This is a genomic window from Methanosarcina sp. DH2 (assembly GCF_020804225.1).
Lineage (GTDB): Archaea > Halobacteriota > Methanosarcinia > Methanosarcinales > Methanosarcinaceae > Methanosarcina.
Window position 1 is genome coordinate 1 of sequence record NZ_WJBI01000017.1, and the last position, 57,671, is coordinate 57,671.

Genomic DNA, 57,671 nt, shown 5'->3' on the forward strand with positions numbered 1-57,671 from the left:
CGCTCCCTGGCTGTGAACCCGCCTATAATCCTGGCAGATGAGCCAACAGGAAACCTGGACACCAAGACCGGAGATTATATTCTGGAATTTCTGGATGGACTGCATGAAAAGGAAGGAAAGACGATTATCATCGTAACTCATGACCTGGAGCTGGTAAAATATGCAACAAGAGTTGTGTACATAAGAGACGGTGAGATCGAAAAAATCGAGGAGCACAAGAAAAACGAAAAGGTGGAATAAAAATGAAGAAATTCTCTTTACTAACATTAATACTGCTGGTTTCAGCATTCATATGCCTAGGGGCTGGAACAGCCCTTGGCGCATCAAACGGAAACATAAATTCCGCATCCGTGCAGGTAAACCTGACCAACCAGAACCCTGATGCTGCCCGGCCCGGAGAAGCCGTAGAGCTTACATTCAGCGTGCAGAATGTAGGAAAAAATGACCTGAAAGATATCACTGTTTCAGTTGAACCTGAGTACCCTTTCTCAAAGCTTTCAGGGGAATCCCTTGAAAAATCGATGTCTTACCTGAATGCACGGCAGGAAGATGATGATGCAGGCGTCCTGAAGTTCAAGCTGCTGACCGATTCCAATGCTTCCGAAGGCACGTATAAAATGAAAGTCACAACCACTTCAAAAAGCGGATCAGGTTCCTCTTCAAGCACGATGACCACTACAAACACCATATATCTCGATGTAAGAGGCAAAGAATACGCCCAGATTGTGACCATAGATAAAGCAAACATTGACCTTGCAAAAGAAGAGCCTCTTAAATTTATAATCACAAACACCGGAAACTCCCCTCTGAAAAACATGGTCATCTCCTGGGAAGACCCCGAAGGCGTAATTTTACCTGTTTATTCGGACAATACAAAGTATATCAAATACCTGTCAGCCGGAGACTCTATAGACATTATTTACTCGGTAATGGCGGATGTGAATGCTGATCCGGGACTCTATACTCTGAATTTAACCCTCAGTTATGAAGACTTTGAGTCCAATGAAAAAATAATCAAAACCACAGCAGGGCTTTTCGTAGGTGGAGAAACAGATTTTGATGTATCTTTCTCGGAAAGTGATGCAGGAGAGATCTCTCTCTCAGTTGCAAATGTCGGCAACAACATTGCATATTCCGTGAAAGTATCGGTTCCGAAACAGGATAATTTCAAGGTAACAGGAAGCTCTTCAAGTATCGTTGGAAACCTTGAGAAAGGAGACTACACAATCGCTTCCTTTAATGTCGCAAGTACACAGGCTGCTGGCGAGAGTGGAAAATCAGGATCCGGTACAGCAAAAACCAGTTCAGGAGACAATGTGCCCCCCGCATCTGGAGCCACCTCTCCATTGAAAGTTCAGATTGAATATACGGATGCGAAAGGAGAAAGAATCACGGTTGATAGAGATGTCGAAATCGAGATGACTTCAGCCGCAATGGCCACTGGAGGCAGGCCCGGAGCAGATAGCAACAACCAGGGTTCCTACCTGCCCTACCTCGTAGTAATAATAGTCGCAGGAGCAGGTGTTTTCATGTACCGCAGGAAAAAACAGTCCGGAAACGGAAAACAGTCCGGAGACAAAAAGCCTGAAGAACAGAAATACAGCCTTAAGACGCCCAGAGACTGAAAAATCAACATCCTTAGGGAACGGAAGGATGCAAAATGAGAAATTCAACCTACCTGAAAATGGGCCTGAACATGCTTGTACACAGCAAGCTCCGGAGCTGGCTGACCATTATCGGGATAGTTATAGGAGTCGGATCTGTAATTGGCATTGTCTCTTTAGGGGATGCCATGCAGGCAGACATACAGAGCAGGCTTGCGGAGATGGACCTTACAAAAATAACCATATCTCCAGGATATACTAAAGCATCATCCAGCATGCGTGGTCCTTCCTGGATGGCAGGGGATGTATCGACAGACTCCGAATTGACAGATGATGATATTGATGCCCTTAAGGGTCTGGACGGTATACAATACATAACCGGTCAGATTTCCGGTAGTGAAGAGGCAAAATATGCAGGAGAAACCGCAACCCTCTCAATTACGGGTGTGGATCCCCAGGTCTGGAAATATACGACGACACTTAAGACGCAATCCGGGAGATTGCTTGAACCAGCTGATAAGTATGTCGCAGTCATAGGAAGCGACATTGCCAGTGGAATTTATGACCGGAATATAGGAATTAACCAGGTAATAACAATCAACGGTAAAGCAGTCAGAGTTGTTGGAATTTTGGAAGAAAAAGGGGCAGGGGATGACTCAAAAATCTACATGCCAATAGATGGGGCAGTAGAACTTATTGATGACGCAGAAAAAGATGTTTATGATAGCATCACTGTGAAAGCCAGGAGTGAGGATCTTGTGAACGGACTTATGGAAGATATCGAGGACAAGCTCATGGTTTCAAGACACATTATCCGGGAGGATGACAGGGACTTTTCCGTGACAGCTTCAAAATCCATGGCAGAATCAGTTACCGAAATGACAAGTTCGATGACCCTCTTCCTTGGAGCTATCGCAGCCGTCTCCCTGCTGGTAGGGTCCGTGGGTATTGCTAACACTATGTTTACCTCTGTCCTTGAAAAAACAAAGGAAATAGGGACTATGAAAGCCATTGGCGCTAAAAACAGGGATATCCTCATGATTTTCCTTTTTAACTCCGCAATGGTAGGCCTTGTTGGCGGTGTTCTTGGAGTTATTCTGGGATGGATTGTTTCAGCTGGTCTCCAATCTATGATGGGAAGTGATATGACTTCAGGAGGCGTAAGCCCTTACCTGATGATTGAAGGGCTTGCCCTGGCAATTCTGATAGGTGTGATTTCGGGAATGGTACCTGCGTACAGGGCCTCGAAGTTAAAGCCAGTAGATGCATTAAGATATGAATGAATTAGGAAGGAATCACCCTTCCTTAGTTTCCTGCTTAAGCGGAAAAGGGAAAGTAGGGAAAAGCGAGTCTGATTTATTTGGCCGTTTTTTTAAAAAGAACAGGAGTCTACGCGGATGTAAAACCCTTAATTTATACAATTTTTCTCCCGAACATCACTGCAAACTGATAGTACTTATATATACAGCTGACATCACGAAAACCTGTTTCTTTAAGCCAGTCCAGCTGTTGATCTAATTTTGAATCCTTATCAAGCTTGGTTCTTTCATAACCAGCCAGTATTTCTTCTTCAGGCAAGCCGCTGCCTTCGACATACAGTCTCCAGGTTGTTTTATTTAAATTTTCTATGAAAGGAGTTTCTCCATGTACCTGATCGGCGTTAATAAAAATTCCGTTCTCTTTAAGTATGGAGTAACTTTTTTTGTAGAGATCTCTTTTGTCTTCATCCTCCAGGTGATGGATAGATAGGGCTGAGATTACCATATCATATTTTTCCACGAAATCATATTTTGAATAGTCTGCTGCAATGTACTTTACATTTGAGTTATTTTTGAATCTGTCTTTTGCCATATCCAGCATCTTTTCCGAGATGTCAATAAGCGTGAATGATGCCTCTGGATATCTTTTCATCATAAACGACGATAATAGTCCTGTTCCGGCACCTATGTCCAGTATATCTGGATTTTCCTTATTTACTGATGCCACGGATACAGTTGTTCCATAAAAATCATTGAAACAGGGTATGAATTTCTTCCTCTGTTCATCATACTTTTTTGAGATAGCATCAAACTTTCTTTGAATTTCACTCATGTTTTCCTCCAGGTCTTTGCACCAGGGAAGGGCGCTTCCTTTCCTTCTTACTGCATATGCGTTTGTTCTGCAATATAATTAATTCATTTTGGCCTGTTACCGTATCTAATATTCGTTTTTAATCTCTCTAAACCAGTTTAGGTGGATTTCTACAAAGCTCAATAAATAATTTATTTATATTTTGCGGCACTGTTAGAGTCATGTATAATGAAGATAAAGCAGCAGCCAGCGATGATAAGAGCCGTGAATTTGGCGTATTGGGGGATGTCCTGAGAGAACTACAAAGGGAAGAAATGGAACATACCGAGACTTGCCAGGTAGAAATTTCAGAGACCAGCATAACAAAAGAAATGCTTGAGTTAATAACAGAAATCAACACAACGTTAAAAGAGATCGCGGAAACTCAGAAGAAGATACTGGAAGAGGTTCAAAAGAACAAGACCGAATAAACCTTCTATTCACACCTTTTTTTCAATTATGGTTTATGTATAGTCGTGCTGGTGACCGCTTTAGTGTTTAATCGTATACTCTATCGCACATTGATTATCACTACCAAAGCTGATTGACCCATCATTTTTACTCTTCAATTCTAGTTTAAAATTTTTGGGAGTGGGGAATCTGAAAGAGGTTTATATCCAACTTAGAAAGATCCGTACATACGACTGTTCTCCACAACCCATTTAATATAATACTAAAGTTGTATTTATACTTCACTTCTGAAAATGAAAAAAGAATTACCTTTCATTATGTCGATTGATTCTATCAATCCTGGCTCCTAAAGGACAGAAAAGATCATAAAAGGTCGGGATTATGCAGGGCGAAAGAAATGATTTGCTTTACATGATAACCGTTTTTTGCTCATGTTCTCCTCCTGAGTTTCACCCAATGTATTATTCTTTCAATTTCATCGGTTCTCCGCAGCAGTCCATATCACCAGCACAGCCCATAGAGCAGCGTTCATCCCCACACTCATTTGTTACTTTAAGTTCGAGCCCGCATCTCTCACAGACAAGAATTTGACCCTGCTTCAAGTTGGTGCAATTCATTACATATCCTCCTCGATATTACTTGACAGGAAAAATATGTAATTTAGGTTAAAATTGCTTTTGAAACAATAGTTCTGAATATTAGTCTACGAACCTGTATTGGTTTGCGAAAGAAGAAACTCGAATCTTTCAGTTACTGTCTTCAAAGTTTTTTCTTGCAGCACAGCTTTCAAGTGACGCATGGGCGACGGCTTTTGCAACCGCAGGCACTACATGCTTATCGAGGGGGTCCGGGATGATATGGTCTTCGGAAAGCTCGCCTGCGGTCACAACATTTGCAAGCGCACAGGCTGCTGCCATCTCCATCTCTGGTGTTATCTTTCTTGCACAGGTGCCAAGAGCCCCTTTGAAGACACCAGGGAAACTCAGGCAATTGTTGAGTTGGTTTGGAAAGTCTGACCTGCCAGTAGCAACAATTCTCGCACCCGCTCTCTTTGCAGCTTCAGGCATGATTTCAGGGACAGGGTTTGCCATTGCCATTACAACTGCGTCTTTTGCCATCGAGAGGACCATATCCTCGGTTACGATTCCTCCTACTGAGACTCCTATAAAGAGGTCAGCTCCGGGTAAGGCTTCTTTGAGGCCGCCTTTTAACTTCTTAGGGTTCGTAAGCCTGGCAATTTCCTCTTTTACTGGATTCATGCCACTTTCCCGTCCTTCATATACAATCCCCTGGCTGTCGCAGGTAAGGATTTTTGCAGGGTTTGCTCCTGCCCGGATCAGAAACCTTATAATTGCAACTCCTGCAGCCCCAAGCCCTGAGATGACTATTTTTAGCTCTCTCAGTTCTTTTTTTACGATTTTAAGGGCATTCAGGAGCCCTGCAAATACTACAATGGCCGTCCCGTGCTGGTCGTCATGGATAACAGGAAGGTCAAGCTCTTCCCGCAGCCTCGCCTCGATTTCAAAACAGCGGGGTGCACTGATATCTTCAAGGTTGATGCCTCCGAAAACCGGAGCCAGGTTTTTTACTGCTTTTATAATCTCTTCAGTGTCCTGTGTGTCCAGGCAGATAGGAAAAGCGTCTATGCCGGCAAATTCTTTGAAGATAATCGCCTTTCCTTCCATAACCGGCAGAGCCGCATAAGGTCCTATGTTCCCAAGCCCGAGTACAGCTGAGCCGTCAGTTACGACAGCAACTGTATTTTTCTTAAGGGTGTAAAGGTAAACAAGGTTAGGGTTTTCACTAATTCTCCGGCACGGTTCGGCAACTCCGGGTGTATAGGCAACGCTGAGGTCGTGGATTGTACGGAGGCGAACCTTGCTTGCAACCTCAAGTACACCCCCAAGCCTCCTGTGCATTGCAAGCGACTCCTGATACAGTGAATCGTGCGTGCCATCATCTTTTTCGGTACCCTTTTCAAAGGCCTTTTGGGAATCTGCCTTAAAGTCCGAATCCGCCTCAAAGCCTTTATCAATATTTTCTTTCAGATCTCTTTCCGAGCCTGAAACCGAACGAATGTCTTTTATTCCGAAAACCCCCTTTGACAAGGCAAATCCTGTGTCCGAAGAGAGAAATCTCCGGAAAAGATGCCTGTAAGAGATATAACGTTATACAGTGATTTATAACGTTATACAATGATTTATAACGTTATACAGTGATTTATAATGCTACATAGTGATTTGCAGAAATAATAGATAAACCCGATGGGGTAAAATGAACCCGGACTAAAGAATGCGGGTTCGGGTTGCAATTAAGAAATATCAAAATTAAGAGGGAATTTTACTTCCACGTTTTCTCAATTTGCATGCCTGTTTTCCAGAAAGAAATATACCACTTAAAGAGAATTACCCTGTATGCAGATTAAAGGAATTGCCCGCGATACTCTTGATTTTATTCTTGAAGCTAGCAGGTCAATGGCTCCGGAAGAGTTTGCCGGGCTTTTGCAGGAGAAGGATGGCATAATCACTGAGGTGCTTATTCTTCCAGGCACCGAATCAAGTGATTCAAGCGCGGTTCTCAGGCTTTACATGATGCCGAATGTAAAAGCTGCAGGTTCGGTCCACAGTCACCCCGGACCCAATCGTAGTCCTTCAGAAGCCGACTTACACCTTTTTTCGAAAACCGGAAACTGCCATATCATAGTTGGCCGTCCCTACAACAGGCAGAGCTGGACCTGCTATGACAGGGGAGGGAATATTAGAGAGCTTCCTGTCCTTGACATAGAATTCGAAGAAGACGAGGAAATTTAATAAAACAAAAAACGATGTGACTGTTTCTCCCTGCAGCATAAAGTTCTGTTCCAGGCATCCAGCGAATGTTCAGGCAACGTCCAGGCTAATATCTCAATCTCGTTCTCTTTAGTAACCTTAAAATCTCGTTCTCTTTAGTAACCTTAAAATCTCGTTCTCTTTAGTAACCTTAACTGTTTTTTTCATTATTATGCCTTAAAAAGTGGCATTTTTCTTCGGACCTGCCTGCTGCCTGCCTTATCCCCTACCAAAAACATTTTATTTACAGATACACATTATTTATGGGATACACCCTGAACTTCATTTAAAATGAAGCAGCTTTAACTTCAAGGTTGTATCCGGGAAACATATCTGGGACTCAAGAACCAGATAGCCTTCACGTATCTGGAGGTAGTAATCCTAATGCCTACATGCCAAGACTGCAGATTTTATACGGCTATTGATGAGCTAAAAGGCGAATGTTTCAGCCTCGGATTTGAAGTACGCGGGAAAACCGATTCCAAGAAGTGCCCGGAGCGGGCTTTCAGGCCAAATAAAGGTCCCAAATCGAAAAACGCCGGAGCGGCAAGGTATTAAAAATGAACCGCGGATTGGGGACGAAAAAAGCTCTATTAAACGAGGTTGAAGTGTAAAAATACATTGATCAAGCCTCCAGCTGGACAAAAAACCGGAAAGCGCAAAAAATCTGTTTCTGCTTGCCGGAATCAAACGGATTTCAGGTTAAGTCCTATTCAACATTTTCTTTTTATATCTCCTTTTTTACCTTTACGTTTCTCTCTATACCGATATCTGTTATTATCCCTTTATCTTGAAGCCTTCAGTTTTCAGCCGTTTTGTTCTTTCTTATCTGTTCTGTTTTGTTCTTTCTCATCTGTTCTGTTTTGTTCTTTCTCATCTAACCATGTACTTTCGCCATCTCTTTTATCCCAATTTATAGGAATTGCGAATGCAAAGGTGCTCCCCTCACCGGGACTGCTTCTGAACCAGATATATCCTCCATGAAGATTAACAATCTGCTTAACCAGTGAAAGTCCAAGCCCCGTTCCCTGGGACGTTTTTGAGGAAAATGGATCAACCTGGCTGAACGGCTTGAAGAGTTTGTGCTGGTCCTCAGCTTTTATCCCGATTCCATTGTCCTTAACCGTTATTTCTACCAGGTCTCCTTTCTTTCTTGCTTCTATCTTTACAGGGCTATTTTCCTGGGAGAATTTTATAGCGTTATCCATAAGATTGTACATTACCTGAACAAACCTGGCTTCGTCTGCAAGGATGCTGGTAAGATTGCTATCTACATAGATTTCAATTTTGATGTTTTTCCGGTCTGCAATTGGAGATAGAAGATTCTTTATCATGTTTAGCTTATTAACAAGTTCAAACTCTTTATATTCAAGCTCCAGTTTTCCGGCCTCTACTTTAGAAAGATCCAGAATGTCATTAATCAGATTAAGAAGATGCTTTCCACTCCTTGAAATATTGCCGGTATACTTTAGCTGTTTTTCATTCAACTCCCCAAAGGCTTGTTCATGCAAAAGATCTGAGAATCCTATTATTGAGTTAAGTGGAGTTCTCAGCTCATGACTCATATTTGCAAGGAACTCGCTCTTGGTACGGTTCGCAATTTCTGCAATTTGTTTTTCCTGAAGAAGTTTCTCTATTGCTTTCTTTCCTGTAATATCCGTGCAGGTTTCCAGAACGCCTATGATCCTGCCATTATCATCAGTTACCGGGATTGCCTGGACAAACCAGGAGTTGCCATCCTCTGAAGTAAATTCCCCTGACTTTTGATTTCCTTTCAGAAAGATCTCTTCAAGCTTCAGGTTTTCAACCAGGGGGCTGCTTATGTCCGAAATATCTTTAAGGCGTATTCCCATTGCTTTTTCAAGGTCCATATGCATATATTCAAGAGCAGCTTTGTTTGCCCAGGTAATTTTAAGCTGAGGATTTACGAAAATAACCAGTTCGTTTAAAGAATCAAGAAGGACTTTCTTTTCCCTCTCCTGGGCCTTTAACTCCTGTTCTGCCAGCTCGATTTCATTCAGCATCCCGTTTATTTCCTTTGAGAGACGATAGAGTTCATCGTCATCTTTTAAAGTCAATCTTTTAGAAAGATCTTTTTCCGATCTGATTCTTGTAACGAAATTATCAATCTCACCAAGTCTCGAAACGAAGAGACTGTCAAGTAAAACTTTAACTCCAACCCCTGTCACAAGCCCGGTTAGCACAAGGAAAAAATACATATAATTCAGAGCTTTTTCGCCGTTCAAATACAGATCTCTGGGGAAATCGGCTCTCATAATAATTGCAGGCTGGCCTGACACGTCCATTAACTCAAAATAACCTGTTATCTTCTCTTCACTGAAGGGTTCGACAAGAGCCCTATCCGGAGACCCGGAAAAATTTTGAAATTTTGCTTGAAAATCGGAAGGAATATCTTCATCAATCCTGTACATAGAAATTGAAGAACGGGTAGTTTCTCTGAATTTTTCCAGAAGAGCACTGTCTAAATACCTCCCGAAAATTAAAGTTCCTTTCACAGGCCCTTCATATTTTGTCGTAAGGATCGGATGGCAGGAGATAAACATAGGGTTTTCATCAAGCAAAACATAGCCGCTTATAACATTATCTTCTGACTTTATGGAAAGAACCCCGCTTTCTATCATTTCAATAAGCTCTTCAGGGACCGGTTTTTCCTCACCTGTGTTAATGTCTACCGATTTTGTATAGACAAGCGAGCCTGTATCATCCACAAAAAGCATAACATTTACTTTGAGTCCGGCAAGAGTCTGGTTCTGAAGGTTTACGTTTATATATGAGCTCATCCCAAAACAAGGTTTACTCTAAAATCAATAAGAATCTCAGAACTGTTTTCCGTGATCAAAAACACGATTGATTATTCAAAATTCGCAGTTTAGAGGAGTAGTTCTGAGTTTTGGGATCGGCTCTATCCCTGATTCCTGTCCTCGATAAAACGGTAAGTATCGTCCCAGCATGCCCAGTCCTGGACCATATTATCAAGATAACTCTGTTCGGTCGAAACTACATTCTGTACTTTTTTTACATTCTTCAATGTATCAGCCTGTTCGAGCTCCAAAAAGTTTGAAAGCTGCATATTATAGGTAAATGTAAAAGTAGCAGTCAGAACGACAAAAATTAGAATTGTTATTATAAAAACTTTTTTACTAATATCTATTCCGAACACCCCACAGGCTATGAAGAAAATAGATAATCGAAAGCTAAAAAGCAATTATTATAACATTAAAAAGGAAAGATAAGTATATAAGACTGAGTCGACATTGGAAATAAATTTGTAGTAAAGTAACACTTGTTCTTCTGATCTCACCCTTCAATTATATCTAAAAAATTAATATGAACTTAAATAGTAATTAATAAAAATATAATTATATTGCATGCAAAATTGACACATCTTTTTCATAATAAGGCTTGGGTCCCTGATTTTATATTTATTCAGGGCCCTGGATGTTAAAAGCAGTTCTAAGTATATCCCTGTCCATACCTGTGAGATGGTAATTCTCAGTATCTAATTCACCGAAGTGGCTAATTGATCACTGATCGGCAGTTATTTATTGGGCTCCAGATGTAACCTCAAGGACTTCCTGAGCGATCTGGATTAGCCTGAACCAGGTGTTCAGGGCAGAGCGCAGGGAAACAACATCTTCAGCTTCAACCATGAGTACAAGGCAGTCTGCACCTTCAAGAGACAGTCCTATCCTTGACCTTTCAGAGAAGTTGTCATTAAGTTCTGGAAGGACAGCCTGATAGATCTTTTCGGCAGTTTCGATTTCAAATGTAAACTCTGCGGAAAGTTTCAAAGAATTCCTCCTGAGAAGGATCTTACCTTAAAAGTTTTAAACTGACTAGTTTTAAACTGACTAGTTTTAAACTGACTAGTTTTAAACTGACTCCAGATCATGATTTTAATTTAAAATATCTGTTCTGAAAACTTAACTTTAGGATCCAGTCCTGATAAATTGATTTTAAGATTTACTCTGAAAATAGCCTGATACTCCTGAATAACCTGAAATTCTAAAAATCTGAAATTTCAGAATCTTCTGAAAAATGGGTTATTTGGTCAGTACTTTTTAAAACCTTTGACGGTAAGCTTAAAAAGAGACTTCCCGCTGCCCATGAAATCAATCTCTTTTTCTTCTGCCACCATCAATGTGGAACGGGGAGGAAGCTGATCAACCTTATCACTTTCTACCCTGTTAAAATGGAAAAAAGACTCAAGTGCGTCCGCAATCTCTCCCTGGCCTGCAAGCACCGGTTCAACATCTGGAAACCAGTAAGAATTGATTTCCTCAGAATACCAGTCCGAAAACCTGAGGGAAAAAAGAAGCTTCCCCGCATCGTCATAAAAGCTGAGTTCCCCAGGGTTTCCGTGGTACTCTCCTGCTACTATGAGAGGCCCGCCCTCTGCAAACTCCAGAAGTTCCTGCATGCCCATCTTGCCGCGGGAAATGCTCCTGCCGGCAATAAAGCGTGAAAGAAGCTTGCAAAGCGTCCGGGTCTTTGCAGAAGGTTTGCGAGAAGAAGTAACTAACATACTTCTTACTCGGCCTTGATGCGTTTGATGGTTGTAGGACGCTCTTTTACCAGGATCCGGTGTCCGCAATACGGGCACCTTATGCCTGTGTACTCGTAGTCAATTTCCACTTTCTGTTTACATCGAGTGCACTTGTAACCCATACAACCTCACATTCCTGAAAATTGTTAATTTACTTTGCCTCAGCAATGTTCTTCATGGTGCGCAGCAGGGTCTGACCAACGCTTGTGTAGGGGATATAGGTCCCACCAGCGAAGGTGTGTCCGCACTTGCTGCATTTCCAGATCCCGGTCCCGAGCCTTCCTACTGTCGGGCGGGCACATTTGGTGCATACATGCGGAGCTCGCATGCGTTCTTCCAGGTCTGCGACAAGCTTTCTGTCTTTTCTCCCGTACCTGGGACCAAACCTGCCTGCAGATCTGGAAATTCTTCCTTTCTTAGTGAATTTTTTTGCCATCGTTAAAACTCCTTAAATGTAAATGTTAAGCCAGAAGTGATAGAGCCCCGCCCTGAACCAATCTATGAGCTGGTTGGACCTGAGACCCGGGTTCTTCTACCATCTTAAGACGTGCACTTAGACCGTAATACTGGCATTTAATATTTATATTTAATTAATCCTGCCTGATTTATTCGCTTTTTGCAAGCCCTTCAAGGTAGAGCTCGCGAATTTCGGTTGCCTTTTCAATTGCCAGGTCTATTGCCTCGAATAGCTCTGCCTCGGTAAGCGGGGCAGGACCCATCTTCTGCATGCCTGCAACAGACCCGTCCGAACTGGAAACGATGGTCAGTTTTGTTTCGCAAACTGCCTCCTCGTCAAGGGAGGGATCAACCATCAGTTTTGAGCCTATCTTGGCTAGGGTTATGCCGACAGGCATCTCTTTCATTGCAAGGGGCACATTCTCGCCCAGTCCCTGCTGTTCGTTCGGGACAACTGTGGTCATGAGGGCTGCGATCGCAGCAAGACAGGATGCATCAATGATATTTCCGTCATCGTTCAGGATATGGATATCTATAAAGACAATCCATACTGATTCTCCAACCGTTATGCAAAGCTTCTTTATATCAATTGCGCCTGATTCTCGGATCCCTCTGTCAACAACCCTTGCCATTTCGATTGCTTCTTCTCTTGGAGGCCCGGGCTCAAATTCTGGAGAAGCTATAGGGTTAAGTTCAAGGTTGGTGATAATCACGCCTTCATCCTGGGAGTCTGGAAATGGAGTTCCGGTCTGGAGCTTCACACCTACAAGAACCTGAGTGTTCCCAAGGGTGACTTTTGCAGAACCTTCAGCTTTGGAAATCACGTTTGTTTCGAGCTTGAGATCCCTGAACTCTTTAAATCCGCGCCCATCCTGGCGCTTTTCTTTGACCATCAGGCTGTAAATATAGTCCTTCTTAAGTGTAGCTATGATTTCACTCATCTTTTTCACCTCTGGTTCCGGCTTCAGAGGGGTCTTTTACTACCTTCCAGGGACCTTCGGACTTTTCTTCTTCAGGCTCTTCTGCCTCCGCCTCTTCAGTGGAAACTTCTGTAGTTTCAGCCTCGGATTCGGCCTCTCTTTCAGGCTCAATAGCTTCTTCTGAGGCAGTGGTTTCCTCAACTTCGGCTTCTTCCTCAACTTCGACTTCTTCCTCAACTTCGGCTTCTTCCTCAGAAGAGGTCTCTTCTTCGGAAGGTTCCTCAGTTTCAGATCCAAGTTCTATTTCTTCTTCGGCTTCTCTGGAAGCAGTTTCTTTCTCGAGCCTGGCTTCAATTTCTTCGAACTCTTTTAGTTCGGGAGTACCTTCAAAAGAGGCTTCAAACTCGGCTTCCTCTTCAAGAGCTTCCTCTTCAAATTCCTCTTCTTCGAGTTCTTCTCCTAAATCTTCCTCTAAATCTTCCTCTAAATCTTCTTCGGATTCAGCCTCAAATTCAGCCTCTTCTTCAAGAGCTTCCTCTTCAAATTCCTCTTCTTCTGCTTCGAATTCTTCCTCGGTTTCGAACTCTTCTTCAATATCTTCCTCGAGCTCAATATCTTCCTCGAGCTCTTCTTCGAAGTCAGGTACTACTTCACTGGAAAGGATATCCGCTTCAGATGGTTCTTCCGAGATCTCTGCTCCTAATTCTTCAGCTTCCTCAAAAGCCTCTTCAACTACTACTTCCGGAGCAAGTTCGGAGGCAGGTACGGCCTCTTCTTTTCCGCCTTCCTTTTCAGCTCCTGTGGCTACTTCCGGGATCTCATCAACAGGTGTCTCAAACTTCTTTCTAAGAACTGCCTGCTGGATTTCAAGGATTTCCTTGCAGCCTTTCTTTACCAGTTCCATACCTTTCTTAATCTCTTCTGGAGTAAGGTGCCCGTCCATCTGGACAAGAGTAATTTCCCCGTCCTGGGTCATTGCTACAGGGAAGTCAGCTTCTCCGTAGTTGTCCTCTTCCTTGTTGAGGTCAAGTACAATCTGTCCGTCAACTTTTCCGAAAGCACAGGAGGTGATGAGCCCTTTCATAGGAATGCCGGCGTCTGCAAGAGCTATGCTCGAGGCATTAATTGCTGCTGTCCTTGTCCCTGCATCGGCCTGAAGCACTTCTACAAAGATATCAATTGCTGTCTTCGGAAACATCTCGGCCATAATTACAGGTTCGAAAGCTTCCCTGGAAACCTTTGAGATTTCGATGCTCCGCCTGCTGGGTCCCGGACGGGCACGGTCTTCCACGGAGAATGATGCCATATTATATCTGTAACGGATAACTGCCGAGTCTGCGCGCTGGCTGCGGCGAGGATGAGCTTCCCTGGGGCCGAAAACGCCTACAAGGATCTTATTCCTGCCCCATTCAAGATAACATGAACCGTCGGCTCGCGAAAGTACGCCGATCTCAATTTTCATGGGCCTTATCTCATCCGCACGCCTCCCATCAAGGCGCAGCCCATCGTCAGCGATTAATTTTTCAGGTTTATCACTCATACTTTAATCTCCAAACAACTCCTAAACCAAAATATTCTAGAGAAGCTTACCTAAAATCCTCTTGACTTTATCCGGAATTCAATTCTTCGGGTCCAGCAGTACATCGATCTTTCTGTATATATCTTCGGAATGATCTTCCTTTGATGTGCTCGCACCTTTCTTCTCATTTCTAAAAAATTTAACGGGCTTGGACTCTTTCTCTTTCATCCGTTCATTTTTCAAAAAATTGTAGATCCGGTCTGTCAATCCGGAACGCTGGGCTTCGACTTCGATTTTCCGGAGAGCCTTGCTCAAAAGCTCTATATCCTCGTCCTTTCCATCAATCCATATTCTGCCGTTCTGGCCTACGAATATGCTGCAGTTTGTCTCTTTCTTCAGCATGGAAATCATGGAACCGCCGTGTCCTATTACACGGGGGACTTTTACAGGCTCAACTTCAACAATCTGGCCTGTTTTGAGTTTATGAAGGCTCGGGTCCCTCAGGGCAAGCTCGATTTTCATGGAGCTGTCTACATCTCTTACCCTGAGAATTGCAGAGTCACCTACGTTCAGGATTTCAGGCATTTCCCGGGATTCGACTCTTCTAGGATACTCGGATACATGGAGCAGACCATCATAAGGACCTGCAATATCCAGTATCCAGTTGGATGGAGTAACCACAATAACGATCCCTATCACCACATCATTCACCGAGGGGATATACGCTCCCGCAAGTGGGATCACTCCAACTTTATCCTCTTTGAGGTTTTCAATACCACAAAGCGAAGAATAGATCTTATCGTTCTTGATATACGTCCCGTATCCGGCTTTTTTCATGCTCTCGGATAACAGGTCACCAGGGATCACTATTTTTTTATCCATCCAACATCCTCTTATAAAAGTTTAGTTTGAGCCTCTCCCTTCGTTAGATGATTTATAAGAGCGTAAAAATCAGTCTGGACTCCCGCAGGAATCCTCACTACTGCAACCCAGGAGCCGTCACGCTGCCATTCTTCCTTTGTAATGCTTCCGGCTCTGGAAATATCTCCGTATGCTTTGGGGGCATATTCGGGAGGGATTTTTACAGCAATACTAATTTCTTCAAAGCGTATCGGGATAAGCGGGCGAATGGCTTTCATCGTAATGGTTACCAGCTGATCTACGCTTTTTAAAGGGTCTATATGCACCTTTGCCTCTTCCATCGCTCTTTCTATCCTTGCGGGAGGATGGGGTGCTCTAGTCTGAGGGTTTATAGCATTTCTGGAAATGGTATAGATAACCTTTTTCTTTTTCTCTTCAAGCATTCGTTTTCTCTGATCAGCGGTGAGTTGAAGCTCTCCGCTCTTCAGGATCACGGCAGCAATTTCAAAGGGGTCGGTTGTCTCAAAAGAGTTGATTATATCGGACTCTGCTGCCCGATCCCCTTTGTTTGCATCTTCGAAGATAGTTTCAACTGCCAGAATGTCTTCGAGGTTTACTTCCTCTCCTCGCTTGTAGGCCAGAGCCCCTTCGGGCTCGACCAGGACTTCGAAATGTTTGCTGCCTCTTTTAAGCCGGGCAGTCACTGCCTCGTCCAGGGACACCATTTTCGAATACCTTCTCTAAAATGTAAGTTTGAGAATCTGAAATTCTCTGCTTACTCATTCTTTAAATATTTATAGGTTTTATTCTTTGTTTTCAGTTCCCTTGTGTTTCTCAAGGATCTGCTGAACGTAGTTCCCAACTTCTTCAGGTTCCAGTTTTCTGAATTTCTTGTCCAGAAGGGATACAACACCTACTTCAAGGGTTCCGGCATCGAATTTGCCTTCAGCTGCTTTATAAAGTGCATCCATCCCGAGGAGGATAGCAGCTTCAATATTCATATCTTCCCTGTAGTCTGCCTCAAAAACCTCAACAACTGCATTTCTGCCTGCACCTATGGCTGTTGCCTTATACTCAAGAAGAGCGCCGCTTGGGTCGGTCTCAAAGAGCCTTGGCTTTTTGTCGTCCACGCCGGCAATCAGGAGTGCAGTTCCGTACGGGCGAACTCCACCGTACTGAGTGTAGGTCTGCTTGTGGTCACAGATTTTCTTGGAGATTACCTCCACACCTATGAGTTCGTCATAAGAAACCCTGTTTACCTGGGCTTCTACACGGGCCCTGTCAACAAGGGCGCGGGCGTCTGCCACAAGCCCTGAGGTTGCGGCTCCTATGTGGTCATCAATCTGGAATATTTTTTCGATTGATTCGGCTTCCACAAGTCTGCTCGTTATTCGCTTGTCGACCAGCAGCACTACCCCATCGGCTGCCTTGATTCCTACGGCTGTTGTTCCCCTTTTGACCGCTTCGCGGGCATACTCTACCTGGAAAAGTCTTCCGTCAGGGCTGAAAACCGTAATTGCCCTGTCATAACCCATCTGTGGTGCCATCTGCATATTCCGTATCTCCTTGCCTTTATTTATGTTCCATATGTTTTAATTTTCCCGGCCAGAAACCGGTCATTTTTTCCCTAAGGATTTCAAATCCGCAGAATCGTCTGCTAAACCACCGCATGCCCAAAAAAGGCTTTGGTCAGTAAGAGCTATAAACCTGTGCGGATATCCCGAAAATTCAGGAGCTTAAAGTCCCAGACCCAGTGTTCAGGTAAGGAAACCGACTTTTGATTCCCTATAAGGTATTTCTTCCTTATTAGAGTTTTTAGCCTTTTACGCGGGACTTTCAATCCTGAACCGATTTTTTCGGACGAAACCAGCGGAAAATACCCGGTTACCGGGAGTTTAAAGGCACTTTTACCCTGTACAGTACATTCTTCAGGCGCAACCCGAATTCACGCACTTCAATTAATTTTTTAACAGGGTTTGAAGGTCCATTCCAATGTTAACTATGTCCGTTAATAAAGTGTATTTACTCAGTTATAATGCTTATGAGAGCCCGGGCTTTCCGGCGTTTAAAGCCAGATCTGAAACCTGCAGGGAAGAATTTATTTTCCTGCATGCTCCACACCCGGAACTCAGGGATACCCCCGATTCAGACCCTTTACCACTCATACGTAAATTGCCAGGAGTCCCGGCAAAGCTGCTCTCTTGTCGATCAGTTCTGCCAGTCAGTATTATACTTTGTTACACTAATACTCATTCAGTATAGTATATATTAGACAGCTTATTCGACAATTGCTGCATCTTTCAACCCTTAGGAATTCGAGCCTGAAACTTTTACTTAAGCATTCGCTTCTTGTGCAAGCACTCGCTTAATAATGGCTGATTGTACCTGCAGATTTCTGTAACTGCTAGGCAGATATCCGGGTTTTACTTCATATAAATAAGACCGGATATAAACGAGACTACATATAAACCCTATGAGCCGGTGTATGTCTGTTGTATGTATAAAGGATACAGGATACCTGTGCTAAAGAACAGGGTATCTGTGCTCCAGGGTACTGTGTTTAAATTTGCAGGATGCCTGTTTTGCCTGCTTACTTGCCAGGGAGACTTTCTCAACTTTTAAGGCGGATAACGCACATCCGCTTCCGGATAAACGCTCCGATTAAGTTTTCCCGCATATACCAGAGAGTCAGCATCAAATAAACCAGCATGGTGGTTTGCGGTAATAGCCGGGATTCTGAAAACCCTAGGCTCACCCCTGATTTTTCCGTACCGCAGATAAGCTTTCCAGAATTTTTACTTTAGCTATTCTTTAGCTATTTACAAGTCTCATTCCAGTTTTTAGGAACTTAACTCAAGATTTAACTCCAGCTTTCACCCTGTAGAAACTTTTCCGTAGCTCGTTTAACAGTGCCTGAAGATCCCAGCACATGAATAGTCGCTCTTTTTCCGTTGATCCGGGTCACAGTGGCCAGTGATGCTCTTGTTTCTTTAACCTTCGTATGAGAGCACTGGATAATTCCTTTTCCGTTTTCAAATCCCAGAACTTTAATATCACAGTCGCTGGTCGTAACATCTCCGAGCAGTGAGGAAGCAGATGAAATGACTTCTTTAACAATGTCACTTCTGCTCACAGGCTCTTCTGAGATCAGCTCAAAAGCGAGATAGCGCTTTTTAGCGCGGAGTGAAGGTAGCAGGCGTTTCAAAAGAGGTCCTCTCCCTCAAGCACTTCGATACCTTCCCTTATATATCCCGGACCAAGGCGATTCTTCTGGAGAATTCTTTCAGGAACAGTGCTTATTGCATTAAGAGCCTCATCTTCTTCAAGCCCGCAAACCTCAGCAAGGGCAATAGTTTCCATGGGGGATCGCAGGTCAAAACAGGACACGGCATCACTGCAAAGTACAAGGGAAACCTCGTATTTTCTCGCAAGCTCAAGGTTTGCTTTGAGGTCGGACAGCAGGCGAATGCGCCTGAAACCCCGGAAATGAAGAAGAGGTCTCAGGGTAATACCTATTGCAACTCCGTTTTCTGCAGCTGCTTTTGCCAGAACCTGGTTTAGCCCGCTGCTCCTGTCAAAAGCCGGGTGGTTCAGGATGTCTACCCTGGGATTTTCGAGCGCAGCTCTGTTGACTGCTTCAGACCCTCCGTGTACAATCAGGACATCCATTGAGTTCCTGAATTTGCCTATCAAGCTGTTCAGTTTTGAGGGGTTTTCCTCCACAAGCTCAATCCCCTGAAAGACCTCAAAACCCTCTATTGAAGGCAGTACTGGCTTTTTATCAGGGAGTTTATCGGAATGGTTAGCAAGGGCAATCCCGCTGTATCCAAGATGCCGGGCAAAGGAGGCAAGTTCCGGAGCAGTATTATCTCCATCCGGAGCTGCATGAACGCAAAAATCATAAAATTTAGGTTTACCCAAATAACTCCTCCACTATGGCTCCGGCTTTTTCCCTGTTCTTCGGATAGGTCTCGATCTTGACCTTTGCAATAATAGCGTCAGAAGAGTTAGTCAGTTTTACCTGCTGCAGGTATGCAGCCTGTTTGTCGAAGCGGAGGTGAAAAACCGTATCATCGTCCAGCCTCTCAGGCATTTCTTTCCTGAGCATACCCATATCTTCTTCCGAAAAGTTTTCCCGGACAAAACGGGCAAATTTCAGGCATTCTGCCTTCTTTTTAAGCTGCACGCTAAGGATAGTAATTGGATTTCCATGGTGCCCTTCGGCCTGAAGCTCTTCTATAAGCTTACTCCCTTCCTTTACGCCGGCACCGGATAAAAAAAAGTCCAGAGCCTCTCGGACTCTGGATACGTCTTCGGTTGCGTGGGCGATCACACGCATTGTTATGTGATGAATCACTTGCCTCGACTCTGATGCGCACGGATGCTCGGCCTGGTCTTTTCAGTTCCCTTGCCGCGTGTGGTCATGCCTCTGCCCTTCCTGCCAGCGCTGGTTTTGCCTCTGGTAGCTCTACCCCTGATGGACGCGTCGCAGACCCAGTTCAGGTTCTTGTCGCTCTTTATTACAGGGTGGTGAGGGTCTACAAGGATGACTTCAAACCACTTGTGCTTTCCATCTTCTCCTACCCAGTAGGAGTTCAGGACTTCAAGATTCGGGTATTTGCGATCTGCACGGGCTTCGGCGATCCTCTGGATGCTCATTCCGCCTGAGATCTTATTCGTCCCCATTTTCTGGGTTCTTCTTCCACGTTTGGGCCTTATTTTACCAAGCCCACCGCGGCGCACGTTTACTCTGACAACTATAATGCCCTGCTTGGCTTTGTATCCAAGGGAGCGTGCCCTATCGATTCTTGTGGGCCTTTCAATTCTGGTCACAGAGCCCTGCTTTCTCCAGACCTGCATGCGCTCCCAGCGGAGCTCGTTCACGTAAGTCTCATCAGGGTTTTTCCATGCATCACGTATATATCCGTAAAAAGATTTTGACAATTTAAACACCAAGTTTCACTTATGTTTCATGGTTCAGCCCTGCCTGCAGGACCACATTCCAACGGGATCTAATCCCGAAAATGAAACATGCGATACAACTGAATCATTTGATTTAAAGCTTTGCCCTTAAGAAAGCTTTTTAGAAACAAAGAATTAGAGAACAAGAATTAGATAACAAGAAAAAGAAAAGAATTAGAGAAAAAGAACAAGAACAAGAAAAAGAAAAAGAAAAAAGAAACATAGGCGAAAAACGAGAGAAAAATAAGATAATAGAAAAAAGTATGGATTCTACATAACAACATAACTGCTCATACTTCTATATCACTAAACCAGATAGTAAATTTTGTTCCCTGATCTCTTTCAAGCTTTATACAGCCGTCTATCTGTTCAACAAGAATATTTACTAACTGGAGTCCAAGAGAAGTCGAGTTCTCTATATCTATTCCTTCCGGTATCCCTTTACCGTTGTCCGATACTTCGAGTGTGTAATGGAAACCTTTTTTTTCTATATAATCTCTATTTTGACAGGAAATACCATTTTTGAAGGCAGAAGCTTCAGTCCTGCGAAGGTTTATGTAGATCTCGCCTCTGCTTCGGGCAGGAAAAGCATATTTAAAAGAGTTTGAGACAAGCTCATTTACAATGATTCCAAGAGGGATTGCAGTATCCATGCCGAGATAAACCTGCTCAAGGTCCAGCTTGAAGCTGAAATTTTTATTTCCAAGATTGTATGATCTGAAAAGCTCTGTAGTTAGCTTCCTGAGGTAAGCTGCAAAGTCGAGAGTGTCTATTTTATCTCCTCTGTATAGCTCTTCATGAATGAGAGCCATAGAAACTACGCGGCTCTGGCTTTCCATGAAAGCTTTGACAACTTCCGGAGTCTTACAAACCTCAAGCCTGGAGAAGGTTTCTGCCTGCAGGTCAAGCAGGGATGAAATTACCTGCAGATTATTCTTAATCCTGTGGTGAATTTCTTTTATGCGGATTTTTTCCAGCTTTGCCAGAGTTTCTTCAGCTTCTTTTCTCTCGGTAATATCATATATCGCACCCTGGTACTTATCCGGGGTTTTGTTATTTCCAGGAATCTTCTGGTAGATTTCGTGCACCCATTTTATTTTTCCATCCCTGTGAATAATCCGGAAATCGATTTCTCCATACGCTCTATATGGAGAATTTCGAACCTTTTCCTCTTCTTCATAAATGCGGGGCAGGTCTTCGGAATGAATTATATCCTTCCACGGCTGCCTGGACATAAAATCTTCTTCATTGTATCCTGTAATCTCTTCAACTGTCCCGTGCATGAATACCGGAATAAAGTTCTCGTCTGCCTGGAAAGCAATTCCCTTGAAGTTTTCTATGAATGATCGATATCTTTCCTCACTCTCCTGTATTTTCTGCTGAGCAAGCTTACTTTCCGTAATATCCTGGACCGTCCCCCTCATTCTAACCGGGTTATTTTTTTCATCAAAAACAACTTCTCCCTGCTCATTGACTATACGCTCTGTTCCGTCAGCTGAAATTATTTTAAAATCTATATTGAAAGGTTTTCCGTTTAAAGCCTGTTTAACCGCATTATCTACGTAATCTCGATCATCTGGCTGTATATAACTTAAAAATACATCGTAGGCAGGTTTGAGTTCTTTAGGGCTGAGTCCGAGGATCCGATAAGTTTCATCAGACCAACAAGATTTATCATTTACAATATCCCATTCCCAGTTCCCAATATGAGCCATTTTTTGAGCATCTTCAAGACCTTTTTTACTCTCTTTTAAAGAATTATAAGCTCCCTCAAGTTCTGCTGTTCGCTCTCTAACTTTCTCTTCTAGACTGTCGAGTGTTTCCTTCAGTTTGTCTTCTGCTTTTTTACGCCTGGTAATGTCGGTAAGCATGCTCATAGAGCCTGTAAACTTGCCATCGTCATCAAAGAGGGATTTTGAACTTACAATTGCCCATAGGGGTGAGCCATCCTTGCGTATAAATTTAAACTCATAGCTCTCGTCAATACCCTGCCATCTTCTTTCAATATTCTTTTTGACAACTTGCTTTTCTTCCTCGCTGGCAAAGTCCCAGGCAAATTTGCCAATCATTTCATCCGGAGTATACCCCAGCATCTCAGTCAATCTTTTATTAACATAAATAGTCCTGGCTTCGGGATCACCTATCCATATACCTTCACTGGCTGTTTCTACGATATTGCGGTATTTTACCTCGCTCTCTTGCAGTTCTTTCTCTATCTTTTTACGTTCTGTCACATCACGAGTGTAGGAGAGTACACCAGTTATCTGCCCGGCAGCATCGTATCGCGGTTCGTAGATAGCTTCAAACCATCGTGGTTCACCGCCAGGGGATAGCTGTAAGAGAACGTGCTCATGCTTTCCTGTATAGAGCACCCGATGTTTGATCGACTCAAGTTGCTGTGCCTGGTCTGGTGGCAGCAAATCCGCTTCTGTCTTACCTATTACATCCGATGCAGATAATGGGTATAACGGGTTATATATCCAGGTATAACGCAGGTCGCGGTCTTGCTCGAAAATAATATCCGGGGAGTTTGCAACTATAACTTGCAACCGTGCCTCGCTCTCGCGAAGTGCCTTATTTACTTCATGAAGTATCTCATGCTGAGCCTGCAACTCCTCATGGAATACTTGCAGCTCCCTGGACTGTTTTTGAATCTGCTCGTACGCTTGACGCAGTTCTTCTTCAGCCTGTTTACGCTCAGTAATGTCTCTGACAATCATGCTCGTTTTTATAATGTCATCTGTATCTGCAAAAAGGTTGGATGTAACATTACATACGAAAGTTGATCCATCTTTTCGTCTGCACGTGAGCTCGGCGTTCATCCGACCGTTTAGCTCCCTTTCCTCAAGTGCAGCCGCAAGCTTCTCGTCCTTAACTACAAGACCTTCCCTTCCCGCCTGTATAATCTCATTTTCGGTCATACCAAAAAGGTAACATGCCTGAGGATTTGCAGAAAGAATAGTGCCATCGGGCTTGGTTAGTAAAATTCCATCAAGGCTGTTTTCATACAGAGATTTATATTGTAATTCAGTCTCCCGCAGTGTCTGCTCAACCTGCGTGCACTCAGCAGTAATTTTCATTCCTGTATTTTCCGTTTTCTCCCATTTCCCATTCTTCCTGGACAAAATAAACTGATGATTTGTAACGATGTCAATTATATCAGTTACACTGCATATCTCGAGGGAATAGGTGCACAGAGCTATCACTGGATACATGCCTGTAGCAGAATCCAGCCTTTCTTCATAATTAACGAAATCATTCCAGCTTTTATTATCCAGCCAGCAGATATTCTCAATGAATCTCAAGCCATCGTAGCCACTGGCCAAAGATTGACTGGCTTTTTCAGTCAGGTTGTTTAAAGCTTTCTTCGAATCAAAAACACCTTCTTTTGTATGCCAGTCAGCATGGGGAATAATCTCAATTTGTCCTTTTTCCAGATAAACATCAATATCAGGAACAGTCTTTTTCAGAGCTGCTTTTGCTTCTTCCTTGTCCAGAGGTTTTGAGGTGATCCAGATACAGAATTCGTTATTTTCCAGTCCTGTTTTCAAATATGGAATTAGTATATGCTTTAAGTCTTCTTTTGTTTGATAAAATTGACAAAGGTGTGTTCCCCACGGCACATTTCCGATGACATCAATGCCAGAATCTCTGATTTCATTTTCCATCTAATTGTCCCCGACTTTTAGAAATAAAGTCAAAAAACATTGATTAAGAGTTCCTTATCTATATTCCAAGATCACCTTTCCAAGACCACCTATAATTCAATATTAAGCCGGTTATTTCCCCTAAGGTACTACAAAAATTCGCAACAATATCCAATCCCTTAGGGAAGTATATCCTGAAACTCTTTTTTAACCAGACCGTTGGCTTGTCGGCAGAACTTTAATTCAAAAATTCTGCTTTTTGTCTTGGTGAAATAGCAGGTTTAATCCGATAATGAGGCTTTGAAAACGCAAGTCTTACCGGAAAAAGCTTTGTGGATAATTATTGTATATTCTATTTATAATATTTTTCTCAATAAAAAATACCTAACTACATTTTCTAGCTAAAAATTACTGGTTCATATATTTATATCATTGAACCATATAGTGAATTTTGTTCCATGATCTCTTTTTAGCTCTATACAGCCGTCTATCTGCTCAACAAGAATATTTACTAACTGTAGCCCAAGGGAACTGGAGTTCTCAAAATCTATTTCTTCAGGAATCCCTTTTCCATTATCCGATACTTCAAGTACATAATGGAAGTCTTTTTTTCCTATATGATCCATGTTTTGACAGGAAATATCACTTTTGGGGGTAAAATCGGCTATGCGAAGGTTTATGCGGATTTCGCCTTCCCGTCTTGCAGGAAAAGCGTGCTTAAAAGAGTTTGAAACCAGTTCGTTTACAATAATTCCAAGAGGGATTGCAGTATCCATTCCAAGATAAACCTGCTCGAGTTCCAGATTGAAACTGATTTCCTTATTACCAAGATTGTAAGAATTGAAAAGATCCGTAGTCAGCTTCCTCAGGTAAGCTGCAAAGTCAAGTGTGTCTATTTTATCTCCTCTGTATAGCTCTTCATGAATGAGAGCCATAGAAATAATGCGGCTCTGGCTTTCCATGAATGCTTTGACAACTTCCGGAACCTTACAAACTTCAAGATGAGAGAAGGTTTCGGCCTGCAGGTCAAGCAGGGACGAAATTACCTGCAGATTATTCTTAATCCTGTGATGGATTTCTTTTATGCGGATATTCTCCATTTTTGCCAGGGCTTCTTCAGCTTCTTTTCTCTCGGTAATGTCCTGAACTATTCCTTTTATTCGAACAGGAGTATTTTTGTCATCAAAAATAACTTCGGATTGCATATGGACTGTGCGTTCTTCCCCATCAGCCCGGATTATTCTGTAATCAATACTGTAAGGCTTTCCTTTTATGGCTTTCATAGCAGTATTATATACATATTCTCTATCGTTGGGATGTATATGATTTAAAAATTCCTCGTAAGTTGGATGCGGTTCCTGAAGACTGCGTCCAAAAATGTGGTCCAGCTCATCAGACCAGTATGATTTCTCAGTCTCAATTTCCCATTCCCAGTTCCCAACATGGGCCATCTTTTGAGCTTCAGCAAGACCTTTTTCGCTTTCTTTTAAAGAATTGTAAGCCTTTTCAAGCTCTGCTGTGCGTTCTCTAACCAGTTTTTCTAAATTGTCGAGTGTTTCTTTTAATTTTGTTTCTGCTTCTTTTCGCTCGGTAATATTAATAAATGAGCCCACGCTCCCGCGCACACGCCCGTTTACATCATGTAGCGGGCTTGCTGATGCGAGAATGGTCTGCCATTTTCCACCAGGCATCAGCACGTCTATCTCTACATCGCGTACGTCTGTATTTTTTAAGGTGGCTTCTTGCATGGGTAATTCGTCTGCGGTCAACTCGTGGTCCTTCCGGAAGAAGCGTATTGACTGTGTAAGATTAGGTGAGATATTTTCTCCTGATTCGGCATTGAAAAGTTCGTTTGCCATCCGATTGCCTGTGATGTTGTTACCTTGCGGGTCGTGACCGATCAGGATAGATACAGGTGCCACTTCCATTATCGTTTCCATTTCTTCGGCTCGCTGGCGAGTTTTCTCTTCCAGATGCTTGCGCCCGGTAATGTCTCTAAGGATCAGTGCTAATTTACCTTTCTCAGGACTGAATACGTAAATATCGAGATATTTATTCGCCATCTGGCTAAAAATCTCAAAGTGAACTGGCTGGCCTGAAATCGCCACCTTATGGTACTTTTCGAGCGCTATTGGGCTTACATTGGGAAATACTTCCAGCATAGTCCTGCCTAACATCTGTTCCCTCTCTACGCCTAAACACCGGCCAAAAGCAGGATTTATCTCAATGTAACGGTAGTCTGAAGGCTCGCCATCATTATAGATAACTTCTACAAGGCCGAAACTGTCGGTCATGTGTGTGAAAAGCATTTTGTAGCGCTCCTCACTTTTCCGCAGGGCATGTTCAGCTTTTTTACTATCTGTAATATCCCTAATGATCATGCTTGTCTTTATACTGCCATCAGCGTCTGCAAAGAGGCTGGACGAGGTCTCACCGATAAAAGTTGATCCATTTTTTCGTCTGAATGTGAGTTCGGCCTTCGCCAGGCCTGCCAGTTCTCTTTCCTCAAGTGCTGCTGCAAGCTTGCCGTCCCTGACTACCAGCCCCTCTCTCCCTGCCTGTCTGATCTCATCTTCAGTCATGCCAAAGAGGTAACACGCTTGAGGATTTGCAGAAAGAATAGTTCCATCGGGCATGGTAAGCAAAATCCCATCGAAACTACTTTCATACAGAGATCTATAGTGTTCCTCGCTGATGCATGCTTCTTTAGCGCTCTTGGTCTCGGTAATATTTCTCCTCCCGCAACTTTCGATTTGCTCCCATTTCCCTTCTCTTTTAATCAAAGCAAACTGGTGATTTGCTATAATGTCGATTATATCGGTTGCATTGCATTTATCAAGGAAGTAAGTGCATAGAGTTATCATCGGATATCTGCCTGTGATATAACCTACTCTTTTCTCATAATTTACAAAATCACTCCAGTTTTCTCTTTCCAGCTTGCAAAAATTCTCTGCCGTTCTCAACCCTTCATAGCCGATGGCAAGGGCATTGTTAAGTTTTTCAACCCAGCTGTCCGTGGCCTTCCCTGAATTGAAAATACCTTCTTTTAAACACCAATCAGCATAAGAAATAAGCTCAATTTGCCCTTTTTCCAGATACACATCAAAATCAGGAACAGACCTTTTCAGGGCTTTTTTCGCCTCCTGGATATTTAGAGGCTCTGATGTGATCCAGATACATAGTTCGTTATCTTCCAGCCCTGCTTTGAAATAAGGGACAAGTATGTATAACAAATCTTCTTTTGTCTGGTAAAACTGGCAGAAATGTGTTCCCCAGCATATGTCACCAATGATCTCAACACCGGAAACTCTGATGTAATCTTGCATGTTCCTCTCCGACATTCGAGTATAAAGTTGAAAGATTCTTTGTCCTTATTTCAAGCGTGTTCTATCAATAATGTAGTTTTATGCTGCTTTATCTAGATTTAGATTTACTCAATCTAAATCTAGATGTATCTTTACAGAAATTAATTTCATTGTTGAATGTTATATAATTGAATGCTTATATAAAAGTAAGAATTAACCATTTGTCTCTGTAATTTTCCTTTTGAAGACTACTCATAAATTGATTTTTCTTCTCAATACTATAGATTAAAAAACTGAGTTCTGGAACCAAGTCTTAAGAGGATTCAGGAGAATACCATATTGAGGAATAAGGTGGGGTTGGAGGATACTTGATTGAGGCTCTCAAATGGTTCTTTTGAACCTGCCAGGGGATCAACTATCAGTTCTACTGTATCAAACATTAATTCTACTTTATTAGACATTAGTTCTAATGTCTTGAAAATAACCATTGTTTTGCTATCTGTCCTTTTTCTGGTACCTTCGGTCAGTGCAGAGGGTTACACACTCGAAGAAGCGACAACGAATATAACTATTGACCCGAATGGTGTAGTTCACGTTGAAGAAGCAATCTCATACGCATTTGACAGAAATTATACCTATGTCTACAGAATGCTTAACACGTCGACAGGAGAATCTATTCAGAATATAGAGGGATACTGTTCGGACAATGCATGTAAATTCAGAGTTGAAACAATTCCTGAGGGCTGTAAATTAATAGGTGAGCTTCAGGAACCTGCTCCGAAAAATTTGACATTCTTTATTTCTTACGACCATTACGGAGCAGTCAGAGTTCATAATGACGTCTCTGAGTTTCACAAGATCTGGGGAGAAGAATGGGAAAAACCTCTTGGAAGCTTCAAGGGAAGCATTACTTTTCCGGTGGACAACGGAAATGAAATCCGATACTGGACTCGTCCGGCTGTCTATACGCAGGAAGAGAGTATAGAAAATAATGTCCTCAATTTAAGGACAAAAGAGATCCCCCCTTCTCACTTGTATAAAATCAGAGCGGTTTTTCCAAGAATCGAATCCCCAAACTCCAGCTTTGTTCAGGTAGATGATGCAGAAAAGCTTGAAGAAATATTAACTACTGAGAAAGAATATCAGCAGAAAGAGTTGAATTTAGAAAGCCTTTATAGAATAACTAGTTACTTTTTGCTCTTTGTCCTAATATTTCCTTTCTTTATATACATTATATATGGAAAAGAGCTAAAAACAGATTACGAAGAGAAAACAGATTACGAGGAGAAAACAAATTATGAAAAGAAAATAAATTACGAAGAGAAGTATAAGAGAGAGCTGCCTGCAGATTCCAAACCTGCTGTAGTTAACGCCATCATGAAGGGGAGAATGGGTATTCCCACAATGGATGGATTTACTGCTACGTTCATGGATCTTGCTAATCGTGGTTATATTTCTTTGCGAAATTTAAAACCCGAAGAGATAAGCTCATCACATATTCCAAAATCCGAGCCAGAAGACTTTATGATAGAACTTAACTATGATGTATATTCCAAAGCTAAAGGAAACCTGTCTGAACTGGAAGACTTTGAAGAAGATATACTTTACCTGTTAAAAGACCATGCTTCTGAAAGAAAAATCTCCTGGAAAGAACTTAGAAAGGAACTTGACGGTAGTATGGATTTTTATCAATTTATTACTTCCTGGAGTAAAAAAGTTCAAACCCATACTGAAATTAATAGGTTCTTCCAATCAACAGGATATCTATATATGAAATGGTTTTCTCGAGGCATTTTAATAGCGGCAATTGTTTATTATATTACAATTTCCGGATATTTCCCTTCCGACGAGTTTCCCCGGGTGTCAAAGATTAATGCACTGACCGCTTTAATCGGTATTTTAGGGTTCTTTATGACAAAAAACTCCGGAATGTTCGTAAAGACATTCGGACGCTGGACCCCTGAAGGAAATCTCTACTATGAACGCTGGGATAATTTTAAAGAATATCTAACAGACCTTTCTGCTCTCAAAGAATACCCCCCTGAATCAATAAAGACCTGGGATTTATATCTGGTATATGCGGCTTCTCTTGGAGTTGCAAAGCAGGCTTTTCAAAATATGTCCCTGGTTGTTCCTTTTGAACAGCTTAAAGAGAGCTACTTCCGTCCAATAAGTTACTATTATAATCAGTCTGACCACAGATATGGAAATACCTGCTCTCCATACTGTCCAGACGGGGAAGGTGGCGATATAGGTGGTGGTCTTGGGAATAGGGGCGGCGGTGCTGAATAAGTACTCATGTTACCTAGAGAGCCACCGAAAAGAAATATGAGAATCAACATGAGAATCAACATGAGAATCAACATGAGAATCAACATGAGAATCAACATGAGAATCAACAGGCCAGAATTAATCAGAACAGCCAGAATTAACCAGCTTTGGAATATGTTACAGTGCCGGGTTGCAGATTACAGGAAATCAAAAGCCTGACCACTTAAACCGGATTTCTATCCATAGAGCTGATCCCAAAACTCATAACTACTTCTCTAAGAAAGGTTTGAAGAAAGGTTTGAAGAAAGGTTTAAAGAAAGGTTTAAAGAAAGGTCGAAAGATGCCATTAAGGCTGCCCTATAATAATCAACCGACTAACTGTGGACCACCAAAAAATCGAAAATAACAAAATATGCCTGTGCCTTTTTTTCCAACTTTTTGTTTTTTCCGATTTTTAAGAAAACTCTGGCAAAATATTAGTATTCTTAAAATAATATAGAGTTGGAGGAATCTGGTTGCGGCTTTTAAAAAGTTCTGTTGAACCTATCAGAAAAGCAAATATTAATTCTACGGTACTGAAAATAGCGATAATGACTGCTCTTCTGCTGGTTCTTCTCTGCCTTGTGCCCTCAGCCAGTGCAAGAGACTATGCGCTGGAAGGAGCAACAACGAATATAACTATAGATCCCTACGGCATAGTCCATGTTGAAGAATCGATTTCATACACATTTGAAGGGAATTACAACGAAGTTTTCAGAATACTGGAGGTGTCTTCCGGGGAATCTATCCGGAATATAGAGGGGCATTGTTCAGATGAAGCATGTACCTTCAGAGTCGAACCTGCTTCCGAAGGGTATGAGTTGATAGGTGAACTTCCGACTCCCACCCCGGAAAAAGTGACTTTTTTTGTTTCCTACGACCATTACGGCGCAGTCAAAGTCCACAGTGACATTTCCGAATTCCACTATAAGCTCTGGGGCGAAGAATGGGAAAAACCTCTGGGAAGCCTGAGAGGAAGCATCGCGCTCCCTGTGGAAAATGAAAGTGAGATCCAGTACTGGATCCATCCGGCTGGCTATACTCAGAATGCAAACGTGGAACAGAATATCCTCAGTTTAAAGACAAACGAAATTCCCTCCTACCAATGGTATGAAATCAGGGTTGCTTTTCCCAGAATTGAATCTCCCAATTCCAGTCTGGTCCAGATAGACGATGAAGAGGGACTTGAAGAAATATTAGCTATTGAGAACGAGTATAAAACAAAAGGCTCGATCTTAAAGAACCTTTATTATCTGACAATTTTGTTTGCTCTTCTTGTCCTGGCATTTCCTTTCTTCGTTTATTTCAGGTACGGAAGAGAGCCAAAAATAGATTATGAGGCGATATATGAGAGGGAACCACCTACAGATTCCAGGCCTGCCGTGGTCAATGCCATCATGCAGGGGAAAATAGGCACTCCTACAATGGACGGGTTTACTGCTACGGTTATGAACCTTGCTAACCTTGGTTACATTTCTCTTCTCACTATTAAATCAGAAGAAAACGGGGCATTCGGTCTGTTCAAATCCGAATCCGAAGATATTTTAATTGAACTTGTCAGCCCCAAATCATATGCAAAAGCTCAAGGAAACCTCCCTGAACTGGCAGATTTCGAGAAAGACGTGTTCAATTTATTGAAAAAACATGCTTCCGGAAATAAAATCTCATGGGATAAACTGAAAAAAGAACTTGGAAGAGGAACTGATTTCTATCAATTTATGCTCGCCTGGAATAAAAAGGTTGAAAGGCATATTGTAATTGAGAAATTCTTCCGGTCCACAGGGAACACATATATGAGTATTTTCGGTATAGTAACTTTAATAGCTGCAATTGTTTATTTTATTGCACTCTCTAACTATTTCCCTTCAAATTCATTTCCCCTTGTATCAAGCATGAATATACTGGTGATTTTAAGCGGGTTTTTCGGGCTGGTTATGATAATTTTCTCCGGGGCATTCGAAAAGGTACTGGGACGCTGGACTCCTGAAGGAAGGCTCTATTATAAACGCTGGACCAACTTTGAAAAATATCTTACCGATTTTTCTGCGCTCAAAGAGCACCCCCCGGAATCGATAAAGATCTGGGATTCTTATCTGGTGTATGCAACTGCTCTGGGAGTTGCAGAAGAAGTTCTTAAAAACATGTCTTTAGTCGTCCCTTCTGAACAGCTGAAAGCGAGTCACTTTTATTATGTGCACCACAGTTACGGCCAGTTCGGTTCCGGCTTCGGGAGAGCCTACTCATCATCCGCCCCATCTTCAAGCGGAAGTGGAGGCGGTGGAGTAGGCGGCGTGGGCGGCGGTTCGGGTGGAGGCGGCGGCGGTGCCCGATAAAACTATTTTGATAAACGGACGGTGGTCTATTTGATAGCAGAAATTCTGGTAGTAGCAGTAATAATTCTCGGTTTGCTCTTCGTTATAATTTACAATGACCTTATAAAGCAAAGAAACAGGGTAGAAAATGCCTGGGCTCAGATAGAAGTCCAGCTAAAAAGGCGCTATGACCTTATCCCTAACCTGGTAGAAACAGTTAAAGGGTATGCAAAACACGAAAAAACCCTTTTAGAAAACATTACAAAAGCCAGGGCTGCAGTAATGTCTGCAAATAACGTACATGAAACGGCAGAAGCATCAAATTACCTTTCTTCCACCCTTAAGTCCCTCTTTGCAGTTGCAGAAAATTATCCTGACCTGAAAGCCAACCAGAATTTTATGCAGCTCCAGAAAGACCTTATGGAAACCGAAAACAAAATTGCCTATGCAAGACAGTTTTATAATGATACGGTTATGAAATACAACATCAGTATTCAGACAATTCCAAAAAATATTGTTGCTTCTATCACGGGATTCCAGAAAAAAGAGTTATTTGAAACCCTGCAAGCAGAATGGGAAACCCCGAAAGTTGAGTTCTGATATCGTGTGCTGGCTCAGATTACTGGCTCAGTCACTTATTTTTTTATTTAGTTTATTTTTTGGTTTACTTTTTTTGGATCTCTGATCAGTTCCCAGAGTTACTCTACTTGTGAACCTTTTAACTCTAAGGCGAGAAGTCCCCTTCCTCGACAGGTCGGATTTATCCGAGATGGCAGGTGGGGGATGAAAGCCGTCAACTTTCACACCTTCTATTGTTATTGATTCCATAAATTTTCTTATACTTTCAACTCTTATTGCATGTTATCCGTAGCTCTTCCTCGCCCTCGTGGTAACAAAGTAGGGAATAGCCGGAACTGTCAGGTACAAACTTTCTGAACTTAGACTATAAGGTTCGTCGAAGAAGTTTCGAAGGTAAAAGTTTGAACGGTGAACAGTAGAGCTTGACTGAGTATCTCGCAATTGAAGGTTGTGAAACCTATTGCAAAATGCTCTGTGGACGAGCTTTCGGTAGCTTGCTACTGGAAATCTACGATAAACAGGTTTATTGAGGAATTGAGGATCTTTGAGATCCAAAGGCATATGAGATAATGTACTCGTAGGAAGCTCATCCCTCGAAACTGAGCCGGAAGGCGAAGAATTCAGGGAGGAGTAGTTCACACACGTTTTCAATCATCCTTACTTACTCGTTTCTTTTTCTTTTTTGTCTGCAAAGCCGCTTTCTTTCGTCGAGCGTACAAGAATGGTCAGGTATAGCTAATACTATGTACAGGTCATAAAAGAAATCCTCCACCCCGGAAACGTCTTTTTAATTCACATGGCATCGAATTCCTCCGCCAGCCTGTCTGGCGGGCTTTCCCATAAAGAAGAAAGAGTTAAGAGAATACAAAATAAAGAAGACAAATAAAGAAGACAAATAAAGAAGACAAATAAAGAAGACAAATAAAGAAGATAAATAAAATGAAGCTTGAAAGAGACTGAAATGCTCCTCTTGTTTTCAAATAGTCTGTTTTTTCTGTTCTAAAGCTTACCATTTTTTTATTTCACATTATTTTCCGGCGTTTTCCTGTTTTTCTGTGGATATCCGGTTTCATCAGGTGATTTTTACTTTTTGATTTCTTATTTTTTTCTTTCTCTTCTTTTTAGGAAAGGCCGCTCTTCTGCGTCGAACGTGACAGGAATGACCTGGTACAGCGAATAGGGCTGTAAGGGTCAAAAAGTTATAATTTATTCTCTTGAATGAAGTTCACTGCTATAAGCCATAGATTGGTCCTTTTGAGCGAAACGAAAAGGACCTTGTTGCTGTTGCACTTGCAGTGCAAGTCCCAGAAAGTCTCTGATTTCCTGTGATCCCGAAGCGAAATTAGGGAAGTAAAATCTGTGATTTTATAAATTAGTCTGCTTGAGCGAGCGAAGCGAGTGAAACAGACCTCGTGCTCCCGAAGCGAAACTCGGGAAGCGAAACTCGGGAAGCGAAACTTGGGAAGCGAAACTCGGGAAGTGCAGCCGGTAAGTAGTCAATAGATTAATATTACTCAAGGGCAAGCTGAATTGTATCTCTTATCTATTCTATCCCGCGCCGCACATTTGAGCTGTTAAGCTTGGATCAGGTCAAAGCATAATCTTCATCTGCATCGGAAAAATAAAAAATTAAATATTAGCTCCAAATATTAGCCCCGATGTGGACTAGCAAAACATGATGTATATAAATGTGAAATAAAGTGGAGTCGAAAAATGGAAATTTCCCGCCTGCTAAATGAAATAAAAGCTTCCAGTCGCTATGAAAACCAGATAGTTCATATTGAAGAAACACCCTCGAGGAATGCGCTTTATTCACCTCTTGAGCTTAAGGCACAGATTAAAGCTGCCCTTTCAGGCATCGGGATTGAAGCCCTGTATTCCCACCAGGTTGAAGCGATCGAAGAGGTTAGGGAAGGAAAAGACATAGTGCTCTGCACAAGTACGGCAAGTGGAAAGTCCCTTACTTACATGATCCCTATTTTTGAAACTATTATGAAAGGACCTGAGACTACTGCCCTTTATATCTCTCCTCTCAATGCCCTTGTAAACGATCAGTTGAAAGCTTTTCTTGAATTTGAAGGGGCACTTAATTCCGGGGCAGGTATAGCCCGTTATACCGGCGCCCTGACTGCAGCCCAGAAACGGGAAATCAGGGAAGGGCAGACGAATATTGTGTTCACAAACCCTGAAATGGTACACATGAGTTTCCTTGCCTGGCACCATCTCTGGAGGCGTTTTTTTTCAAACCTCAAATTCATTGTTGTTGACGAGAGCCATTACTACAGGGGAGTTATAGGGAGCAATATGGCAAATGTGCTCAGAAGGCTTCTCAGGGTTGCGGAATACTATGGGGCTTCCCCGCAGTTTATCTGCTGTTCGGCAACCATAGGAAACCCGAAAGAGCATACCGAAACCCTCCTGGGGAGAGGGGCAGAGGTGGTTGAGAATAACGGGTCTTCACATGGTCCCCAGAAATTCGTGTTCTGGAACCCTCCACTTTACCTTAACGGGAGAGGGTCTACGATCAGGAAAAGCAGCTTTTCCGAAACTTCAACTCTTTTCACGCGGGCAGTCCAGGCTGGGCTCCAGACACTTGCCTTTACGCGGTCAAGGCAGGGAGTGGAACGCATGTATAAAAGCTGCAGGGAACTTTTAAGAGAACGTGGTCTATCTTCTGCAGTCTGCTCTTACAGGAGCGGCTATTTTGAGCGGGAAAGGGAAGAAATCGAAAAAAAGATGAATTCGGGAGAGCTCAGGGGCGTTATTTCAACAAACGCCCTCGAACTCGGAATAGATATCGGAGGGCTTGATGCCTGCATTCTTGACGGCTATCCCGGTACGGTCATGAGCGCAAGGCAACAGGCGGGAAGGGCAGGCAGGAGCGGAAACGAAAGTCTTGTCCTTATGGTAGCCGGCACAAATGCCCTTGACCAGTATTATATGAGAAATCCGGACGACTTTTTTGCAAGGAGCAGCGAAAACGCAGTTCTTAACCCTAAAAACCCCTATATCCTTGCAGGGCACCTGCTCTGCGCAGCAAAAGAAATTCCTCTCAGGGCATCCGATGAAAAGTACTTTGGCAAAGGGTATTCAAGAGTTGTCGAGCTTCTGGAAGCCGAAGGGTTGCTTGCAGGCAGTGATATGAAGTATTCCACTGACCCCTTTCCTTATAAACACGTCTCTCTGCGGGGGATAGATAACAATACTTACTCTCTTCTTGCCTTTGAAGGGGAGAAGAGCTTTCCCCTCGAAAAGGACATAGAGGAGACACTGGCTTTCCGGGAGTGTCATCCGGGTGCGGTCTACATGCACAGAGGGGAACCCTTCTACATAAACAGGATCGACCATGATAAAAGGGAGATCCATGCCATAAAAACACACGACAGCTATTACACAAAACCCATGATAGATTCGTCAGTCCTGGTGCAGGAGACCTATGCGGTAAAGCCGCTCCTGCACGCTCCTGAGGTAGAGGTCGGGCTTGGGGAAGTAGAGGTAACTGATAGGATAATAGGTTACAGGAAAATCAGGACCCATAGCGACGAGATCATGAGTGCACATGACCTTGAAATGCCTCCGATAACTCTCCAGACAGTTGCCCTCTGGCTTAAACTTCCAGACAGGCTTCAGGAATTGATCGGAAAGCATAAGCTTGACTTTGCAGGCGGGATCCATGCTGTCGAGCATGCAATGATTTCCATGTACCCTCTGCACCTGCTAGTGGACAGGAGTGATGTAGGCGGGGTTTCAACTCCGTCCCATCCTGACCTTGGAGGCAAAAGCGGGATTTTTATCTACGATGGACACAGGGGAGGGGTCGGATATGCCGAAAAGGGCTATGACCTGATCGAAGAGGTACTGGACGGCACCTTAAAAGCCATTGAAAGCTGCCCCTGCGAAAGCGGTTGCCCTGGCTGTATCCAGTCTCCCAAATGCGGAAACAATAACGAACCCCTTGACAAGCACGCTGCAATTATGCTCCTGCACGAACTCCTGGGAAAAGTCCCCTACATCCCGCCCGAAAAAAAAGAAAAACACCTTTCCGAAGCCAGAGCCCTCAAGCAGAGCTCGCAAAAAACGGATTCCGGGGATGCCCTTGACAGAGTCAGGAAGCAGCTCAGGCGGGAAACCATAAAACAGGAACCTCAGGCAGGGCAGGAGAAAAAGGAAAAGACATTCATTGCCACGGACGAAAATGGGGGAATGATCGGAGTTGTTTCAGCCCCTGCTCCGGAAAAAGCTGTGGTAAAAATATTCCAGCAGAAGTTCAGGGGAAACGAAGAACCTGCAAAGGAGAAGCCCCTGGAAATCCGTATCCGTGACCTTGGGGCAGGCAGTGATTATAACTTCAGGGTATGGATTGAAATTTCCGAAAATAAAGAGAATGAGAATATTGACGAAGATGTTAACGAAAAGGATGGAAAAAAGGTTGTGAAGAAACTGATTATCAGGAAAGTAAACTGATAAATAACAGGCCTGATAATAGTTCTCAAATCTGGCCATCAAGGCTAAGGGGTTGACTTTATCATAAAGATTTGTTTGCCATATTTGATCAATTGCTTCCGATTTGCTCCTTAGCCCTGACTTTACTGATTTTCGGTTTTTCACTGATTTTTCAATTTAAGATATTCATTTACTTTCGGAGACTGTAATATACCCAGGCATGATTCTGGTGTTGCTGCCGTTTTCATTCGTTACGGTAAGACTTACATCATACTTTCCCGGTTCAGTAAATGTATGAGTTGCGTTTAAAGCGTGTTTTGAATTAATACCATCTCCGAAATCCCAGAACCAGTAAATCGGTGCACCTGTACTGTTGTCAGTAAATAATACTTTTAAGGGTGCATTTCCTGATGTTGTATTCGCAAAGAAGTCAGAGACAGGCGTTTTTAGTGATGGTTCTATTACTGAGACAGTACACACGTAAATATCCGCATTTTCTATGTCAGGATGACCATCCAGTCTGTATTTATTACGCCAATCCATCCAAACTATCCTGTCGCCATAGATTGCAGGAGCTCCCTGCTCTGATTTGTTTGAGGTAATCTGAGTTTCCGTATTAGTAGAGAGATTGTACATGTAGATATCGGCATTTCTATTGCGATCATCCATCCATACTATCCTGTCACCGTAGATAGCAGGATTATCCTGTCTTGATTCATAGGTGGTGATCCTGGTTTCCGTAGATGTAGAGAGATTGTACATATAAATATGGCTATTATTCACGTAAACTAGCCTGTCACCGTGAATTTTGGAATTCGATGCCAATCCGCTGGTGGTAATTTGAGTTTCTGTAGATGTAGAGAGATTATACATGTAGATATCAGTTTTACTCGATGTATTATTTCCATTGCGCCAATCACGCCACACGATCTTATCGTCATAGATAGCTGGATCATCCTGAGTTGATTCATTTGTAGTTATCTGCGTTTCCCGGGCTGTGGAGAGATTATACATATAAAGATCTGCGTTTCCATAGCGAGCATCCGTCCAGACTACCCTGTCCTCGTAAATATCAGGCTCGAACGCGTTTATACTATTTGTGTTTGGAGTTTCTTTAGAGGTAGACAGATTATAGACGCGTATACCAAAGTTCTCCCATACTCCATTGATATTGCGATTCCCCTTCCAAACTATTCTATCACCATAGATTGCAGGTCCCATAGTATAGCCATGGGAAGAACCGTTGATTGTAATCTGAGTTTCCTTGGAAGTAGAGAGATCATACACGTAAATATTGTAATTCCCCAACCCACTTCGATCATCAAAAAACACTATTTTATCCCCGTAAATAGCAGGCATTGTCTGATTTGATTTATTTGTAGTGATCTGAGACTCCGTGAGAGTGTATTGAGGCCTATTGGACGCTATTACTGGATATAGTCTCGAGGAAGTACCGTTTTCATTGCTTACTGTCAGATTGACAGTATAGGTGCCGGATATAGGGTATATGTTGACTGGCATTTTACCGGTAGAGTCAGCGACTCCGTCATTGTCGAAATCCCATACCCTGGATGTTGCATTCTGGGAAAGGTCTGTAAACAGGACAGAAAGAGGTACATAACCACTGCTTACATTAGTACTGAAGTCTGCAATAGGAAATACTGGCTGCCGGTCTTTGGGCATAGAGACGAGAGGAAGGTAATCAATATCATACGCACTGGCTGTATAGATCAAGTCCCCGATCCCATCTGTATTCCAGTCGTTGCAGTTTTGAGAGAATCCGGTTCCGTCAGGTTTTGCCCAGAAGTTTCCGCCAAGGTAAGATCCGCCTGCAATGTTAGTGCCTGAGGTCTTTGTGTTATTCAGAGCAACAGTATTTTTTCCGCCGCTGATGTTTGTTGCCTTTGCAATAAAATAATTGCCTGTATAGTTGCCTGTATCGTTATAGAAATTGATTGTATTATTGAATATATTATTGTAGAATCGATTAGTTCCATTATATGGAACCTCAGAGTTAACTTGTTTGATATATACTCCGTATTGCTTGTTTAGTTCCACCCTGTTATTGGTAACCAGATTACCGGAAGAATCGCCTTCTAATGATATTCCTATATTGTTGTTTGAAATGGTGTTGTTTAAAAGTGAATTGGCTCCTGCGTGGTCTATAGTCGAGCCGCTTAACAATATCCCAATGTTGTTTTTTGAAATAGTGTTGTTTAAAAATGAGTTGCCTCCTGAGTCCCCAACATAAATTCCTATGTCATTAGACATCAGAGTATTATTGTGAACTATGTTAGACCCCGTGAGCCGGGTTAGACAGATACCTTCACTACAATTTACAATCGTATTATTTTCTATGTCAGAAGAAGTTTCAAAAAGTCCAATTCCGTGGCCATTTGAAATATAGTTACCAATAATTTTGTGGCTACCGCCTTCACTCACCCATATGCCACCCTTGAGAAGGGTATTATTAAGCAGAAGACATCTATACGATCCGTAAGAAATACCAATACCTCCGTCGACAAGTAAATTGTCAGATATTGTAAAATTAGAATCATCCCAAGGACCAACTACACTGATACCTGATTTCAAAACTATGTTTTTCTCAATAGTGGAATTATAACAATCATCAGCCCCAATACCTAGTTCCAAAATGTTATTTTTAACAGTGCAGTTTTCAATTTTAGCATACCAGAGTTCACCATTACGACCTTTTAAAACTAAGTTTTCTTGTATTTTAAACCCGCTTAAGGTAATATTGTTTACACTAAGTTTAAAAGCCCTAACAGCAGTATCTTCAGGATTTTCAGAATTAGAAAGGATGCTTATGTTCTGTATTCCTATATCCACACTTTCGTTATAGATACCCGGATAAACAAGAATAATATCTCCTGATGACGAATTGTTTACTGCTTCCTGAATCAATTTGAAATCTGCACCTGAACCATTATTATCTACCGTAATCTCCCTGGCAGATACAGGACTGCAAACCTCAGCCAAAAGAAAAATAGCAGCTACTAAAAAAATGGTTAATTTACTTTCCCACGCCAGATACCTTCCCCCTTTAAACCAGAAATATGAAATTAATAAAATCCTATGAGATCCTGAGAAGAATTGAAATCCTGAGAATTCAGCCATTTAAGAGCTAATAAACCTTATTTTGTGGATTTATATAACTCTAATCTTTTATTCAAGGAAAATATAGCAGGTTGAGAAGTTATATTATACTTAAGTATCTAAAGGTCACTATTTTTGTTTTTAATAGATTTTATCCCTTATTTTCCTGATAAGTTGAAGGAAATAATGTGAAAAGTTTGTCTCGACACTGTTGTATTTTATGATTAACAGTATGTCTCAGGGGTCGGGAATGCAGAAAGGTCTTCAGCAGGCGGTTCTTCATCCTGTTCCGAGATAGTGCATATATAAATATCGGCATTTCCACTGCGTCCATCCTCCCACACTATCTTATTTCCATAGATAGCTGGAGAGCTTGCTGATCCGCTGGTGGTTATCTGGATTTCCCTGGAAGTAGATAGATCGTACATGTAGATATCTGAGTTCTCTATGTATTCCTTGTCATTGCGGTTGTCCCGCCACACAATTCTGTCTCCGTAGATAGCAGGATTCCATGCCGATCCACTGGTGGTTATCTGGATCTTCTTGGAAGTAGATAGATCATACATGTAGATATCCTTGTTTCCATTGCGGTAATCTTCCCAGACAATCCTGTTCCCGTAGATGGCAGGAGATTGCTGATGGGATTCATCTGTAATTATCTGAGTTTCCTTTTCAGTCGAGAGATCATACATAAAGATCTTAGAAGATCCATTGACAGTTGGGCGACTCTCCCACACTATTCTGTTCTCATAGATAGCAGGCTGATAAGAGGCTGATTTATTGTTTGTTATCCGAACTTGCTTTGAGCTAGAGATATCATACATATATATACAGTCTCCATTACATTCACCCTGCCAGACAATCTTATCGCCGTAAATAGCAGGATATATTCCCAACCGATTCGAGATCAGAGTTTTGGTAGAAGTTGAGAGATTGTACAGGTATATTTTCCCGGATTCCCGCCACACAACCCTGTCATCATAGATAGTGGGGAAAAATTCGGAATTGTTTCTGCTGACAATGGGAGTTTCCGAAGAAGTGGATATATTGTATAGATGTACAGTATAAGTTTCATTATGATTACTCTGCCATACTATTTTGTCCCCGTAGATGGCGGGTTTTGTCTCATCTGATTTATTGGTGGTAATCTGATATTCCGTCAGGACGAGTTTACCTTCAAGACGCTGTGCAGGAGATACTGTTACTGTAGATGATTTTGAGTCCATACCTTTTGTATTGTTTACTGTCAGGTTAATGGTATAGTTTCCAGGATAGGTATATGCATAAACTGGGTTTCTCTCTGTAGAGTCAGGAATTCCATCATTGTTGAAATCCCATACTACTGCTGTTGCATTTTTCGAAAAATCTGTAAACTGGACTGAAAGAAGGACCTGTCCACCTGTAACATTGGTACTAAAATTTGCTACAGGAGGAATTTTAGCTTCCTGCACAATTATTTCTTGAATTTTTGAGGATGTCTCTTTTCCGTTGCTTGCTGTTAAATTGACAATGTAGGTTTCCAGGGATGCATACACATGAACCGGATTTTGGCTTGTAGAATCCGATATTCCATTATTGTCAAAGTCCCAACTCCATGCAACAGTATTTTGCGAGAGATCTGTAAACTGGACAGAGAGTGGGACAAGAGTATGCGTAATGTTGGTACTGAAGTTTGCAAAGGGAATTATGGATTCTTGCGATCTGGATACAGATACAAGCGGAAGATAATCAAAATCAGTCCCATTGATATTATAGGGCAAATCACCAATCCCATCCCCGTCCGAATCCGCGCAAATTTGAGAAAAACCGGTCCCATCTGGATTTGCCCAGAAATTCCCACCAAGGTAAGGTCCACCTACAATGTTAGTTCCTGAGGTTTTTGTAGTGTTCAAGGCAACAGGAATTACTCCGGCTCTATTGTTTACTTCTGTAGTATAATGGTTGCTTGTGTCGTTAAAGAAGTTGATTGTATTGTTGAATATATTGTTGTAGAACCGATTTGTTCTATTAAACGGTGCTGTATAGGCAATTCCGTTTAGATATACTCCACATTCTTTGTTTAGTGCCACCTTATTATTTGCCACTAGGTTATTCGAAGAATCCCCTTCCAACCATATCCCAATATTGTTATTTGAAATCGTGTTATTTAAGAGTGAATTTCCTCCTCCAGAACCTTTGATCCAAATTCCTTTATCATTACAAGCCGTCAGGGTGTTATTGTTAATTATGTTCTGCGATGAGAGAAATTCCATAGAGATGCCATTACTACAATTCACAACCGTATTATTTTCTATCTCATTGGAATAAGATTCCCAGAGACCAATTCCGTAACCATTTGAAATATAATTCCCGAGAACTTTGTGGTAACCACATTCTACCAACGCTATACAACCATTTAAAAGAGTATTATTAAGCAAAACACAATAATTTGGTCCTTGATAAACGTCAATATTTCCTTTAACAATTAGATTATCAGAAATTGTGAAATTAGCTGCAGCAAAACTATGTACACCGATGCCTGAGTTTAAAATTATATTTTTTTCAATAGTAGAATCGTAACACTCATAAGCATCAATACCCAGTCTCAGCATGTTATTCCTAACAGTACAATTTTCAACTGGATAGTTATAATAGTCATCATATCCCCGTACGGTTAAACTTTCCTGTACGCTAAACCCACTTACAGTAATGTTATTTGCACCTAGATTAAAAGCCCGAACAGCAGTATCTTCAGGCTTTTCAGAATTAGAAAGGATACTTATGTTCTGTATCCTTATATCCACACTCTCATTATAGAGACCCGGATAAACAAGAATAATGTCTCCAGCCGACGAATTGTTTACTGCTTCCTGGATTGATTTAAAATCTGCACCTGAACCATTATTATCGACTGTAATCACCCTGGCGGATGCAGGGCTATAAACCGTGACTATAAGAAAGACAGCAACCGCTAAAAGAACGGTTAATTTATTTACCCACACCTGTTACTTTCCCCCTTTAAACCAGAAATATGAAATTAATAGGGCCCTTAAAAAAGATCAGTTATTCAAGAGCTAATAGGATTTATTTCCTTTATTATATATTCCTGATTGCTTCCTCAGTAAAAACAATGCAGGTTAGAAAGTTAGATTCAGTTTAAAAGGTCAAAAATCTTTTAATTTATTTTTTAATGCTTCTTATTTCTTAATTTTGCATTCAATTCAGACGCACCTTTATACATTTGAGAAAAATGAAAGTTTTTGTACAGACAGTTTTACACTTAATTAAAGCACAGGGAAAGAGCTGTTTGCGAAAACTACGTCTGTCATAGGCTTTTGTCTATTTTTTGACTTATATTTTCCAGTTTCCTTTAATTCGGCGTATCTATAAACATAAGGAGAAGTAACATAAGGAGAAATTTAAAGTAAAGTAGAATGTGGGTATGTTTCTGCAGCACAAAAGAAGATCACAGATTACTTTATTCTGGCGAATTCAGGGTTTCGGATTTTGGGCCAGCTATTGTTTTATTTTTGAGCCTATCCGAAACTAATATTATGCTGGAATTATAAATAGAAGTGAATTATTCATGAAATCAAAATGATTTCATCACTATGGCTCTAGCCAACAGTTAGTAAACAGTTAGTAAATAGTTCATAGATAGTTCATAGATAGTTCATAAATTCCATTTCTACCAATATGAGCACGGTATCTATCAGAAAATCTTTAATGAACTTTCAAGCAAAAGGTTCTTTAGCTGGATAGGGTATGCAAAGAAGTATTTCCAGGACATAGAATTAAAGGAATATCATACCTTGAAGTATAATATTAACAGCAATAATGAAGTTAAATCAGGTTTTGGGATGAGCCCATAAAGGAAGTGTTAATGTGACTGAACGACAGGTTGAAAGTGTGCTTATCGAAATTCCAAAAGGAAGTCGGAACAAATATGAGTACGATAAGGAAAGGAAAGTAATTAAATTTGACAGAATGCTTTTTTCTTCAATTGTATATCCCTGTGATTATGGCTTTTTTCCCGATACTTTAGCGCGTGACGGTGACCCTTTGGATGCCATGGTATTGACATGGGAACCTACATTTCCGGGATGTGTAATAGATGTACATCCGGTTGCATTATTTGACATGGAAGATGATAAAGGAAGAGATGAAAAAATCCTCTGTGTCCCGAAGAACGACCCTTTATGGAATTTTATAGAAACGATTGAACAGGCTCCTCCTCATCTGTTAAAGGAAATTACTCACTTCTTTGAAACTTATAAGAATTTAGAACACAAACACGTGAAGGTTATTGGCTGGGACGGTCTCGAAGCAGCAGTCAATGTAATCCGGGAAGCTAAATCTCGACATATTGAACAAAATAAATAACGTAATCAGTGATGAGTTATCCTTTAGTTTTGGGTTGTGGGATGTTCACAAGTGGGGACATATACTATCGGCAGCATAATTTCTTTTTTAAAGGAGATTGGCAGCCGTGTGAATGTGAACGACCAGATTCCCAAACTTTCACAGAATAGGGGTGCATTTTTAAGAGGTTTCAAGGTAATAATTTACTTTTTATTTATATTTATGACATTGGATGAAAGTTTTTTATACCGAGAACTCCATATAGTTAGATAGTGGGAAAAAGTATGAAAATAGTGGGAACAGGAGGAGGATTATTTGCAAAAGTTGTTTTTTCTGATGGTGTTCACCTGCCTATTTATGGTCATGATGCTTGCAATTCCTTTCATCCAGTGATTTATGAACTGGTAACTGGCTTTATATAAATATAAAGCACGCCAATAGTAGGGGCTCAGCGCAGATTTTGTCCTGATACGGGGATTCAGGTATGACGCGGCTTTTTGCCGAAGCTTTTTGCCGAATAGACTGTTCGGTGGAAGCAGATGTGGCATGGAGGTAGGTGTAAATACAAATAGAAAATATGGAGTCTGTTAAAGACTTTGGATTACAGAAATTAGAAATAAGTTTATATTGATAACCTTAAAGAAATTAGCAGGTTACTCCGGTGCTTAAGGTTATCCGGTGTTTAAAATTCCGGAGCTTAAAGTGAAATTCCAGGGGGGTTGCCCATGGGTGATGGAAATCAGGCTGTTGAGAAAGAAAAGATCAGCTCAGCATATGATATTGTAATTATAGGGGCAGGGCCTGCGGGGATGTTTGCAGCTTATGAACTTGCAGCCGGGAAGCTGAAAATTCTTGTTATTGATATGGGCAGGGACATTGACAAACGCCTCTGTCCTATGAAAACCCAGACTTACTGTATGCACTGCACTCCGTGTGAGATCATGTGCGGGGTCGGGGGCTGCGGGACTTTTTCTGACGGGACCCTGAACTTGCGGCCTGATATTGGTGGAGACCTTGCAGCCCTGACAGGAGACCAGACAGAAGCCTGGGAGCTGGTGAATAGGGTTGATAAAGTTTTCCTGAAATTCGGAGCGCCTCAGGACGCCCTCCTTACCGAAGGCCCGGAAATAGAGGAGCTAAAACGCAGGGCTGCCTCGGTCGGAGCCCGGTTTATAGAAATTAAGCAGCGGCATATAGGTTCGGACAACGCCCCTGCAGTCATAGGGCGTTTCAAACAGGACCTTGTTGACAAAGGCGTGGATTTCTTGATAGAGACCGAAGTTCAGGACCTGCTTATTGAGGGCGGAGTTTGCAAAGGAGTTATACTCTCAGGCGGAAGAGTCATCCGCGCACGTTACGTGCTCCTGTCTCCGGGAAGAAGGGGCTGCAACTGGGTCTCGGAGATGATTGAAACTCACGATATAGAAGCCCGTTACGGCGGAATTGACCTGGGGGTCAGGGTAGAAGTCCCTGCAATTATTATGGACCCTGTAACGAAAATCAACAGGGATCCCAAGTTCCATATCCAGAGCCGTCGCTATGATGACTTTGTCAGGACTTTCTGCACCAACAGGCGTGGCTTTGTCGTAAAAGAAGAGTATGAGGATTTTATTGCGACCAACGGTCATTCGATGGCAAACACGGAATCGGAAAACACCAATTTCGCATTCCTTGTGCATATCGAATTGACCGAGCCCATGGAAAACACAACCAAATACGCACGCTCAATCGCAAAGCTTGCGACAACAATAGGCGGAGGAAAGCCTGTCCTCCAGCGCATGGGCGATCTCAGGCGCGGACGCCGTTCTACAAAAGAGCGACTTGCCAAAAACCTGGTCATAAACACATTAAAAGACGTCACACCCGGCGATATCTCAATGGCTCTCCCGCACAGGATAGTCATGGATATAATCGAAGGCCTCGAGACTTTAAATGAGATCATTCCCGGCGTTGCCTCAGACTCGACCCTGCTATACGCCCCTGAAGTCAAGTTCTACGCCATGCACCTGAAAGTCGACCGCCAGATGGAGACCAGCATCAAAAACCTCTTTGCAGCAGGAGATGGCGCAGGCCTCTCAAGGGACATAGTCAATGCCGCTGCGACCGGAATCATGGCTGCTGAAGGGATTCTTAAAAAGGTTCAAGAAGGTATCAAGAACGCCGAATAATACTAAAAACAAACTAATACTAAAAACAAATATTGAAGGCTCTAACGGTTGAAAAAATCCTTAATAGGTTAAATAATTTCAAAAATTATTTTCTTTTTTGTTTTTAGTTTTGTTTTTTAAAAGAGGTGCGTTCCCACCTAAAAACCTGGAAGTTCCGAAAGGCGTTTAAAAGATTTAAATTTTTAACTTTTTAATTTTTAGTTTGGGAAGAGTTTTGAGGTATCTGACTTGTGGGTTGAGAGTTTTTCGTTTTTTAATCTTTTAGTTTGGGGTAGATCTTTTTGTAGTAGGTGTTTGTTCGCTAGTGGGTGTTCATTTGATGAGAACGCAATTCATACTATGCACTCCGGGTATATATTATTTTTAACGAATAATCGCAACGCAGCTCTATAATCATTAGTGAATTATATTATCTTTTAGTTTATTGATTCAATGTTTATATTCATAGTATAATAAAATCAAAAAAAATTATAAACACTCTATAAAATCATTGAAATCACTATGGAATACCCTAAAAACTGTTATAAAACATACCGAAAACTGTTGAAAAATATTCAGGGAAATGCTGAAAAAATATTGTACCTTCAAGAGTTTCAAAAGTACAAGAAGCTTGGTAGAGCACAGGTAGAGCACAGGTAGAGCACAAGAAGTTAGTAGAAGTGAACTACAACGAAAGTTATTTTAAAAGAGTTTGCGTTCCCACCTGAAAAACCTGAAAGTTCCGAAAGGAATTGAAAAGATTTAACTTTTTAATTTTTAGCTTGGGAAGAGGTTTGAGGTATTTGTGGGTTGTGAGTTTATCGTTTTTTAATCTTTTTAGTGTGGTAGATCTTTTTAGAGTAGGTGTTTGTTCGCTAGTGGGGTGTTCATTTGATGAGAACGCAATTCATACTATGTATTTGTAGTATATATTATTTTTAACGCATAATCTCAACACAACTCTATAATCATTAGTGAATAAGGATACTTTTGGTTTAATAGCCTAATGTTATATCGGGGGTATAATAAAATCTGAAAATTAGAATAATTTCTCTAAAAAATACTAAAATATGCTGAAAAGCAGTATATCTACAAGAATTTCAAAAAGACCGGAAATCTAAAACACAATAAATCTAATAGTCGAAGCAGGAATTACAATAACTTACCGTCTAACACGATATGATTGGATAACTACTAAAAATTATGTTAGTTCAGGTTATTTTTAATTTTGTTTAAAAGAGTTTGCGTTCCCACCTAAAAACCTGGAAGTTCCTAAAAAATTTAAAAGATTTAACTTTTTAATTTTTAGTTTGGGAAGAGTTTTGAGGTATTTGACTTGTGGGTTGAGAGTTTTTCGTTTTTTAATCTTTTAGTTTGGGGTAGATCTTTTTGGAGTAGGTGTTTGTTTGCTAGTGGAGTGTTCATTTGATGAGAACGCAATTCATACTATGCATTCCGGGTATATATTATTTTTAACATATAATTACAACGTTGAGATATAATCATTAGTGAATCATTGTAACTTTTGGTTTAATGGTCTAAGTGTTATACTGGTAGTATAATGTATTGTCAAAATCAGAAAACCATCGAAGCGTATTGAAAAACGGTTTGTTGAATAAATGTCATACCTGCAAAATTTCAAAAACACAAGACATTTAATAGTTAGAGTAGTGAATTACACTAAAAATTATTTGCCGTCTAAAGTGATAGTAAATTCTGCCGAATGACTGTAAATGGAAAACATTGATAAAAAAGAACTGAGTGAAAGGGATATTTGCTCGAAGTTTATCACGCCTGCGATCAAATTGGCTAACTGGGACGAACGCCAGATCCGGGAAGAAGTTAATCTCACCAAAGGCAGAATCATTGTCAAAGGCTCGGTTGCAAGCAGAGGAAAACCAAAGAGGGCCGATTATGTCCTTTCCTACAAACCCAACATTCCTCTTGCAATAGTCGAAGCTAAAAGAAATATCTATACTGTTGGAGAAGGCATGCAGCAGGCACTTATGTATGCCGAGATGCTGGACATTCCTTTTGCTTTCAGCTCGAACGGGGACGCCTTTTTGCTTCACGACCGGACAGGGACGCTCGGGAAAGTGGAAGAGGAAATCCCGCTGGACAGATTTCCTGCTCCCGAATTCCTGTGGCAAAAGTACTGCGAATGGAAAGGGCTTGATGAAGGAAAACAGAAGATCATAACTCAGAATTATTTTGCTGATTTCAGGAAACCTCTACGCTATTACCAGAGGATAGCAATTAACCGCACAGTAGAGGCAATTGCGAAGGGTCAGGATCGCATTCTTCTTGTTATGGCAACAGGCACGGGAAAGACACTTACGGCTTTTCAGATCATCTGGCGCCTCTGGAAAGCAGGGGTAAAGAAAAGAATCCTCTTTCTGGCAGACAGGAACATTCTGGTCGATCAGACCCGGATAAACGATTTCAAGCATTTCGGAAATGCCATGACAAAGATTCAGAACCGGGAAGCTGAAAAGTCCTATGAAATTTACCTTTCCCTTTACCAGGCAGTTTCTGGGACCGAAGAGGAGAAGAACATCTACAAGCAGTTTTCCCCTGACTTTTTTGACCTCGTAATCATTGATGAGTGCCACAGGGGAAGTGCAGCTGAGGATTCTGCATGGAGGGAAATCCTCGAATATTTCTCCTCTGCGACACATATAGGGCTGACCGCAACCCCGAAAGAGACAAAGGACATTTCCAATATCCATTATTTCGGAGAACCTATCTACACATATTCCCTGAAACAGGGGATTGAAGACGGGTTTCTTGCACCTTACAGGGTTGTCCGCCTTGATCTTGACAGGGACCTTCAGGGCTGGAGGCCGGAAAAGGGTAAGGTAGATAGGTACGGCACAGTAATTGAGGACAGGATCTACAACCAGAAAGACTTTGACAGGGACCTTGTGCTTGAAAAAAGGACTGAACTGGTCGCAAAGAAGGTCACAGAGTTTTTGAAAGCCAACGATCGCTTTGACAAGACTATCGTTTTTTGTGAGAATATAGACCACGCAGAAAGGATGAGGGAAGCCCTCGTAAACGAAAACCCGGATCTTGCAGGAGAAAATCGAAAGTATGTGATGCGGATTACGGGAGACAACCCTGAAGGGAAAGCCGAGCTTGACAATTTCATAAGCCCCGAAAGCCGCTACCCTGTGATCGCCACCACCTCAAAATTAATGAGCACCGGCGTGGATGCCCAGACTTGCAAGCTGATCGTCCTCGATAAGCGCATCCAGTCCATGACCGAGTTCAAGCAGATAATAGGCAGAGGGACCCGGATCAATGAAGATTACGGGAAATACTATTTTACGATAATGGACTTCAAAAAAGCCACCGAGCTTTTTGCTGATCCTGATTTTGACGGCGAACCCGTGGAGATATACGATCCAGGTGAAGGAGGCCTGGGTAAAGGAGGAGAGGGAGGAGAAAGCGGGGCCGAAAAATATTATGTAAGCGATGTGGATGTTGAGGTCGTTACCGAACGCACGCAGTATTACGGACCTGACGGTAAACTGATTACGGAATCCTTAAAAGACTACACCCGAAAGACCGTGCTCAAAGACTTTGAGTCCCTTGACTCTTTTTTGAAACACTGGAACGAAGCCGAGAAAAAGCAGGCAATCCTCGCAGAACTTGAAGACAGGGGAGTTTTGCTTGATGCCCTTGCCGAAGAGATTGGAAAAGACTTCGACCCCTTTGACCTGATCTGCCACATTGCCTTTGACCGCCCGCCCCTGAGCAGGAAGGAACGGGCTGAGAGGGTAAAAAAGAGCAACTATTTCGGCAAGTACGGGGAGCAAGCTCAGGAAGTCCTTGATGCTCTGCTTGACAAGTACGCAGATGATGGGATTGAAAACCTTGAAAATATGAGCGTCCTGAAGGTGCAACCTTTTGACCGGATAGGGACGCCCCTTGAGATTGTAAAACTTTTTGGGGGCAAAGACAGCTACCTCTCAGCAGTCCGGGGGCTCGAGTCCCAGCTTTATACACTTGAAGCCTCACTGCTGGAAGCCTCACTGCTGGAAGCCTGACCACTGAAAGCCTGACCACTGAAAGCCTGACCACTGAAAGCCTGACAGACTGAAGCCTGATTCGAAGGACTTATGTGGGATTACAAAATAGTGTTCCCAGTTTATTTTTTATAATGGTTTAAATCAGCAGAACCACCTGTCACCAAAATCGTCGAAATTCGAATCGGGTTAGCAAAATAACCTGAACCAGAATTACCAAATCATCAAAATTACAATTACCGAATTATCAAAATCACAACTCAATTGCGGGAAAGGAAAAACATGTCTCTGGATACTACAGTCAAAACGATTCAGGATATCATGCGGAAAGACGCAGGCGTTGACGGAGACGCCCAGCGCATAAGCCAGCTTGGCTGGATGCTGTTCCTGAAGATCTTCGATGCAAGGGAAGAAGAGTACGAACTTGAAGATGAAAACTATGTCTCCCCTATCCCGGAAGAGCTTCGCTGGAGGAACTGGGCGAAAGACCCGGAAGGGATTACCGGAGACTCCCTGCTCGATTTTATCAACGAAAAGCTCTTCAAAACCCTGAAGAACCTCTCCTTTGACGAAAACGCCGACCCCAGGGGTTTTGTTGTCAGGGACGTCTTTGAAGACTCGTACAATTACATGAAAAACGGGACCCTGATCCGCCAGATCATAAATAAGATAAACGAGATCGACTTCACGACTTCCAGCGACCTGCACACCTTCGGCTCAATCTACGAAAAAATCTTAAAAGACCTGCAAAGCGCAGGCAACGCAGGCGAGTTTTACACACCCCGCGCAGTCACCCAGTTTATGGTGGACATGGTTGATCCCAGGCTTGGCGAAAAAGTCCTTGACCCTGCCTGCGGGACAGGCGGCTTTCTGACAAGTACAATAGAACACATCCGCGAAAAATACGTGAATTCCGTAGACGACCACCGCATTTTGCAGGAACCCATCTCAGGCGTTGAGAAAAAACAGCTCCCCCACCTGCTCTGCATAACCAACATGCTTCTTCACGGCATAGAAGTCCCTTCCCGCATCCGCCATGACAACACTCTCGCCCGCCCGCTGCGGGACTACACCCCAAAAGACCGCGTAGACGTAATTGTTACAAATCCACCTTTCGGAGGCGTGGAAGAAGATGGCATAGAGACAAATTTCCCGGCAAACTTCCAGACCCGCGAGACTGCTGACCTCTTCTTAGTCCTGATAACGCACATTTTAAAAGACGGAGGCCGCTGCGCAATAGTCCTACCTGACGGCACCCTTTTCGGGGAAGGCGCAAAGACCCGCATCAAAGAAAAACTCCTTCAGGAATGCAACCTGCACACAATTGTCCGCCTTCCGAACGGCGTTTTCAGCCCTTACACCGGCATAAAGACAAATCTCCTTTTCTTCACTAAAGGCGAACCCACAAAAGAAGTCTGGTACTACGAACATCCTTATCCCGCCGGCTACAAGTCCTACTCCAAAACCAAACCCATGCGCATAGAAGAGTTCGCTTCAGAAAAAGCATGGTGGAACAACCGTGAAGAAAGCGAAAATGCCTGGAAAGTCAAAGTAGAAGACATAATCGCCAGCAACTACAACCTCGACATCAAAAACCCCAACACCGTTGAAAACGATCAAGGCGACCCTGAAGAACTGCTGGGAAAGTACAGAGCCCTGCTTGACGAAATATCTAATATAAGGACGGAACTTAAGGAAGAACTTATAAATGCTTTCAACCATAACTAAACTTTATCAAAGAGTGAGGTTTAGATATGGGATATTTTTGTTCTGTTTGTAAATCAGGTATAAAGGATGAAGAATTCGATTATTCAATGAACAAGTACGGACAAGCTCTATGCAGGCAGCATCAGAAGGAAGCTACCAATCATCAACAACCGGAAGCTCCAAAAGCTTCGTCTTCTTCATCAAGTGAAGAGCAATCGATTAATTTTACCAAGAGGGACAGCAATTTTGTGGAAAGCATGATAAAAGGAAGAATTGCTGAAACTCTTATCGAAGAATTATTCCTCTACCTCGATTATTCAGTCTTCAGATACGGCATGGAAAACACAGTTCCCGGCATTATGAAGCTTCTCCGAGGTGTCCGAAGCGACGTTGCCACAAATATCCGCAGGATGCCCGATTTTGTAATCCAGAACAACAAAAATGGAGAGGTTTTCTTCATAGAAGTAAAATTCAGAAAAGGTGAAGTTTTCACCTTTGAAGACCTTGCCAAAGACTACCCCTATGAAAACTGTTACTTCGTTGTCGTTTCAAAAAAGCATATCAAATGCATAACCTACGAAGAACTCAAAGCAGGAGATGCAATTACTCCAACCTCCAGAAATTATCTCGGCAACAGAGAAGAATTCGAACTTGATAGAGACGTGATCATCCAGTTCTGCGATTTTGCAGTAAAATTCTTCTCAGTTGTCTAAAAACCAACAATAGGCTTAAAAATGAACCTGGAAACCTTTTTTGAAAATCTCGACCTTTTGTGTGAAGCCCCAAACAGTATCGAAAAGCTGAGGGAATTAATTCTTCAGCTTGCGGTTATGGGAAAACTTGTACCGCAGGACCCTAATGATGAACTGGCATCGGTTTTGCTTGAGAAAATCAAAGCGGAAAAAAGAAAATTATCCATAAAAGAGAATCCCCTTCCCTTAATTGAAAATAAAGAGACACCATTTGGAATACCTCAAAGTTGGGAATGGGTAAGACTTGGAGAAGTGATCAATTATAACGGAGCGCAAAAAATATCATCAGGAGACTTGCCTGATGATGCATGGATTCTTGATCTTGAAGATATTGAAAAAAATACGTCTAAAATTCTCAATCGCGCGCATTTCAAAGATAAAAAATCAAAGAGTACAAAAGCAGAGTTTAAAAAAGGAAATGTTCTTTATGGCAAACTTAGACCTTACCTCAATAAAGTAGTTGTTGCCGATGAAGATGGCTATTGTACTACAGAAATCGTGCCTTTGAGCATCTATACTGATATCGATCCCTATTATTTAATGTACACACTCAAGAGACCAGATTTCCTTGAATATATTAATTCAAAGACATATGGAACTAAAATGCCTAGACTGGGAACTGAGGATGCAAGAAAGTCGCTTTTACCTCTTCCACCCCTCACCGAACAAAAACGCATCGTTTCCAAAGTCGATGAACTGATGGTTCTCTGCGACAAACTCGAAGCCCGCCGCCAGAAAAAACAGGAACTCCAGAGCAAACTCAACAGCGCTGCCCTTGACAGAATGCTCAGCGCAGAAAATCAGGAAGAATTCGAACAATACTGGCAGCGCATCTGTGAAAATTTTGATCTTCTCTACGACAACCCTGAAAATGTTGGAAAACTAAAGCAGGCGATTCTTCAGCTTGCGGTTCAGGGGAAACTTGTGGAGCAGAATCCTGAGGATGAGCCGGCGAGTGTTTTGATCGAAAAAATTGAGATGGAGAAAAAGAAGCTACTTAATGAGGGGAAAATTCAAAAAGCAAAAAATTCACAGGCTGTTGATGTCGAGGAAATTCCATATAATATTCCTAATGGATGGTTATGGATTCGCTTTGGGAACATTGCTCCACACATAGAAGCCGGATGGAGTCCAATGTGCGAAAAAAGACCTAAAGAAGGCGAAGAATGGGGCGTTTTAAAAATAAGTGCGGTTTCATGGAATGTATTCAATCCCTCCGAAAACAAAGCACTCCCATCGAATCTAAATCCAAGACCGGAATATGAAGTAAAACCAAATGATTTTCTCATGTCCAGAGCGAATACATCAGAACTTGTAGGGAAAAGCGTAATTGTTGAGGAGACAACTCCAAAATTAATGATAAGTGACAAGGTATTAAGGTTATTTTTTTCCAGTTTTGCATCTCACAAATTTTATAACCTATTCAACAATAGCCAAACTGCACGTTTTTATTATGCAAAAGAAGCGTCTGGAACAAGTAGTTCAATGAAGAACATCTCCAGAGAAGTAATATACAATATGCCTGTTCCTCTCCCGCCCCTCAATGAACAAAAACGCATCGTTGAAAAAGTAGAGCAGCTCATGGGTTTGTGTGATGAACTTGAAGCAAAACTAAGGAAGTCTCGGGAAGATAGCGAGAAACTTATGGAAATGGTTGTTAGGGGTTTGTTAGAGGGAGCCGTCGCCGAAATATAAAAAAAGAGTTGTGAAAATCTTCCCGGAAAAACCATATTCACTATCTCGGACCTGTATTTTCACCGAGCGCCAGCTCGGGCCAGTCCTAAAAAGCAAAAAAAGCAATGAAATGATTTTTCACACACAGAATTCATGAGTTTTCATCTCATAAAAAACTGTCATAATGGCACTTTAAAACCCATTTTTTTTCTTTTCTTATATTACGGGAAAGCCGCACTTCGTGCGTGACAAGCTCCGTTAAAGACACTAATGATGTTGCTTTGGCTCTTAACCAAAAGTTTTCAAACTTGGCTGCGAAATTAACAATTTTCCATTTCACCGAGAATTTTCTCAATTAATGGTTTCACAGAAGGTATATCCTCATTTACCGTACTCCAGACAACTTCGAGGTCAACCCCGAAATAACCGTGAATTACTTTATCACGGGTTCCAGTCATTTTTCTCCATGGGACTTCAGGATGGTTCTTTTTCAAGGATTCTGGTAGATTCTTTGTTGCTTCGCCCATGATTTCAAGAGCTCTGATCACAGCGTATACGGTTTTGTCGTCTTCAGCGAATTCATCGAAATCCAATCCTTCAATAAAACTCCCAATTTTGTCGACTGAGTCAAGGATGTCCCTTAAAAAGTCCACAGGGTCTCGATCTTCGGCTTTCATAGGGCTTCAACCTCATTAAGGATCCTTTTTCCTATATTGGGTTTAAGCGCACTCTTCATTACCAGGTCAACCTTCACTCCTAAAAGGTCGCTCAGATAGTCCTCAAGTTCTATATACTTAAAGAAGCCGGGCTTCTTATCAAATTGTACCAGAATATCGAGGTCACTATCTCTGTTTTGCTCCCCGCGAATATAAGAGCCAAAAATCCCGAGATAGTTTACACTATATTTCTCTCTTAACTCAGGCAGATGTTGCCTTAATATTTTAATAAAATATTCTGCGTCTTTTAGCTCTTGAGAAGGCATTAGCTATGGAGTCCTCCAAACATCTCCACATAAATGTGGTGAAACGTGAATTTATCGCTAAAGAGAATATGCGTAGTATCTATTTGTCACTTTCTCCAGTTTGCCTTTTTAACAAATGAATCTACAGAAAGACATCGTTGAGAAGTAAATTAGCTCACGAATTTGTGTGATGAGCTCGGATCAAAACTTAGAAGGCGCGGGAAGATAACGAGAAACTTATGGAAACTGTTGTGAAGGGTTTGTTAGAAGGTGCAGCCGCCGAAAAAACAGAAATGGATAAGCGTATCCCAATCCAGGCAGCGGCTATTCAATTGAAGTAAATTAAATTTTATTTCAATTTTTCAGCCTCATTGAAAAAGTTAGGTTAGTGGGGTTGCTGCCTGAAAAATAAAAAATAAGCTATGAATCAGACCTGAAAGACCATATTCACTGTCCTTAACGTGTATTTTCACCGAGCTACGCGCGGGTGGTTCTAAATGAAAATAATTTATCTGGATTAAATTGTCTTTCCACTTAGCAATAGCTCAGGCTAGTCTGAAAAAGTACAATATTCACTAACATCCAGAAAAAGCACTTTTAATCAAAGCACTTTGAGACTAATTTCTGAAAATATATATTAATATGCAGCTTAATAGATCTCAAATGAATAAACAGTTTTAATCAAAAAAGTTATTAGTTTGGCTTGCATACTATAACATGGGTTTTTGTTGACGGGGTTTATCATATTTTTAAAAGAGGGAAATTGTTACTTTAAGAGAATGAAGAACTTGATATCAAGATACACTTCTGGAAAAGCCAAAAATCTGGACTCGAATCTCGGGAACAAGAAATATGAAATCAAATCTGGCAGACTTAATCCCGATAGCCGGACAACTCAAAAAGCACTTAATTTCCCATATAGATCAGGTAGGGTTTTCGGTGAAGTTAGTTAAGGGAGCAAAAAATCTCCCCTGAGAATTCACTATGAGCTTGACCTCGAAAAAGATATTGCGGTTCTCAAGTATGAAGGAGAATTCAAGAAGTACAGCAAGTCAGTCATGAAAAACGCGCAGAAATTGTGTGAAAAAGGTTTTCGCATTGATGAGGGGGGCTGGAAAAGTCTTTTTCCAAGAGGTATGCTGGCAATATTAGCAGGGTTATTAATTTTAGAAAAATATCCAGCTCTGGCATTGGTAATTGTAATTTACGGATTTTATGAGATGGAAAAATTTGGCTCTTTAGATGATGATTCTGTTATGAGCTATCTGGAAGAAAAAAGATGTAAAAAATGCGGAAGAAACCTGGCTTACGCAGAAACCAGAAAGCCAGAAGTTAGGGAAATAAGTACTCCTCAGGATTATCAGATACTGATAAAAAGGTTTCAAAAATGCAAATACTGCGGGCACGAAAGTATTGAAGAAGGTTCAGAGGGATTCTATACTTCAAAAGCTAGTACTAATGACTCATCGGAAAAAATACTGGGAATGCACCCAAGATGCAATAAATGCAAATGCAGAAATGCTTATGAAGAGTTCAGAAAAGAAGATATAAAAATTAAAGATTCCATAAGGACAACAACCAGATATTATAAGTGCAGGTACTGTGGAAACATAGAGCTCAAAATTAAAACAGAAAATATAGCATATGTAGATATAGGTTCATGAAAACTTCTATCTTCTGAAATCGAATACGAGTAAAGTCAGGATACAACAAGGCAAATGCCATTTTTTTCTTTTTTCTTCTTTATAGGAAAGGCCGCTCTCCTGCGTCGAGCGTGACAAGAAAGGTTCGGTAAAGTGAGTATGGTTGTACAGTCAGAAATATTATAACTTAGTTTTTCGTCTCTTGAATGGCTATTTTTTCCACGAGAAAAAGGTTCAGGAAGGTCCAAAAAAGCACAAAAACCAAGAATGGGTCATGAATGAGTCATGAATCCTGGTATTTAAGATCAAAAATTAAGTACATAATGGATACTCTGACCTTTTTCACCGATTTGTTTGAGAGCTTTTTTATCTGCCATATCCTGAAGATCTCGTTTTGCTGTAGAAGCACTTACTTCGCAAAGTTCTTGATACTCTTTATTCGTGATTTTCCCCTTTTCTTTGATA

The 57,671-nt window shown here is 41.8% G+C and carries 43 protein-coding genes and 1 pseudogene (1 of these 44 running past the window's edge); 18 read left to right on the top strand and 26 right to left on the bottom strand.

Annotated elements, in window-relative coordinates; genetic code table 11:
- The 3 genes and pseudogenes from FXV91_RS16095 to FXV91_RS16105 form a co-directional block, all read left to right on the top strand.
- Positions 1-240: pseudogene (locus FXV91_RS16095) on the top strand (ABC transporter ATP-binding protein); the annotation flags it as partial.
- Positions 241-242: 2 nt separating this feature from the next.
- On the top strand, positions 243-1,625 hold the full coding sequence (locus FXV91_RS16100; RefSeq protein WP_229391700.1) for a COG1361 S-layer family protein: 1,383 nt from the start codon (positions 243-245) through the stop codon (positions 1,623-1,625).
- A gap of 35 nt (positions 1,626-1,660) precedes the next feature.
- Complete coding sequence (locus FXV91_RS16105; RefSeq protein WP_229391701.1) at positions 1,661-2,887, top strand: ABC transporter permease; 1,227 nt, start codon at positions 1,661-1,663, stop codon at positions 2,885-2,887.
- Between the two features lie 130 nt (positions 2,888-3,017).
- On the opposite strand, the gene FXV91_RS16110 is transcribed toward FXV91_RS16105, so the two are convergent.
- The gene (locus FXV91_RS16110; protein WP_229391702.1) at positions 3,018-3,695 is read right to left on the bottom strand and encodes a class I SAM-dependent methyltransferase; all 678 of its coding nucleotides are present in this window, start codon (positions 3,693-3,695) and stop codon (positions 3,018-3,020) included.
- A 200-nt stretch (positions 3,696-3,895) separates the two neighbouring features.
- Between FXV91_RS16110 and FXV91_RS16115 the strand changes: the two genes are divergently transcribed.
- A complete protein-coding gene (locus FXV91_RS16115; RefSeq protein WP_229391703.1) occupies positions 3,896-4,144 on the top strand; it encodes a hypothetical protein in 249 nt (82 codons plus the stop codon).
- Positions 4,145-4,585: 441 nt separating this feature from the next.
- Here FXV91_RS16115 and FXV91_RS16120 read toward each other — a convergent pair whose 3' ends face one another.
- Complete coding sequence (locus FXV91_RS16120) at positions 4,586-4,741, bottom strand: hypothetical protein (RefSeq protein ID WP_229391704.1); 156 nt, start codon at positions 4,739-4,741, stop codon at positions 4,586-4,588.
- A gap of 129 nt (positions 4,742-4,870) precedes the next feature.
- Positions 4,871-6,043: an NADP-dependent malic enzyme gene (locus FXV91_RS16125; RefSeq protein ID WP_345945533.1), complete on the bottom strand. Its 1,173-nt coding sequence runs from the start codon at positions 6,041-6,043 to the stop codon at positions 4,871-4,873.
- A 495-nt stretch (positions 6,044-6,538) separates the two neighbouring features.
- Here FXV91_RS16125 and FXV91_RS16130 point away from each other — a divergent pair, with 495 nt between their 5' ends.
- The gene (locus FXV91_RS16130) at positions 6,539-6,934 is read left to right on the top strand and encodes a Mov34/MPN/PAD-1 family protein (RefSeq protein ID WP_229391706.1); all 396 of its coding nucleotides are present in this window, start codon (positions 6,539-6,541) and stop codon (positions 6,932-6,934) included.
- 402 nt (positions 6,935-7,336) lie between these two features.
- Positions 7,337-7,510: a hypothetical protein gene (locus FXV91_RS16135; RefSeq protein WP_229391707.1), complete on the top strand. Its 174-nt coding sequence runs from the start codon at positions 7,337-7,339 to the stop codon at positions 7,508-7,510.
- Between the two features lie 248 nt (positions 7,511-7,758).
- On the opposite strand, the gene FXV91_RS19980 is transcribed toward FXV91_RS16135, so the two are convergent.
- The 18 genes from FXV91_RS19980 to FXV91_RS16220 form a co-directional block, all read right to left on the bottom strand.
- Positions 7,759-9,753 carry an ATP-binding protein gene (locus FXV91_RS19980; protein WP_255680667.1) on the bottom strand — a complete coding sequence of 665 codons (1,995 nt, stop codon included), beginning with the start codon at positions 9,751-9,753 and terminating at the stop codon, positions 7,759-7,761.
- A gap of 122 nt (positions 9,754-9,875) precedes the next feature.
- Positions 9,876-10,043, bottom strand: a complete 168-nt coding sequence (locus tag FXV91_RS19985) for a CHASE4 domain-containing protein (protein ID WP_255680668.1) — start codon at positions 10,041-10,043, stop codon at positions 9,876-9,878.
- Positions 10,044-10,515: 472 nt separating this feature from the next.
- Positions 10,516-10,764, bottom strand: coding sequence for a KEOPS complex subunit Pcc1 (locus FXV91_RS16150; protein ID WP_229391708.1), 249 nt, complete (start codon positions 10,762-10,764; stop codon positions 10,516-10,518).
- Positions 10,765-11,024: 260 nt separating this feature from the next.
- Positions 11,025-11,498, bottom strand: a complete 474-nt coding sequence (locus FXV91_RS16155) for an rRNA maturation protein (protein WP_229391709.1) — start codon at positions 11,496-11,498, stop codon at positions 11,025-11,027.
- 5 nt (positions 11,499-11,503) lie between these two features.
- Positions 11,504-11,641, bottom strand: coding sequence for a DNA-directed RNA polymerase subunit P (locus tag FXV91_RS16160; RefSeq protein WP_011021777.1), 138 nt, complete (start codon positions 11,639-11,641; stop codon positions 11,504-11,506).
- A 29-nt stretch (positions 11,642-11,670) separates the two neighbouring features.
- On the bottom strand, positions 11,671-11,955 hold the full coding sequence (locus FXV91_RS16165) for a 50S ribosomal protein L37ae (RefSeq protein WP_229391710.1): 285 nt from the start codon (positions 11,953-11,955) through the stop codon (positions 11,671-11,673).
- Positions 11,956-12,124: 169 nt separating this feature from the next.
- Positions 12,125-12,925: an exosome complex protein Rrp42 gene (gene rrp42 / locus FXV91_RS16170; protein WP_229391711.1), complete on the bottom strand. Its 801-nt coding sequence runs from the start codon at positions 12,923-12,925 to the stop codon at positions 12,125-12,127.
- Positions 12,909-14,435 carry an exosome complex exonuclease Rrp41 gene (gene rrp41 / locus FXV91_RS16175; protein ID WP_229391712.1) on the bottom strand — a complete coding sequence of 509 codons (1,527 nt, stop codon included), beginning with the start codon at positions 14,433-14,435 and terminating at the stop codon, positions 12,909-12,911. Before rrp41 ends, rrp42 begins: the two co-directional genes overlap by 17 nt.
- 78 nt (positions 14,436-14,513) lie before the next feature.
- Positions 14,514-15,296 (bottom strand): exosome complex RNA-binding protein Rrp4, encoded by a 783-nt coding sequence (rrp4, locus tag FXV91_RS16180; protein WP_229391713.1) that lies wholly within the window; start codon positions 15,294-15,296, stop codon positions 14,514-14,516.
- An 11-nt stretch (positions 15,297-15,307) separates the two neighbouring features.
- Positions 15,308-16,000: a ribosome assembly factor SBDS gene (locus FXV91_RS16185; RefSeq protein WP_229391714.1), complete on the bottom strand. Its 693-nt coding sequence runs from the start codon at positions 15,998-16,000 to the stop codon at positions 15,308-15,310.
- A gap of 78 nt (positions 16,001-16,078) precedes the next feature.
- Positions 16,079-16,828, bottom strand: coding sequence for an archaeal proteasome endopeptidase complex subunit alpha (gene psmA / locus FXV91_RS16190; RefSeq protein WP_229391715.1), 750 nt, complete (start codon positions 16,826-16,828; stop codon positions 16,079-16,081).
- 486 nt (positions 16,829-17,314) lie between these two features.
- Positions 17,315-17,440 carry a hypothetical protein gene (locus FXV91_RS19990; protein WP_255680670.1) on the bottom strand — a complete coding sequence of 42 codons (126 nt, stop codon included), beginning with the start codon at positions 17,438-17,440 and terminating at the stop codon, positions 17,315-17,317.
- Positions 17,441-18,135: 695 nt separating this feature from the next.
- Positions 18,136-18,480, bottom strand: a complete 345-nt coding sequence (locus FXV91_RS16195; RefSeq protein ID WP_229391716.1) for an Rpp14/Pop5 family protein — start codon at positions 18,478-18,480, stop codon at positions 18,136-18,138.
- On the bottom strand, positions 18,477-19,196 hold the full coding sequence (locus FXV91_RS16200) for a ribonuclease P protein component 3 (RefSeq protein WP_229391717.1): 720 nt from the start codon (positions 19,194-19,196) through the stop codon (positions 18,477-18,479). Before FXV91_RS16200 ends, FXV91_RS16195 begins: the two co-directional genes overlap by 4 nt.
- Positions 19,189-19,632 (bottom strand): RNA-binding protein, encoded by a 444-nt coding sequence (locus FXV91_RS16205; RefSeq protein WP_229391718.1) that lies wholly within the window; start codon positions 19,630-19,632, stop codon positions 19,189-19,191. Before FXV91_RS16205 ends, FXV91_RS16200 begins: the two co-directional genes overlap by 8 nt.
- Positions 19,629-20,219: a 50S ribosomal protein L15e gene (locus FXV91_RS16210; protein WP_229391719.1), complete on the bottom strand. Its 591-nt coding sequence runs from the start codon at positions 20,217-20,219 to the stop codon at positions 19,629-19,631. Before FXV91_RS16210 ends, FXV91_RS16205 begins: the two co-directional genes overlap by 4 nt.
- Positions 20,220-20,527: 308 nt before the next feature.
- Complete coding sequence (locus FXV91_RS16215; RefSeq protein WP_229391720.1) at positions 20,528-23,905, bottom strand: PAS domain S-box protein; 3,378 nt, start codon at positions 23,903-23,905, stop codon at positions 20,528-20,530.
- 395 nt (positions 23,906-24,300) lie between these two features.
- The gene (locus FXV91_RS16220; protein WP_229391721.1) at positions 24,301-27,210 is read right to left on the bottom strand and encodes a PAS domain S-box protein; all 2,910 of its coding nucleotides are present in this window, start codon (positions 27,208-27,210) and stop codon (positions 24,301-24,303) included.
- A 351-nt stretch (positions 27,211-27,561) separates the two neighbouring features.
- On the opposite strand from FXV91_RS16220, the gene FXV91_RS16225 reads away from it, so the two are divergent.
- From FXV91_RS16225 to FXV91_RS16240, 4 genes are all read left to right on the top strand, one after another.
- Positions 27,562-29,481, top strand: coding sequence for a DUF2207 domain-containing protein (locus FXV91_RS16225; protein WP_229391722.1), 1,920 nt, complete (start codon positions 27,562-27,564; stop codon positions 29,479-29,481).
- Positions 29,482-29,975: 494 nt separating this feature from the next.
- Positions 29,976-31,832, top strand: coding sequence for a DUF2207 domain-containing protein (locus tag FXV91_RS16230; RefSeq protein WP_275948907.1), 1,857 nt, complete (start codon positions 29,976-29,978; stop codon positions 31,830-31,832).
- Positions 31,833-31,853: 21 nt separating this feature from the next.
- Positions 31,854-32,411 (top strand): LemA family protein, encoded by a 558-nt coding sequence (locus FXV91_RS16235; RefSeq protein ID WP_229391723.1) that lies wholly within the window; start codon positions 31,854-31,856, stop codon positions 32,409-32,411.
- Positions 32,412-34,103: 1,692 nt separating this feature from the next.
- Positions 34,104-36,854 carry a DEAD/DEAH box helicase gene (locus FXV91_RS16240; protein ID WP_229391724.1) on the top strand — a complete coding sequence of 917 codons (2,751 nt, stop codon included), beginning with the start codon at positions 34,104-34,106 and terminating at the stop codon, positions 36,852-36,854.
- Between the two features lie 165 nt (positions 36,855-37,019).
- Here the strand turns inward: FXV91_RS16240 and FXV91_RS16245 are convergent, their stop codons facing one another.
- Both FXV91_RS16245 and FXV91_RS20295 read right to left on the bottom strand, forming a co-directional pair.
- Entirely contained in the window at positions 37,020-39,833 is a 2,814-nt protein-coding gene (locus FXV91_RS16245; RefSeq protein ID WP_229391725.1) for a NosD domain-containing protein, read from the bottom strand.
- A 341-nt stretch (positions 39,834-40,174) separates the two neighbouring features.
- Positions 40,175-42,931, bottom strand: coding sequence for a NosD domain-containing protein (locus FXV91_RS20295; RefSeq protein ID WP_229391726.1), 2,757 nt, complete (start codon positions 42,929-42,931; stop codon positions 40,175-40,177).
- An 883-nt stretch (positions 42,932-43,814) separates the two neighbouring features.
- On the opposite strand from FXV91_RS20295, the gene FXV91_RS16255 reads away from it, so the two are divergent.
- From FXV91_RS16255 to FXV91_RS16285, 7 genes are all read left to right on the top strand, one after another.
- On the top strand, positions 43,815-44,312 hold the full coding sequence (locus tag FXV91_RS16255) for an inorganic diphosphatase (RefSeq protein WP_229391727.1): 498 nt from the start codon (positions 43,815-43,817) through the stop codon (positions 44,310-44,312).
- Between the two features lie 263 nt (positions 44,313-44,575).
- Positions 44,576-44,713 carry a hypothetical protein gene (locus tag FXV91_RS16260; protein ID WP_229391728.1) on the top strand — a complete coding sequence of 46 codons (138 nt, stop codon included), beginning with the start codon at positions 44,576-44,578 and terminating at the stop codon, positions 44,711-44,713.
- Between the two features lie 303 nt (positions 44,714-45,016).
- Entirely contained in the window at positions 45,017-46,459 is a 1,443-nt protein-coding gene (locus FXV91_RS16265; protein ID WP_229391729.1) for an NAD(P)/FAD-dependent oxidoreductase, read from the top strand.
- Positions 46,460-48,171: 1,712 nt separating this feature from the next.
- Positions 48,172-50,490 (top strand): DEAD/DEAH box helicase family protein, encoded by a 2,319-nt coding sequence (locus FXV91_RS16270; protein ID WP_229391730.1) that lies wholly within the window; start codon positions 48,172-48,174, stop codon positions 50,488-50,490.
- Between the two features lie 261 nt (positions 50,491-50,751).
- Positions 50,752-52,197 carry a class I SAM-dependent DNA methyltransferase gene (locus FXV91_RS16275; RefSeq protein WP_229391731.1) on the top strand — a complete coding sequence of 482 codons (1,446 nt, stop codon included), beginning with the start codon at positions 50,752-50,754 and terminating at the stop codon, positions 52,195-52,197.
- Between the two features lie 26 nt (positions 52,198-52,223).
- Entirely contained in the window at positions 52,224-52,889 is a 666-nt protein-coding gene (locus tag FXV91_RS16280) for a hypothetical protein (RefSeq protein WP_229391732.1), read from the top strand.
- Between the two features lie 117 nt (positions 52,890-53,006).
- Positions 53,007-54,623, top strand: a complete 1,617-nt coding sequence (locus FXV91_RS16285) for a restriction endonuclease subunit S (RefSeq protein WP_229391733.1) — start codon at positions 53,007-53,009, stop codon at positions 54,621-54,623.
- Positions 54,624-54,922: 299 nt separating this feature from the next.
- Here the strand turns inward: FXV91_RS16285 and FXV91_RS16290 are convergent, their stop codons facing one another.
- Entirely contained in the window at positions 54,923-55,279 is a 357-nt protein-coding gene (locus FXV91_RS16290; protein ID WP_229391734.1) for a DUF86 domain-containing protein, read from the bottom strand.
- On the bottom strand, positions 55,276-55,584 hold the full coding sequence (locus tag FXV91_RS16295; RefSeq protein ID WP_229391735.1) for a nucleotidyltransferase family protein: 309 nt from the start codon (positions 55,582-55,584) through the stop codon (positions 55,276-55,278). Before FXV91_RS16295 ends, FXV91_RS16290 begins: the two co-directional genes overlap by 4 nt.
- A gap of 1,037 nt (positions 55,585-56,621) precedes the next feature.
- On the opposite strand from FXV91_RS16295, the gene FXV91_RS16300 reads away from it, so the two are divergent.
- A complete protein-coding gene (locus FXV91_RS16300; protein ID WP_229391736.1) occupies positions 56,622-57,227 on the top strand; it encodes a hypothetical protein in 606 nt (201 codons plus the stop codon).
- A 284-nt stretch (positions 57,228-57,511) separates the two neighbouring features.
- Here FXV91_RS16300 and FXV91_RS16305 read toward each other — a convergent pair whose 3' ends face one another.
- Positions 57,512-57,671 carry the 3' end of a Fic family protein gene (locus tag FXV91_RS16305; protein WP_229391737.1) on the bottom strand. 881 nt of this gene lie beyond the right edge of the window, so the window shows 160 of its 1,041 coding nt (coding positions 882-1,041); its start codon lies off the right edge, out of view; the stop codon is at positions 57,512-57,514.

Bases quoted from the DNA above. Each gene is read 5' to 3' on its own strand.
- FXV91_RS16100 (WP_229391700.1), top strand. From the start codon at position 243: ATGAAGAAATTCTCTTTACTAACATTAATACTGCTGGTTTCAGCATTC.
- FXV91_RS16105 (WP_229391701.1), top strand. From the start codon at position 1,661: ATGAGAAATTCAACCTACCTGAAAATGGGCCTGAACATGCTTGTACAC.
- FXV91_RS16110 (WP_229391702.1), bottom strand. From the start codon at position 3,695: ATGAGTGAAATTCAAAGAAAGTTTGATGCTATCTCAAAAAAGTATGAT.
- FXV91_RS16115 (WP_229391703.1), top strand. From the start codon at position 3,896: ATGTATAATGAAGATAAAGCAGCAGCCAGCGATGATAAGAGCCGTGAA.
- FXV91_RS16120 (WP_229391704.1), bottom strand. From the start codon at position 4,741: ATGAATTGCACCAACTTGAAGCAGGGTCAAATTCTTGTCTGTGAGAGA.
- FXV91_RS16125 (WP_345945533.1), bottom strand. From the start codon at position 6,043: ATGCACAGGAGGCTTGGGGGTGTACTTGAGGTTGCAAGCAAGGTTCGC.
- FXV91_RS16130 (WP_229391706.1), top strand. From the start codon at position 6,539: ATGCAGATTAAAGGAATTGCCCGCGATACTCTTGATTTTATTCTTGAA.
- FXV91_RS16135 (WP_229391707.1), top strand. From the start codon at position 7,337: ATGCCTACATGCCAAGACTGCAGATTTTATACGGCTATTGATGAGCTA.
- FXV91_RS19980 (WP_255680667.1), bottom strand. From the start codon at position 9,753: ATGAGCTCATATATAAACGTAAACCTTCAGAACCAGACTCTTGCCGGA.
- FXV91_RS19985 (WP_255680668.1), bottom strand. From the start codon at position 10,043: ATGCAGCTTTCAAACTTTTTGGAGCTCGAACAGGCTGATACATTGAAG.
- FXV91_RS16155 (WP_229391709.1), bottom strand. From the start codon at position 11,498: ATGTTAGTTACTTCTTCTCGCAAACCTTCTGCAAAGACCCGGACGCTT.
- FXV91_RS16160 (WP_011021777.1), bottom strand. From the start codon at position 11,641: ATGGGTTACAAGTGCACTCGATGTAAACAGAAAGTGGAAATTGACTAC.
- FXV91_RS16165 (WP_229391710.1), bottom strand. From the start codon at position 11,955: ATGGCAAAAAAATTCACTAAGAAAGGAAGAATTTCCAGATCTGCAGGC.
- rrp41 (WP_229391712.1), bottom strand. From the start codon at position 14,435: ATGAGTGATAAACCTGAAAAATTAATCGCTGACGATGGGCTGCGCCTT.
- rrp4 (WP_229391713.1), bottom strand. From the start codon at position 15,296: ATGGATAAAAAAATAGTGATCCCTGGTGACCTGTTATCCGAGAGCATG.
- FXV91_RS16185 (WP_229391714.1), bottom strand. From the start codon at position 16,000: ATGGTGTCCCTGGACGAGGCAGTGACTGCCCGGCTTAAAAGAGGCAGC.
- psmA (WP_229391715.1), bottom strand. From the start codon at position 16,828: ATGCAGATGGCACCACAGATGGGTTATGACAGGGCAATTACGGTTTTC.
- FXV91_RS19990 (WP_255680670.1), bottom strand. From the start codon at position 17,440: ATGAGTGGTAAAGGGTCTGAATCGGGGGTATCCCTGAGTTCCGGGTGT.
- FXV91_RS16215 (WP_229391720.1), bottom strand. From the start codon at position 23,905: ATGGAAAATGAAATCAGAGATTCTGGCATTGATGTCATCGGAAATGTG.
- FXV91_RS16220 (WP_229391721.1), bottom strand. From the start codon at position 27,210: ATGCAAGATTACATCAGAGTTTCCGGTGTTGAGATCATTGGTGACATA.
- FXV91_RS16240 (WP_229391724.1), top strand. From the start codon at position 34,104: ATGGAAATTTCCCGCCTGCTAAATGAAATAAAAGCTTCCAGTCGCTAT.
- FXV91_RS16260 (WP_229391728.1), top strand. From the start codon at position 44,576: ATGAAAATAGTGGGAACAGGAGGAGGATTATTTGCAAAAGTTGTTTTT.
- FXV91_RS16265 (WP_229391729.1), top strand. From the start codon at position 45,017: ATGGGTGATGGAAATCAGGCTGTTGAGAAAGAAAAGATCAGCTCAGCA.
- FXV91_RS16270 (WP_229391730.1), top strand. From the start codon at position 48,172: ATGGAAAACATTGATAAAAAAGAACTGAGTGAAAGGGATATTTGCTCG.
- FXV91_RS16275 (WP_229391731.1), top strand. From the start codon at position 50,752: ATGTCTCTGGATACTACAGTCAAAACGATTCAGGATATCATGCGGAAA.
- FXV91_RS16280 (WP_229391732.1), top strand. From the start codon at position 52,224: ATGGGATATTTTTGTTCTGTTTGTAAATCAGGTATAAAGGATGAAGAA.
- FXV91_RS16285 (WP_229391733.1), top strand. From the start codon at position 53,007: ATGGGAAAACTTGTACCGCAGGACCCTAATGATGAACTGGCATCGGTT.
- FXV91_RS16290 (WP_229391734.1), bottom strand. From the start codon at position 55,279: ATGAAAGCCGAAGATCGAGACCCTGTGGACTTTTTAAGGGACATCCTT.
- FXV91_RS16295 (WP_229391735.1), bottom strand. From the start codon at position 55,584: ATGCCTTCTCAAGAGCTAAAAGACGCAGAATATTTTATTAAAATATTA.
- FXV91_RS16300 (WP_229391736.1), top strand. From the start codon at position 56,622: ATGAAAAACGCGCAGAAATTGTGTGAAAAAGGTTTTCGCATTGATGAG.